We start from the raw sequence: 57671 nt of genomic DNA, 5'->3' as shown, positions 1-57671 counted from the left end.
AGAAATAAGAATTTCTGGACTTGAACCAGCTAAGCTTACGGAATTATGATGTTCGGATACCCAAAAACGTGTGAATCCGAGTTTTTCAACTTCTTGTGCAAGCGTAACTGTATGTGAAAAAGCTTGGGCTGCTGTGCTACCATCTGAAATAGGTGATTGGTCTAATACACTTAACTTGATCATAGAATATACCTCTCAATCTTAATGTACATCCTATTATATATTTACTTATGAAAAATGCGTAGTGAAATGCTCAAAATGAAAAGCGGATAATCTTATTTCCGCTTTTAACGAGAAAATCCGCGTTCATAATGATTCATTTCGACTAGATTTAAAATATATTCATAGTTGTCAATTTCATGCTTTAGTTGTTCACGTTCTTTTTCAGATAGTGTCATATTGCTAAGTTTTTTACATAAGTTTTGTTTCTTTAATTCTAAATGTTTTTTTGTAGCATCGTAGTCATAAGTATGTTTCATTTTTAACCACTCCTTCTTTGTAGTTGCTATATTATACGAAGTATAAAGAAAAGTGAGATCTGTCTCTTATGTACTTTTAGTGAATATTCAAATTGCAATGGTGTTATGTTTATGGGGATTTATGAATAAAATGCACTAAACCACTAACGTCCATTTGATGAAGTAAGGGGTGGAATTGTGCAGAAAGATATAATGTATAACACTGAAATGGATGAAGCGTTAAAAGTTATAGATAAAGGATTGAAGAAGACGATAAGCCCAAAACAGATTATTGTAGTGGGAGCTGGTATGGCTGGGTTAGTTTCAGCATCTTTATTAAAGGCTGCAGGACATGATGTGAAAATTTTTGAAGCAAATAACCGGGTAGGTGGCCGTATAGAAACAGTGAGAATGGAAGATACCGGATTATATTTAGATGTTGGAGCAATGAGAATTCCGTATTCGCATACATTAACGATGGCATATATAAGAAAATTTGGGCTACAGGTGAGTCCTTTTATTAATAGGAATGAGACGGATATTATATACGTAAATGGACGGAAAACGACGTTAAAACAATATGAAAAAGATCCAAGTATTCTAAGATATCCTGTGGAAATGAATGAAGTTGGAAAAACGTCAGAGGAATTATTATTGTTAGCGGTACAGCCCATTATAAATTTTATAAAAAAGAACCCAGAAAAAAATTGGGATATTGTTGTAAAGGATTTTGGGAGATACTCTACTGGACAATTTTTAAAGTATCATCCTTATCAGTATAATACTTACTTTTCGCCAGTAACAATTGAGATGATTGGTGTTTTATTAGATTTAGAAGTTTTTTTGGAACGGTCGTTTGTAGAGACTTTACGCTTTCTATACATTATGCAAGAGGAGAGCGGATTTTGTGAAATTGTGGGCGGGAATGATAGATTGCCAAAGTCATTTTTACCGCAATTAGAAGAGAATATTATATATAATCAAAAATTAATGAAGTTACATCAACACGATAATGGTGTGACAGCTTTCTATCGGAACGAGGAAACTTTTGAATATAGTAGTATTACAGGAGATTTAGTTATTGTTACCATTCCGTTTTCGACAATGCGTTTTGTAGAAGTAGATCCGTTTGATTCTATATCTCATGAAAAATGGAAAGCAATTCGTGAATTACATTATATGCCTGCGACGAAAATAGGAATTCAATTTAAAAGCCGATTTTGGGAAGAACAAGGACAATTAGGTGGCAGAATTATAACAGATTTGCCAATTCGTTATGCCTATTATCCAAATTATGGAATTGGGGAGAAAGGACCGGCTATGATGTTAGGTAGCTATACATGGTCTTATGACGCGTTGTTATGGGATGGTTTATCAAAAGGGGATCGTATTTATTACGCATTACACAACTTAGCAACAATATTAGGTGGTCAAGTGTATGATGAGTTCATATCTGGAATTTCAAAAAGCTGGACATTGGATCCGTATGCGCTTGGAGGATTTGCACTTTTTCAAGCAGGTCAAGAATCTGAGCTGCAACCAGCGATTGTCAAACCAGAGGGGAGAATATTCTTCGCTGGAGATCATACAACGCTATATCACGGATGGATTCAAGGTGCGATTGAATCTGGAATTCGTGTAGCGGTGGAAGTGAATGAGTAAAAGGTTTTCAATTCAGAAAATTCTTTACTATATAACTTCAGATGGATATTATTATATATAAAAGAAATATAGGGAGTGTTTACAGTGAATCCGTTATTATTCGATTTTCCTTCTGAATTTTATACTGACAGACTTTTTATTCGAATGCCGAAACCAGGAGATGGTAAAGTTGTATATGATGCAATTCAGGCTTCAATACAAGAACTAAAACCTTGGATGGTGTTTGCACAAAAAGAGCAAACAGAGCAAGAAGTAGAAGAAAGTATTAGAAAATCACATATTCAATTTTTGCAACGTGAGGATTTAAGATTACTAGTATTTTCGAAAGAAACAGGTGAATTTATTGCTTCAGCCGGATTACATCGTATTAATTGGGATATACCTCAATTTGAAATCGGATATTGGATTGATACAAGGTTTAGCGGAAAAGGCTATATGGTAGAGGCTGCGAAAGGTATAACGGATTACGCTTTTTCTGAATTAAAAGCAAATCGTGTAGAAATTCGTTGTGATTCTTTCAATAAGAAGAGTAGAGCGATACCTGAGAAATTAGGTTTTAAGTTAGAAGGTACGTTAGAAAGTGCGAGTGTTGCGGTAGATGGAAACGGATTAAGAGATATGTGTGTATTTGCCATGACTAGAAATACATATGAAAAAGAAGAGCTGTAAGAAAACAGCTCTTCTTTTTATGCATTATGGTACAGGATGTCCATTAGAGCTTTCGAAAATTGTAAACCATTGTTGACGGTCTAAGTTAACTTTTGTAGCAAGAGCGGCAGTTTTTACGCGATCTAATTTACCAGAGCCAACGATTGGTATCATATTAGCTGGATGAGCAAGTAACCAAGCATACATAACCGTATCTATACTAGAAACACCTAGCTCAGTAGCAACTTTTTGCACAGTTTCACGTACACGTACGGCGCGTTCTGATTGACCAGTAAAGATCTCCCCACCAGCAAGAGGTGACCAAATCATTGGATTGATTCGTTTTTCTTGGCATAAATCAATTGTCCCTTTTTCAAAATGCTCAAGCTGCAATGCAGAAACTTCAATCTGGTTCGTAATAAGCGGGAAATCTAAGTACGAACTTAACATATTAAATTGTGAAGGTAAGAAGTTAGATACACCGAAGTGACGAACTTTCCCTTCTTGTTTTAATTGTGAAAATGCTTTTGCCACTTCATTTGGATCCATAAAAGGATCGGGACGATGAATAAGTAATACGTCAATATAATCTGTATGTAAATTTTTAAGTGATGCTTCTACACTTTGCATAATATGCTCTGCACTAGTATTGTAGTGAGCAACATATCGCTCTGGAAATTTCGGTGATGGGGGAGCGATTCCACACTTTGTAATAATTTGCATGTTTTCTCGTAAGGAAGGCTTTAATTGTAAAGCTTCGCCAAATAACCCTTCACACGTATATGCGCCGTAAATATCAGCGTGATCAAAAGTAGTGATTCCCATATCCATACAATCTTCAATGAAAGAAAGTAATTCTTGTTTCGTCATATTCCATTCTGCTAAACGCCAAAATCCTTGAATAATACGAGAAAATTCTAGCGTTTCAGCCATTTGAACTCGATCCATTATAAGTACCCCCTTGATGAATAATAATGTTTTGAAAAGGCTTTCTTACTACATGTTATTATATAGTTAATTAGGTGTACAGACAATAAATATGTTTTGCTATAAAAACGATTTTTTCTATCATGCCTTTCGAGAGGACTCCCATCTCTAAACGTAAATGAAGGTGGTGAGGTGAATTGAAAGGAATATTTTATTTTTGAGAAAAAAACGGAAACGTATGTTCTTTTTTGCTATAATATCCTTAACAAGGAGGTGAATAAAATGGCAAAAGAAAATCCATCAAACTATAAAACTCTTCAAATCTGGATAAAAAAAGGGCATCGTATGTATTCTTATTTTCAAGAATGTTGTCATAACGCTAAGAATATGTACAACACCACAAACTTTTATATACGCCAGGTGTACACTGGATTAACACAAGAAAAAGAGTTGCAGCCTTTGCAAAAAGAAGTTCTGGATAATATTCATAAAAATATTGGGAAGATGAATGACACACAACGTCTTGTCTATCGGAAGAAATTGGAAAAAGAGAAAGTAAAGCCTAAAGAAGAACAGAAAGAGATTACATGTAATTTGTTTTCAGAACCTAATTTTGAAAAACCTTATGTAGATTACAACTTTCTAGATGCACTATTTAAGGCTATGATTCAAAATGATTATCGAGCTTTGCCTACGCAATGTAGCCAGTCCATCATGAAAGGTTTGTTCCAAAATTGGAAATCTTTTTTTGCTAGTTTAAAAGACTATAAAAAGAATCCAAACAAATATGATGGAATGCCTAGGATTCCAAAGTATATTCGTTCTTCTGAAAAAGAGATTCTGTATACAAACCAAGATTGCATCATTAAAAACGGTAGATTTTTAAAGTTTCCAAAGACGAAATTGCAATTAAATATTGGGAAACTAGGTTTCACTGAAGGTAAACTGAAACAAGTTCGTGTGATTCCAAAATACAATGAATATGTAGTGGAATTGGTAATTGATGTTCCTTCTGAACAACAAATGATTGAAGAGAATGCTCGTTATATGAGTATTGATTTAGGGATTGATAACCTTGCAACCATCGTAACAAACACAGGTATGAAACCTGTCCTTGTTAAGGGCAAACATGTCAAAAGCATAAATCAATATTACAACAAAATGAAGAGTCATTTTACAAGCATTCTTAGAAATGGAAAACAAACGAATGAAGGACCTTTTACTTCTAAAAGGATAGAAAAACTTCATCAAAAACGTTACTTGAAAATAAAAGACGTCTTCCATAAAGTTAGTCACCACATCGTAAAACTAGCTCAAGAAGAAGAAGTTTGTAAAATCGTTATTGGTCAAAACAAAAGTTGGAAACAAGAAACGAATATGGGAAAAAGAAATAACCAATCGTTTTGTCATATCCCGCATAATTTACTGATTCAAATGATTACATACAAAGCAAATGCTGTAGGCATTCAAGTTGTTGTAACTGAAGAATCATATACATCGAAAGCAAGTTTTCTGGATAACGACTTCATTCCAACGTATGGAGAAAATGACCAAAATACAACTTTTTCAGGAAAACGAATAAAGCGCGGTATATATCGTTCAGCAAATAAAACTTTAATTAATGCAGATGTAAATGCTGCGGCTAACATTTTACGAAAAGTAATCCCAAATGCATGGACAAATGGGATAGAGGGGTTAGGCGTGAAACAGCTCGCTAATGTGTTAACTCCCCTGACGTTAATCGTCCGTTAGGTCGAAACGTTAGAAACCCCCACTTCAAGCTTTGTTAAGTGGGGGAGTGTTCATATGCTATAATGTAGAAACATATAGCTATAAGGAGATGTACGAAATGATTCCAGTAACAATATTAACTGGTTTTCTTGGATCTGGGAAAACGACATTATTAAATCGTATTTTATCAGAAAATCACGGTAAGAAATTAGCGGTGATTGTAAATGAAATAGGGCAAATTGGCATTGATAATCAGTTGATTATGAATGTGGAAGAAGAAATTATGGAAATGACAAATGGCTGTTTATGCTGTACTGTACGTGAAGATTTACTCGTTGCTTTAAAACAGTTACTGGACGTAAAAGCGGAAGGGAAAATGGATTTTGATGGTTTAGTAATTGAAACGACTGGCCTTGCAAATCCAGGCCCGATTATTCAAACATTCTTTTTAGATCCAGTCATTCAATCTGCTTACCAAATTAACGGTGTTGTAACGGTAGTAGATAGTTATCATATACATAAACATTTTGAAAAAGGATTAGAAGCAAAAGAGCAAATTGCGTTTGCTGATGTCGTTTTAGTAAATAAATTAGATTTAATTGAAGAGAATGAGAAAGAAAATCTCTTGCATGAAATTCAAGGAATTAACCCGACTGCAAAGTTAATTGAGGCGACTAACTGTGAGGTAGATATACCATCTTTATTACAAATCCAAACGTTTAAAATGAAAGATACGTTGCAAATTTACCCTCATAAAGAACATAACCACTTAGAAGGTGTGAAATCATTTGTATTACGTGAAGAACGTCCGCTGGATTTACAAAAGCTTAATGAGTGGATGTCAGCTGTCGTTCAAGAGCTAGGGGAATATTTATATCGTTACAAAGGAATTTTATCGATAGATGGAGTAGATAAACGTATCGTTTTCCAAGGTGTACATACGTTATTTGCTGCTTCGTACGATAGAGAGTGGCAAGAGGGCGAAGAGCGAGTAAGTGAAGTAGTTTTTATCGGAAGAGATATTAATAAAGAGTGGTTCCAAGAACATTTCGAGGAGTGTGTGAAATAAGTCTGCGTAAATTGCAGGCTTATTTTTTATGAGCATTCTATTAGATTGCAAAACAGAATTAAATAAGGGAGAGAAACTAAAAATTGATAAATGTATAATAAAAAGCCTGTTTTCACAGGCTTATATTTTCGTCTATTAGTAACTCCATTACAACACCTACAACTGGACCTTCATCATCAATATCCCCATTTAAGCGGAAACCAAATGATTCATACAGTCCCATTGCAAGTTTGTTGTCTGGATGTAAACTTAAGTAAATTATTTTGCATTCAAATTTTTCTTGTAAGAATTGAATGAGTAAGCGAAGGAAACGTTTTGCGTATCCTTTTCCTTGATATTGTTGGTCAATCATAAAGCGATCGAGCCATACACTTTTATGTTTTACTGAATACCATCCATACATTGCGTATCCTACAAGTGTTTCTCCATCATATAAACCTACTGACGTTCCGTTTCCTTCATATAATGATTCTGCTAAAGAAAACGCGTTACTTTCAATAAATTGTTGCTGATCTTTTGCGACGTCTAAAGCAACTACTGAACGCCAATTTTTTGCTGTTACTTCACAAATGTGAAGATTCATAATTCCAACTCACCTTCTAAATTAATATAGCTTTAAAGCTAATATGGATAATTTTACTTGTTATTTTGGTCAAGTCAAGGATAAATACATAAAAAGGCAGCTGAATAACAAATTCAGCTGCCTAGAAAGTGTAATGGATTAGTTTGTTGCTTCTTTCAATGTGTTTACGTTTTCTTCCATTAAAGTAAAGTAATCTTTATTATTTTTTGCATCATCTTCAGAAATAGTAGCTAAGTGATTTAAGCGTAAAACTTTTGTACCAGTTTCTTTTTGAATTACGGATGCTACTTTTGGAGTAGAGAATGTTTCGAATAAAATATATTTTAGATTATGTTCTTTTACTGTTTTTGTAATGTCAGCAAGCTGCTTTTGAGATGGTTCATCAGAAGCTGAAATTCCAGCGATAGGAATTTGTTTTAGGCCGTATCGTTGTTCCCAGTAACCATAGGCAGCATGAGAAACTAAAATTTCTTTCGTTTTTGCGTTCGCTACAGCTGCCTTAAATCCATCGTCTAAATCAGTAAATTTAGTTTGAAGTGCTGCAAAGTTTTTTTCGAATTCTTGTTTATGTTCAGGTTGTAATTCTACAAGTGCATTTTTAATTTTTTCTGCCTGTTTCATTGCTAGAGTAGGATCTAACCAAACATGCGGGTCTTTATCGTGATGATGTTCATCTTCTTTATGGCCATCTCCATGATCATGATGCTCTTCTTCAGTAGAAGCACGAAGCTCAATACCTTTAGATGCATTTACAATTTTAACATTTTCTTTTTGTAATGTTTTTTCCATTTTTTCAGCAAATGGTTCTAATTCAGCGCCGTTATAAACAAATAAATCGGCTTTTGCAACTTGTACTGTTTGTTTTTGACTTGGTTCAAATGTATGTGAATCTGCACCAGGTGGGTAAATCGCTTCAACATTTACATAGTCGCCACCGATTTTCTTTGCGAAATCAGCAAGTGGGAAAATCGTTGTATAAACTGTTAGCTTTCCATCTTTCTTGGCATTACTTTCTTTTTTATTTGAGCAGCCAGCGAAAATTAAGGTAAAAATAAGTAAGAATGAAAATATAGTCAATCTTTTAGGCATGAAGTTCTCCTCTTTTCTTTTTACGGATATATTTTCCCCAATTATAGAAGAAAAATATCATTTTAATACAAAACGGAATAATTACGTTTTAGTTTGCGAACTTAGTATAATACATCTTTAATAAAGTTGCAATAAATAATAATCATTCCGATTTGTTTTTGTTATAAAGTTGTCAAATATAGGTGTATTATTTTTGCAAATGCATGCATATGTGACAACGCTGTTTTCATATATTGAAAAGGAGGTAAAGAGGGGGATGAGCGCTTGGGTTATTTAATGGAAGCTATTTTATTAATATTAGCGGTAGTATTGCCATTATCTTTCGTATTAATTTTTTTAAGAAGATTAATAAGTAATTTAGGGGACGCTACAACAATAACGAAATTACAAGAGAGAGATGAGAAAAAAGAGTGAGTAAAGCACTATGCGTACGCATAGTGTTTTACTTGTGGTAAAATAAGAGCAGGAAACTCCTAAAGGTTGTATTTTACTAAAGGAGAGAAAAGTAAAATAAGAGGTATATGCATATATGAATAAGCGAACAGCGTTAATACTTGGTGCAAGTGGTTTAGTTGGACAAGAGATAACGCGTCTATTACTTGAATCAGATTACTACGATTCGGTTACTATTTTTGTAAGAGAGCCAATGCAATTGCAACATGAGAAGTTACAGCAGAAACAAGTTGATTTTTCGGTATTAGAGGAATATAAAGAGTTCTTTGCTGTGGATGATGTTTTTAGTTGCTTAGGAACAACAATAAAAAAAGCAAAAACAAAAGCAAATTTTAAAAAAGTAGATTATGAATATACGTTACGAGCTGCTTGTTTAGCTGAAAAACAAGGGGTACAAAATTTCCTTGTCGTGTCTTCTATGGGAGCGAATCCTAAATCATTCTTCTTTTATTCACAAGTGAAAGGAAAAATGGAAGAAGAATTGCAAAAGTTAGTGATTGGTGGTATTCACATTTTTAGACCATCATTATTAGTAGGAAATCGACAAGAATTTCGTTTCGGCGAACGAATGGCTGAAAAGTTATCTCGTATTATTCCGTTTATCTTTAAAGGAGCTTTCAAAAAATATAAACCAATTTCAGCTAAAGATGTGGCGAAAGGGATGTATATAACCGCGCTGCGAGAAGAATCGGGTATCCATACTTATAATTCAAATGAAATTACAACGATAGAATAAATAAAACCGAGAAGAATGACTTCTCGGTTTTATTTATTCGTATGAATTTTTCCTGGTGCTCGCTTATATTGGTGAGGTTCTTGCAATTCAAAGCCAAGTTCATTGGCCGCTATTCTTGGAAAATACGGATTGCGAAGTAATTCACGTCCGATAAAAATTAAATCTGCTTCGTTATTATTTAAAATTTGCTCTGCTTGTACTCCGGTCGTAATTAATCCAACTGCACCAGTTGCAATGTTAGCATGCTCTTTAATATGTTTGGCATATTGTACTTGATAACCAGGATACACATCAATATGTGCTGGTACAACTGCGCCAGAACTACAATCGATTAAATCTATTCCCTGTTCTTTCATCCACTTTGTATACTGAACGTAATCTTGAACCGTTAGCCCGTCAGGATGATAATCATTTGCTGAAATACGGACAAATAACGGTCCGTCCCAAACTTCATTTACAGAGTCGATGATTTCGCGTAAGAAACGATAGCGGTTTTCAGGTGAACCACCATATTCATCAGTCCGCTTATTGGAAAGCGGAGAAAGAAATTCATTAATAAGATAACCGTGAGCACCGTGTATTTCAATAACATCAAATCCAGCTTGTTTTGATCGTACTGCAGCTTGCTGAAAAGCTAATACAGTATCTTTAATTTGGTGTTTGCTCATTTCTATTGGCATTTTCATTGTTTCATTAAATGGAATGGCTGAAGGAGCTAACGCATCTGTTTCTAGTTCTGCTTTTCTTCCGGCGTGAGCGAGTTGAATGGCAGCTTTTGCACCATTATCATGTATAAAAGTAGTCGTTTTATGTAAGCCTTCAATTAAACTGTTATCCCAAATGCCTAAGTCTTTATTTGAAATTCGACCTTCAGGTAACACGGCTGTTGCTTCAATCATAACTAAACCAACTTGGCCGGCAGCTCTTGTTCCATAATGAATGAGATGGAAATTCGTTACTTGGCCATCCCCGTTTTCCGATGAATACATGCACATAGGTGACATAACAATCCGGTTTTTTAATGTAACGTCCTTAATTGTATAAGGTGAAAAAAGTTCGGAATTCATCCAATAGCCTCCTAGATTGAATTTTCTTACATTGTATCATTCTCTTTTTTGTTTCTCTAATAAAACGCTTATACGAAAAATTTTGTATATTCGTGTTACAATGACTAATATGAACTGAATTGGAGGATGGCATATGTACCAGGCTTATTATGAAAGCGAAGTAGGTTTGCTTGAAATTACAGCGAATCAAGAAGGAATTACGTCTGTTATATTTGTTGATGAACGACAAGAAGAAAATAAAAATGAAATGATAGAACAATGTATAAATGAGTTAGATGAATATTTTAAAGGGAAAAGAAAAGAGTTTACGGTCCCGCTGTCTGCGGAGGGAACAGCATTTCAAAAAAATGTATGGGATGCACTTTATACTATTCCATACGGCGTAAGTGCTTCATATTTAGATATTGCAGAGAAAGTTGGAAATACAAAAGCTGTACGGGCAATAGGAGGGGCAAATAGTCGGAATCCAATTTCAATAATTGTTCCATGTCACCGTGTAATAGGGAAGAGTGGAAAGCTTGTTGGATATGCTGGTGGTTTATGGAGGAAAGAGTGGTTATTAAAACACGAAGGTATTTTGAAATGACGTATGGATGGGAAGAGGGATTGTTTTGAAATGTATAAATTGTGGGCAACCTTGCGAGGAGGAACAGTTAAATTGTGCAAGTTGTCAGCGAAACTTGGATAATGAACAAGATGAAGGTAGCTCGTTAATAGATAAAGAACTAGAAGTATATGTAGGGAGACAATATCCGTATTACAAAAGGAAATGGGAGCTTGAGAATAAGCGGATTGCTAGGTGGAGCTGGAATGGTTGGGCTGCTATTTTCAATATAGGCTGGCTAGGATATCGTAAGTATTATGTACCAGCTGCTTTATTTATGTTGTTATTAGTAGCGTGTGATGCATTTTCGTATTATATGGGATTTAATGTAGCGTTGCCAATCATTAATATGGTGCCTCTTACGTTTTTATTACTCATTTTTATTCTGTTTGGAATGGGGATTTTTGCAAATGGATTGTACTATCAATTTGCGGAAAGACGTATATACCGAATAAAAGCAAGAGAAATAAAAGATAAATCAGTTGAAAACTATCTAATCAATGATAGCGGCGGAACGAGCAAAATGGGAGCGACAATTGTTACTATTTTAGCAGTTGCTAGCATATTTTTTAGTCATTTCTTTTTTCCGACTGATCGAGACGTTATTCAAAAGGTTCGTACAAGCTCGCTTTATGAATATCCTTTCTTTTCAATAGGTGAATCTTTCGAAAATTATTTTCAAAATTCAGGTTGGATATATTATCGTGGAACGGAAGGGTTAGAATTAGTAGAATTCCAAGGATATAACACCGGAACGCCAAGACAAAAGGTGAAGATTCAATTTGTTGTCGATTATAAATTAGGTGAAGTGGAACCATACTCATTTATGGTTAATGGTGAATCTAAAACTGAAGAAGAGTTTTTGAAGCTAATGGAAGAAATATTTAAAGTTCAAAATCCATTTGATATAGAGGATGGATTACAAGTAAATGCTATTCAAGAAAGCGGCTGGAAAGAAATTTCCGATCGCTTTTTTCTATGTTTGTTAAAATAAATATTTAAAATAATCAGAATCTTTTGTATAATAAAATATATTATATAGGATTTAACTTATACATATAGATTGGGGGAAGGAAGAATGAAGAGAAAGACAACAACAATTGCTGCACTTGCGTTAACGACGAGTGTATTGGTTGCAGGGTGTGGGAATGGTGAGAAGGCTTCGACAACGAAGAAAGAATCGAATAAGGGAATGGCCGATAAACAAGTTTTAAATTTGCTAGAAACAGCTGAAATTCCTTCAATGGATACATCTAAATCAACGGATTCTGTATCTTTCCGTGTATTTGTAAATGCAATGGAAGGTTTATATCGTCTAGATAAAGATAATAAACCAACACCAGGTATGGCAAAAGATGTGAAGATTAGTGAAGATAAAAAGACATATACATTTGAATTACGTGATGCGAAATGGTCAAATGGTGATCCAGTTCGAGCACAAGATTTTGTATATGCATGGCAACGTACATTAGATAAAGCAACAGCGGCAGAATATGCATTCATTTTATTTGATGTGAAAAATGCACAGAAAGTAAATAAAGGAGAATTACCATTAGATCAACTGGGTGTTAAAGCGAAGGATGATAAAACGTTGGTAGTAGAATTAGAGCAACCAGCACCTTATTTTCTTGAGCTTACGTCGTTCCCTACATTTTTCCCATTAAATGAAAAATATGTGAAAGAGCAAGGAGATAAATACGGATTAGAAGCAGATAAATTAGTATATAATGGACCATTTACAATGAGTCAATGGAAACATGAACAAAATTATCAGTTAAAGAAAAATCCTAATTATTGGGATAAAGATACTGTAAAGTTAGACGAAATTAATGTAAGTATTGTGAAGGAAACAAGCACGGGAGTAAATTTATATGATAGTGATCAAGCAGATCGAGTTATTTTAACTTCTGAATTTGTTGATAAATATAAAAAGAATAAACCAGATGAATTTAAAACGAAGTTAGACCCGCGCATATATTTCTTACGTTTTAACCAAAAAAATGCAACATTTAAAAACCAAAAAGTACGTGAAGCGATTGATTTAGCATACGATAAAAAAGGAATTGCTGATGTCATTTTAAATGACGGTTCATTGCCAGCATATTTCTTAGTACCTGAAAAATTCACGACAGGTCCGGATGGAAAAGATTTCCGCTCTGTAAATAAAAACTTCCGTGATAGTAAAGATAACGCAGAGAAAGCAAAAAAATTATGGGAAGAAGCGAAGAAAGAGCTTGGTCAAGATACAATTACGGTTGAATTACTAAACGATGATAACGGTAGCCGTAAAAAAGTAGGCGACTTTATTAAGGAAGAACTAGAGAAAAACTTGCCTGGTATTAAAGTGAATTTGAAACAGCAACCATACAAGCAGAAGCTAGATTTAGAAAAGAAATTCCAATATGAATTCTCATTATCTGCATGGAGCCCTGATTATCCGGATCCAATGACTTATATTGATATGTTTGTTACTGGAAGCTCATTTAATGAAATGGATTATTCTAATCCGAAGTATGATGATTTAGTAGCGAAATCAAAAGGAGAGCTATTAAAAGATGATAAAGCACGCTGGAATGCACTTGCGGAAGCTGAAAAAATCTTAATTGGTCAAGACGCAGCAATTTCTCCTACGTACCAACAAAGTACAGCTTATTTAGAGAAGCCATTTGTAAAAGGCATTGCTAACCATACGTTTGGCGGGGACTTCAGTTATAAATGGGCATATATTACAAAAAAATAGTATAATAAAAGATGAGTGAATTTTCGCTCATCTTTTATTTGTATAAGGAGGAATTATAGTTGTTAAGAGGAATCAATCATATTTGTTTTTCGGTATCTAATTTAGAAAACTCTATTATGTTTTATGAAAAAGTATTAGAAGGAGAATTATTAGTTAAAGGAAGAAAATTAGCTTATTTTAACATATGTGGAGTATGGATAGCGCTTAATGAAGAGACGCATATTCCGAGAAATGAGATTCATCAATCTTATACGCACATTGCATTTTCTGTTGAACAAGAAGACTTTAAATGTCTAATACAGCGATTAGAAGAAAATGATGTTCATATTTTACAAGGAAGAGAACGTGATGTAAGAGATTGCGAATCTATATACTTTGTTGATCCTGACGGTCATAAATTTGAGTTTCACTCAGGGACACTGCAAGACCGTTTAAATTATTATAGAGATGAGAAACCTCATATGACATTTTATTAGGGAGGGATAGCATTTGCATGCACTTGTAATTGGTGGGACAGGAATGCTAAAGAAAGTTTCTATGTGGCTTTGTGAGAAAGGATTTTATGTTTCTATTATTGGACGAGATGAAGTGAAATTAAAAAATGTTAAGCGAATGAGTTCTGCACCAGAAAATATTACATGCCTTTCGTTAGATTATCATAATGATGAAGATGTAAAGCTAGCTATTAAAAGTACAATTAAGAAAAATGGCCCGATCACATTAGTTGTTGCATGGGTACACACAAGTGCAAAGCATGCACTATCAAATATTTGTAAAGAACTAGATTTGTCGTCTAAAACATAGAGTTTATTTCATATTTTAGGTAGTAAAGCATCACGTATGCCTGCACAAAAAATAGGGAGTACGCGATGTATTTATCATAGAATTATTTTAGGTTTTATTTTAGAAGATACATATGGAAGGTGGCTTACTCATCAAGAGATAGCTGATGGAATTATAAAAAGGATTGAAAGTAAACGAGCGGAGTGGATTGTAGGGAGAGTTGAACCGTGGGAATTACGACCAACATGGTGAGGGGGAGTAAGAAATGAAAACAACTATATATGTAACAAGGCATGGTGAAACAGAGTGGAATGTAGCGAAGCGAATGCAGGGACGGAAAAATTCTGCTTTAACTGAAAATGGTATAGTTCAGGCGAAACAATTAGGAAATCGAATGAAAGATTTACCAATCCATGCGATCTATAGTAGTCCGAGCGAAAGAACACTTCATACGGCAGAGTTAATAAAGGGGGAACGTGATATACCCATTATAGCGGATGAGCATTTCTATGAAATCAACATGGGTATATGGGAAGGACAAACAATCGCGGATATAGAAAAGCAATTTCCAGAAGAAGTACATCTGTTTTGGAATGAGCCACATCTTTTTCAGTCAACATCAGGCGAAAATTTTGAGGCCGTTTATGAAAGAGTAATTGAAGGGATGCAGCTTCTTTTAGAGATGCATAAAGGACAAAATATATTGATTGTGTCTCATGCGGCAGCAGCAAAATTACTTGTAGGGCATTTCGCGGGAATTGAAATAGAAAATGTGTGGGATGATCCATTTATGCATAGTGCCAGTTTGAGCATAATAGAATTTGAAGAGGGTATTGGTAAAGTGAAACAATTTGCAGATATAAGTCACTTTCAATAAATGTAAAAAAGGCCGCAAAACGGCCTTTTTTTGGGTGGTATAAAAACTAGCAGTTACGTTTTTTATACCAGAAGTGATCGAATTTCTTATTTTTGCAAGATGGGAATTTATGTCTGCCATCTTTGCAATCGTTCCATTTCTTTCCGTCATCACACGAATCGTCGCAAGAGCCACCGTGTCCATTAGGGAAGAATTCGCATTTTTTACAGTAACATCGTTTAGTCCAGTAAAATTTCTTTTCAAAGCGTACACATTTTGTAACGAATGTACAATGCTTTCTACGAGTACGTTTTGTAACTAAAACGCATTCTTTTCTACGCGTTACTTTCGTAACGAACGTCCATTTTTGCACGCGAACACGAGTACATTTTGTAACAAATGTCCACTTTTTAACGTGAGTACATTTTGTAACGAACGTACAATGTTTCACGCGAGTACATCTTGTTCTTGGGCATTTACAATCTTCGTTACACTCTATTTTTGTAGTGCAATCATCATCGCATTCAAAAGTACTTGGATCTTGGTGTAAGAAATCCTCCATCCCAGCACTTTTGATTTCTTCGACAGCTTTTCTAATATCACGTTTCATAGAAATCCTCCTTATCATGTATTAAAGTGAAAAGGTATTCTTTTTCCTTAACATGATATGTATGTAGGCATCTTTCTGAACAGGACAAGAGTGTAATTTTATATAAATAGATGATTGCGGATGTATGGACAAGACAAGGCGCATACATTGAATGAAGAGAACTGAGAAGGGATGAGAAAACATGCTGCCTTCATATGATTTTTTTGTTCATCCAATGTACTTAGTGGAATTGAAAAAGGACATTTGGTCAGATAGTCCAGTGCCAGCAAAATTAACTTATGGAAAAAAGAAGTATGATATTGATATCGTATACCGAGGAGCTCATATTCGGGAATTTGAGAAAAAGTCTTATCATGTTATGTTTTATAAGCCTAAAAAATTTCAAGGTGCGAAAGAGTTTCATTTGAATTCGGAGTTTATGGATCCGTCTCTCATAAGAAATAAATTATCTTTAGATTTTTTTCATGATATTGGTGTACTTTCGCCAAAATCACAACATGTATTTATAAAAATTAATGGTCAAATTCAAGGTGTGTACTTACAGTTAGAATCGGTTGATGAAAATTTTTTAAAAAATAGAGGATTACCGAGTGGTTCTATTTATTATGCGATAGATGATGATGCGAATTTTTCATTAATGAGTGAACGAGATAAAGATGTTAAGACAGAGCTCTTTGCGGGTTATGAATTTAAATATTCGAATGAAAATAGTGAAGAACAACTGAGTGAATTTGTATTTCAAGCGAATACTTTGACGAGGGAAGCCTATGAAAAAGAAATTGGGAAGTTTCTACATGTAGATAAATATTTACGATGGTTAGCAGGAGTTATTTTTACGCAAAACTTTGATGGTTTTGTTCATAACTATGCACTATATCATAACGATGAAACAAATTTATTTGAAGTTATACCGTGGGATTATGATGCGACTTGGGGGCGAGATGTACAAGGGAGACCGCTTAATCATGAATATATTCGCATTCAAGGGTATAATACGTTGAGTGCAAGATTGCTAGACATACCTGTATTTAGAAAGCAGTATCGAAGTATTTTAGAAGAAATATTAGAAGATCAATTTACAGTTTCGTTTATGAGGCCGAAAGTAGAAGGGTTGTGTGAATTGATTCGTCCATATTTACTACAAGATCCATACATGAAAGAAAAATTAGAAACATTTGATCAAGAGGCTGATATGATTTATGAATATATAAATAAGAGAAGAAAGTATATACAAGACCACTTACATGAATTGGATTAATTTTGAAAGAGATTGAAACGTTATCAATCTCTTTTTTTTTGTATAATAAAGATGTATCAATGAAAATGAAGTAATATATTTGATAGAGAATGGGGATGCGGATATATGACGATTAAATGGATTGATTGGGTAAAACAAATACAATCTATAGCTCAAGCGGGTTTAACGTATTCTAAGGATGTGTATGATATTGAGCGTTTCCAGCAATTACGAGATATTTCTATTTCAATGATGTCACATTACACGAAAACAGATTGGGAAGTCGTAGAGAAATTATTTGCAAGTGAGACAGGCTATCAAACACCTAAAGTTGATATAAGAGCTGTTGTTTTTCAAAATGAAAAGTTATTATTTGTGAAAGAAAAAAGCGATGGGAAATGGGCATTGCCAGGTGGATGGGCTGATGTCGGTTATACGCCAACCGAAGTTGCAGCAAAAGAAGTTTTCGAAGAGACTGGTTATGAGGTAGATCATTTTAAGTTACTAGCTATATTTGATAAAGAAAAACATCAACCATCTCCATCGGCGACGCATGTATATAAGATTTTCATTGGATGTGAGATTATTGGTGGAGAAAAGAAAACTAGCATTGAAACAGAAGAGGTGGAGTTTTTTGGTGAAAATGAATTGCCTAATTTATCAATTGCTAGAAATACAGAAGACCAAATTAAAGAGATGTTTGCCTACATGAAAGACCCGCAGAAAGAGAAATTAATAGATTAATCCTGCTTGAATTGTACATATTGTTAAAATGAAGATATTGGCAGATTGCAGCCTTTATGTAATAATGGGATGGTATGTGAAGAAAAAAGGAGATAAAAAAGAACATGTTAGCAAACATAATAGATCAGTTATTGCAATTTTTTGCAAGCTTAGGTTACTTTGGAGTAGCTCTTGCTTTAATGATTGAAGTAATCCCGAGTGAAATTGTACTTTCGTATGCTGGCTTTTTAGTAGCGAATGGTAAAATTAGTTTTGTGGGTGCAGTTATCACCGGAACGATTGGTGGTACTTTAGCGCAAATCTTTTTATACTGGCTTGGATACTACGGAGGGCGTCCGGTTGTAGAGAAATATGGGAAATATCTACTTATTAATAAACATCATTTAGACATAGCGGAAGGTTGGTTTAAGCGTTATGGAGCAGGCGTAATATTTTCTGCGCGCTTTATCCCAGTAGTACGTCATGCGATCTCTATTCCAGCAGGACTAGCTAAGATGCCATTAAAACTATTTACACTTTATACGGTTGTAGCGATCATTCCATGGTCAATTCTATTTATATACTTAGGTGAAAAACTTGGTGGGAATTGGCGACAAATTAAAGAGTATGCATCTGATTACACACATTACATAATTATAGGAGCTGTTCTTTTTATTGCTCTATACTTTGGTTTAAAGTATTTCAAAAAGAAAAAAGCAGCGCGTTAAAGTCAATGATTTTTCATTGGCTTTTTTATTTGTTTCGGTTCTAAAGAAAAGGAGTTGTCCATAATGTGTAATAATAAAGCGTAGCGGAGGAATGTGATGAAAGGGTCACCGTTTATACGTGGAACGATATTTTTAACGATGGCAACGATGATATCAAAAATGTTAGGGTTTATATATGTTATACCATTTACAGCGATGGTCGGTACGAGTGGTTACGTTCTATACACATATGCATATCGTCCTTATACCATCATGCTCAGCATAGCAACAATGGGATTACCGCTAGCTGTTTCAAAGATGGTATCAAAATATGATCAACTGAATGATTATCATACGGTTAAGAGAGTGTTGAAAAGTGGAATCGTGTTTATGTTTATAATGGGAGTCATTTCGTGTTTTACGTTATATATGCTAGCTCCGCATTTAGCTAAACTTGTCATCGATGGGAATGATCAAACGGGGAATAGTGTAGGAGCGGTTACTACTAATATTCGAATTGTAAGTTTTGCGTTAATACTTGTGCCAGTAATGAGTTTATTAAGGGGCTTCTTTCAAGGATTCCAATCGATGGGGCCTTCTGCATTAAGTGTAGTTGTAGAGCAATTTTTTCGTGTTTTAACCATTTAAATAGGAAGCTTTGTCGTTTTATATGTTTTAAAAGCTTCTGTTTCACTAGCAGTTGGTATTTCAACGTTCGGTGCCTTTATGGGAGCTGTAGGTGGATTAACTGTTTTAAGTGCGTATTATATGAGAAGGAGAAGGCACTTAAAGAAAAAAGAAATGGCAAGTATACCACAAACAACGAAATCTTTTTTCTCACTTTATAAGGAGCTCTTTACATATTCTATTCCTTTTGTTGTAGTAGGCTTAGCAATTCCGTTGTATCAGACGATTGATACATTTACAATTAATAAACTACTTATACAGATAGGGTATATGCAAGGCGAAGCGGAAAAAATTAATGCGATAATTGGCCTTGTTCAAATGGTTGTGCTTATCCCGGTATCCGTTGCGACAGCTTTTAGTATGTCTCTCGTACCAGAGATGACGAAAGCTTATACAGCAGGAAATACGAAGCTATTGTACAAACATTTTACGAGAACAAATGTATTAGTAGTAGCGATTACGGTACCGGCGGCAATTGGAATGATGGTGTTAGCCAAGCCTGTATATACCCTTTTATTTGGTGCTGGAAATGATCCAGAGATGGGGAGAATCATTTTACAGTATTATGCTCCTGCTTGCATACTATTTTCTCTTTTTACAGTAACGGCTGCTATGCTACAAGGAATCAATCAACAGCAGAAGACGGTGCTAGGACTAGTGATTGGAATTATTGTGAAGATAGTTTTAAATATTGTATTGCTTCCGTATTTCGATTATGTAAGTTTTATCATTTCAACATACGCGGGCTATACGATTTCAGTCGGGTTTAACTTGTGGATGCTTTCTAAATATGTTATAAAGGCAACATAAGCTTTTAAGGCAGAGAGCACTCTGTCTTTTTCTATGTTTATCCCGCTCTAACGGGCAGTAAGATCCTCATCTCAAAATTCAGCGAAAGAAAAGAAGTTTGGTTGGGGGCGGGCAGTCCGTAAAAGCCCGATTGGTGAGGGTTGAAAATCAGTGGGGGGGATGAAGCTCCCACTGATTAAAGTTTCACTTTATAATATTTTTCTTATAAAAACGTTTTCAAAATAATTTTTCTATTGAAATTTAAACGTATGTTTCATATGCTGAGAATGGCGGTTTAAAAACTGTGATTTAAGAGAGGTAGATTCCTACATGTAAAAAGAATCGGGGTGATAGTATGTTAAATATATATTTAACAGACCGAAACGGAAAACTACAAGAGATTGAGGAAATGCAAAAGGGGTGCTGGATTAATGTACTTCATCCAACAGAAGAAGAAATTCAATATCTAGTACAAACTTTAAATGTAGACTTAGATTTCATTAAAGACCCTTTGGATGATGAAGAACGCTCTCGTATTGAAAAGGAAGACAATAATACTTTAATTATCGTGGATATTCCGACAGTTAGACATGACGAAGAAGGAAATTCGATTTATGACACGATTCCAATAGGTATGATTGTGATGCCGGATTGTTTTGTTACAATCTGCTTAGAAGAGAATCCAATTTTTGAACGTTTTATTAATCAACGTATTAAAGAATTTTATACGTTTAAGAAGACGCGCTTTGCACTTCAGCTCTTATATACGATTTCTACTTATTATTTAAGATACTTAAAGCAAATAAATCGAAAAACAATTGATTTAGAGCATCAATTAAATCAGTCAATGAAAAATAAAGAGATTTTCACATTATTAGGCCTTGAGAAAAGCTTAGTATACTTTACAACGTCATTAAAGGCTAATAAAATTGTAATTCAAAAGTTAATGCGTAATAGTACATTTTTAAAAATGTATGAAGACGATCAAGATTTATTAGAAGATGTATTAATTGAAAATAAACAGGCTATTGAAATGGCGGAAATATATAGTCATATTTTAAGTGGAATGATGAATACTTTTAGCTCCGTTATATCAAATAATTTAAATAGTGTTATGAAACTGTTAACGTCAATTACGATCATTTTATCTTTACCGACGATGGTTTCTAGTTTCTTTGGAATGAACGTAAAGGTTCCGTTTGAAGGAGAAGCCCACGGTTTTGTAATTGTACTCATCATATGTGTAACACTATCTTTCACGTTAGCTTTTGTTTTTTGGAAGAAACGTTACTTTTAACGATAAGAAAGCTGCTCTAGCATAGTTATATAACTACGCTAGAGCAGCTTTTTTGCTATGAAATCTCAAATTTTGAATAGAATATAACTTGTACAATGTAATGTATATAAAGGGTATGTATGTCATATAAACCTTGTCCAATTAATGAAATGGGGTTAAAATTACATATTGTTAATGAAAAGTTGGAGGAAATACATCATGGAATTGTTTCAATTACCGAAAGCATTCCTGCAAATGAATACAATTTTTATTTCCATATTAATCGAAGCACTTCCGTTTGTGCTCATTGGTGTATTTATTTCAGGATTCATTCAAATGTTTGTGACAGAAGATATGGTGGCAAAATGGATGCCGAAGAACCGATTTCTGTCTGTTTTATTAGCTACTTTTTTAGGCATGTTGTTTCCAGGTTGTGAATGTGGAATTGTTCCGATTGTAAGACGATTAATTGGAAAAGGCGTTCCACCATACGCAGGGATTGCATTTATGTTAACTGGACCTATTATTAATCCAGTTGTATTATTTGCTACTTATGTTGCCTTTGGGAGTAGTATGCACATGGTATGGTATCGTTCTATTGTAGCGATTATCGTAGCCATTATCGTTGGAATTATATTATCCTTTATGTTTAAAGAACATCAATTAAGAGATGATCACTTCCCAGAAGTGAATAATAAGCGTCCACTGCGTAAAAAAATGTGGGATGTATGTACACACGCTGTTGAGGAATTCTTCTCAATGGGAAAATATTTAGTACTAGGTGCGTTAATTGCAGCAGCGGTACAAACGTTTGTACAAACTTCAACACTTCTTGCTATTGGACAAGGCCCATTTTCTTCATCAGCTGTTATGATGGGACTTGCTTATATATTATCACTTTGTTCAGAGGCAGATGCATTTATCGCTTCTTCGTTCCAAAGTACGTTTTCAACAGCTTCACTTGTCGCGTTCCTCGTTTACGGACCGATGGTGGATATTAAAAATATGTTTATGATGCTTGCGACATTTAAAACGAAATTTGTAATTGTTGTTATAGTTACAGTTACTCTTGTTGTTTATGCAAGCTCACTACTCATTTATGCGATGGGGTGGTAGGTTATGTTTCGAGCATATATATTATTAGGTTTTACAATATTAATTGCGCAACTGCATATTTCCGGTAACATTACGAAGTATATCAATATGAAGTATGCCTATTTATCAACAACAGCAGCAATTATTTTAGGTTTCTTAACGATTATACAAATTATCGTCGTTTTCCAAAAAGAGCACCAAAAGGAAAAAGAGAAAAATGATTGCAGTTGCGATCATAGCCATTGCGGGCATGATCATTCAAAAGATGAGAATACATGGTGGAAAAAAGCATTTTCGTACTCATTGTTTTGTTTTCCAATTATCTCAGGGTTATTTTTCCCAATTGCGACGCTAGATTCGGATATTGTTAAAGCGAAGGGCTTTCACTTTCCTGTTGCACAAGCAGAAAGTAAGGATCCATTTATGACAAGACAATTCCTAAGACCTGATACGAGCATTTATTACGGGAAAGAAGGATACCGCGGTGTAATGGAAAAAGGGAAGAAAGAGTTTGTTACGAAAGACAATATTAATTTGAAAGATGAAGACTTCCTAAAGGGTATGGAAACAATTTATAATTATCCTGGCGAGTTTACTGGGAAAAAATTATCTTTTAAAGGGTTTGTTTTTAGAGATGATTCTTCTAAAAAAGAACAATACTTCTTATTCCGTTTCGGTATTATACATTGCGTAGCAGATTCTGGTGTGTATGGTATGTTAGTGAAAAAACCAGAAGGCGTAGAGTGGAATAATGATGACTGGATTCAAGTAGAAGGAGAGATAACTACTGAGTTTTATCAGCCGTTTCATGCGAATATTCCTGTATTAGAAGTAACAAAATGGAATAAAGTTGAACAGCCGAAAGAACAATATGTATTTAGAGGAGCCGATTGATAAAATCGGTTCTTTTTTGTGGACTAAAAGTTCTGAATGTTGTTAATATTAAACGTGTAGTTCATTTAGTATAGTGATTATTGAAATATTAGGGATAGATCATTAAAGGGGTGATAACAATGACAGAAGTAAAGGGGAAAACAGCCAATGAGTCAAGGGTGTTCAAAACGAGCCGAGTCTTCCCAACGGATTTAAATGATCATAACACGCTATTTGGTGGGAAGATATTAGCGGAGATGGATATGGTTGCTTCTATTTCAGCATCCAGACATTCAAGAAAGGAATGTGTCACAGCATCTATGGACTGGGTCGATTTCTTACATCCTGTTCGTTCTTCAGATTGTGTTAGTTATGAATCTTTCGTAATTTGGACGGGAAGAACTTCGATGGAAGTGTTTGTGAAGGTAGTGGCTGAAGATTTAATTTCAGGTGAGAAGCGTATAGCGGCAACGTCATTCGTTACTTTTGTGGCACTTAGTAAGGAAAATAATCCAGTTCCAGTACCGCGTGTTATCCCTGAAACCGAAGAAGAGAAAGAATTACATCGTATTGCTGTGTTACGTGCAGAACAGCGTCATATACGTAAGGCAGAGAGTAAGAAAGTAGCCACATTGTTAACCTTTTGAGATGAATATTTAGCCATTTAAGTTACTATAGCAGTCGGAAATGGTTTTAAAATGAAAAGCGGACACCTAAAATAGGTGTCCGCTTTTATAGTTTTTTCATCCACATATCATATGACAGTAGCTACTTAGCAGAAGCAAGCAGCACCGACGATGATTAAGAGGATAAATAATACGACTAATAGCGCAAATCCATTACCATGTGCGAAGCCCATTGTTATTTCCTCCTTTTATTTTAAGATACAACATACAATATGCAAATGAGCTATTGTTTGATATGGACATATATCATGCAATGACATATTTTCTTGAATGATAATGTAATAAAAAAGGGAAGATATAGAAATAACAGTAAGTGGAGAAAGGAATTTATCCATGAAGCACTTTTTCGCTATAATCCTTTGTTTAATAGGTGTATTCATTTGGATGAACATCGATGTGGAAATGGGGAAGGAAATGGCTAGTGAATATGAATTAGGACAAGTTCGATTAGGTGAATTTCAACTATATACGAACGGTGAAGAGTTATATAGAAAATTATTTGACGATATAAACGATGCAGAAAAGTATATATATATCCATTTTTATATTGTAGGAAAAGATGAAATAAGCCAAGAGTTTTTACAGTTATTAGAGAAAAAAGCATCTAGCGGAGTAGAAGTGAAATTGTCAGTCGATCGGGTAGGCGGATATAAGCTGAAGAAAAAGGTAATTAGCCGATTAAAAGAAAACGGTGTGAAGTTTACATTTAGTAAAAAACCGAAACTGAAAAATATGTTCTATTCTTTGCATCAACGAAATCATAGACGTATTGTTACGATAGATGGAAAGGTATCATACGTCGGTGGCTTTAATATCGGAAAGGAGTACCTTGGACAAAATCCAAAGTTTGGGCCATGGCGTGATTATCACGTGCGCATCCATGGTGAGGGTGCAGCGGATATGGAAAGAAAGTTCGCCGAAGATTGGAAAGAAGATACAGGAGAAAAAATGCCTATACATGAAAGTATACCTACATTAGGGAATGTGAAATATCAATATTTATTTTCAAATGGAAAAGGCTTATGGGAAAAATATGGAGCACTATTAAAGCAGGCTAAAAAGTCTTTAATTATCGCTACACCATATTTTGTACCAAGTAAAGAAATGGTGAAAGAGTTAAAAGCTGCATTAAATCGTGGTGTTAATGTAAAAATTCTCGTGCCATTTAAAAGTGATGCCATATTGTTAAAACAAGCTGCCTATCCATATTTGAAAGATATGTTACATGCTGGAGCGGAGATTTATCAATATCGAAATGGATTTTTTCATGGGAAAGTAACAATTATTGATGGAGAAATTGTTGATATTGGGACAGCGAATTTTGATAATAGAAGTTTTTATTTAAATTGTGAGTCTAACTGTATCATATATGATAAAACCGTTGTTGATGAAGTATGGAGTCGATTACAGGTAGACTTTCATAAATCAAAACGATTTTCTGAAGAAGATTTTGAGAAAATTAGTAGATGGGATTGGTTTTTAGCAAGAATAGCGAATGTTTTAGCATCATATTTATAGTATATGGACGAAAGAGAAGGGAGGCGCTTTAATGGACTGTATGAAAGAATTAATGAGATATAGTTATATACTAATATACAAGGTTGGAGAGTATGCTGGAAAGGTCAGAGACGAAGAATTAAAAAATCTATTACAGCACCATTTACCATATATGTTACAAGCATATAATGAACAAGTAAATTTTCAAGAAGGAGAGAATGTGCAACATATAACCTGTGAAACAACGGAGTTTGATTTGCATGAAATGGAAAAGGAAACAGTTAGTAAATATACAGGGGATATTCATATTGCAACCAGTTATATTGCGCACTTGAAACGATTAGCTTTAAAGTTTGCTCAAGTTGCAGTGGAAGTTGCTAATCCAGAGTTTCGCTCATTTTTGGAAAATTGTTTCCTGAAAATGAACCGTTACGCTTATAGTGTGTGGCAATATGTTATGAAGAAGGAATATAAGATTACACATCTATATGAAAATGAAAAGTTTGCATGAGAAACTAAGGCGAAATGGTATGCGCCTTAGTTTTTTTACGTCCATTGAGAGAAAAAACTAGTTTTATTGTGTATCGATTGGAAATGAAATATATAAATTAAAATTAGGATTTGTTATCAGAAGATTTACAAAAATTTACCGTATATTTACTATTTTTCAATCTCTCCTTTAAAAATAGAGAGTAATATGAGGTTGTACATATTCTATCACAAGGAGGAAACGCAAATGAACAAATGGGTTAAATCATTAACTGCTATGGCACTTGCAAGTTCTTTATTAATGGTAGGTTGTAGTAAAGGTGAGGACAAGAAGAAAGAAGACGACACAACAACACAACAAGAGGATAAAAAGGATAAAGAAACAAGCGGAACCGAGAAGTCTACTGATTCTAAAGAAAAGAAATAAAGTAATAATAAAGCTTCCTCTCATATATGAGGAAGCTTTTTTTGTTGTAAATTTATTGAGATTATTGAAAAATAGAAAGAGAATGAAAGAGGGGGAAAACAAATGAAAGTATGTATATTGGGAGCAACAGGACGAGTAGGTTCAAACATAATTAATTTAGCATTAAAGGATTCAGCTGAAGTGACTGCATTAGCGCGTGATTTAAATAGAATAGAAATACAACATGAAAGGCTACGAGTGATAGAAGGTAATGTATTGAACGAAAATGATATAAAGAAAGTGATAGAAGGAAGCGATATAGTAATTAGTGCACTTGGAACGGATCAAAATGGAACATTAGGGAAGAGTATGCCACAAATCATTAAGCAAATGGAAGAAGAAGGGGTTCGTAGAATCATAACAATAGGAACAGCTGGTATTTTACAAGCAAGAACAAATCTAAATTTATATCGTTTTCAATCAACGGAATCCAAAAGGAAAACGACAACGGCAGCGGAAGATCATTTGGCTGCATATAAAGTACTAAGTAATAGTAATAATTTATGTTGGACAGTTGTTTGTCCGACACATTTAATAGATGGTGAGGCGACAGAGGTATATCGAACTGAAAAAGATATATTGCCAGAGGGTGGATCAAAAATTACAGTGGGTGATACAGCACACTTTGCATGGGATCTATGTAAGAAAAACATATATGAAAATAGTCGAGTAGGTATTGCATATTAAAAAACCATCCCGAAGTCGGGATGGTTAAAAGATGATATAACACAAGAAGATGATAATCATAATGATTTGGAGAATTGCTTTCGCTACTGTACTGCTTAAAAAACCAACTACAGTAGCGACTCCAACTAGAAAGGCATCTTTTGGCGCTTTTTTATGCACTAGTTCTGTTATAAATACTGATAAGAACGGTATGATAATAAGTCCGAATGGTGGGAAGAAGAACGATCCGACAATGATAGAAATCATTCCGACACGTTCGCCCCATTTAGAACTACCGTATTTTTTTAAGAAATATCCATTTGCAATAAAATCAGCAACGAAAATGAAAAGAGTAAAAATGACTTGAATAATCCAAAAAGAAGTTGTTAATTCGCCTCCATTTATACCGAAATGGTAAATCAAATATCCAGCCCAGACAGCTAGTATGCCAGGGATAATTGGATAAATAAAGGCGAGAAATGAAACAACGAAACAGGCAATGATACAAATTGTTAATAAAACAGTCACTTTATAGCTCCTTTTTAATATCTAGTTTATGTACAGCAACTTTTTTGACTTGATGGCCATCAAGTTCTAATACTTTAAATTGAAAACCAGCATATTCAATGGAATAGCCAGCTTCAATATTTAAGTCAACTGCTTGAGAAAGAAGCCATCCTCCGATTGTATCTAAATCACTATCATCAATATGTAGGCCAAACATATCATTTACTTCAGAAATAAGCACCTTTCCATCTAAAACAGTAAGCTTAGGTGTACGCTTTTCAATCATAGGTGATTCATCCGCATCGAATTCATCTTGAATTTCTCCAATGATTTCTTCAAGAATATCTTCCATCGTTAAAAGTCCGGCAGTACCACCATATTCATCCATAACGATTGCCATCTGAACGCGATTTTTTTGAAGATGGACTAACGTTTTACGAATTGGAACTGTTTCAAATACAGTTAGAACAGGATGTATATAAGATTCAAGTGGCTTATAAATACCTTTCGTTTGATCATGGAATACTTCTTTCGTATTGATCATCCCAATGATATCATCTTTATCTTTTTCGATAATTGGATAGCGTGTATATTTTTCAGTAGCGACGATATCCATATTTTCTTCTAACGTATTTTCAGTAGATAAGCAAATCATTTCGGTACGAGGAACCATAATTTCTTTTGCAACTCGATCATCAAATTCAAAAATGTTATTTACATATTTATATTCGGTTTGGTTTATTTCACCGCTTTTAAAACTTTCACCTAAAATGAGTCGCAATTCCTCTTCAGAATGAGCAAGTTCACTTTCTTTCGCAGGTTCTAATCCGAGTAATTTTGTGAAAAATATAGCTGTACTATTGAGTAGCCAAATGAATGGGTACATAATTTTATCAAATAAAATAAGCGGTCTTGCAAATTTGAGTGTGATCGCTTCTGCTTTTTGAATTGCGAAAGACTTTGGAACTAATTCACCTAATACAACGTGGAAAAATGTAATAACACTAAAAGCAATAACAAAAGATAAAGTGTTAGCCATTGTTCCAGTAATATTAATTTTTTCAAAGAGCGGTCGTAGTATATGTTCCACAGTCGGTTCACCAAGCCAACCAAGCCCTAAAGAAGTGATTGTAATTCCGAGCTGACAAGCTGATAAATAAACATCTAAATTAGATAGGACGCTTCTTGCAGCTAAAGCTTGTTTATTACCTTCATTTGCAAGTTGGTCAATTCGACTTTTTCGTACTTTTACAACAGCGAATTCTGATGCAACGAAAAAGCCAGAAATAAGAATAAGTACAAAGATGAGAAAAATATTTAATATGTCCAAGCGTGTTCTCCATTCCAAGGTTTGGAATAAAGATGTCACCTCCTGCAATTATGTTATACTTTTATAATAAATCCAAATGAAAAGAATAGTCAAAGGAAAAGGGTAAATATTGGTATGTTTCTGTAATAGTTTTTGAATTTGCTGTTATTTTGTCCGCTATACAAAAGGAATAACCCCCTACTTTTAGATTATAGAGGGTTATTTTAAATTAAGGTTTTGGAACACTTCTCGTCAAAGTGTATGACTGTTGTTTGGAGTAGTTTGTGGTCCATAGTGTTTGAAGGAAAGAAAGTATGCTATATGGGATATAGAGTAGTAATAAGCCGATTGTAACAATTATGGGTGAATTTCCGCCAAATTGAACGATAAATTGTAACAGTCCATTTGCATGAAAAACGCATTCCATAAAAACGAATGAAAGAATAATGGAACCTAAAATTGATTTATGATTCGAAGTAAGCGCCAAAAACAATGTATCCACAAGAAAAGAATCATGTTTTATTTCATATTCATTTGTGTTTTTTAAGAAAGGAATCCATTTTTTTACTGCTTGCATAACGATAATCATGGAAGTACTACATACGATGATAAATGATGAGTAGTAAGGAAGGTTTATAAATTGTGCGATGTATAGAAGTAGTAATAAGACTGAACATTGTAATACTACAGTGCAAAAAGAGTAAGGAATCCATTTCAATACAGTAGTAAACTTTTTAAACGAATTAGGTACTTTGAAAAATAAATGGCCGATACCCAAACTTATGAAAAATCCGATCGCAAGGGTAAAAGTAAAACGAACAATCGATATAAAATATATTTCCCATATGTAAGGGAATAATGGTGTTGAATGATTAGAAGTATGTATCATTTGGTTTGCTGAGAAAAAGATAGATTCATGCATCCAATCAACCTTTGGAATTGATATAGAAGAAAGCTGTGCGAAGTTTTGAAAAATGCTAATAAATTCATTTTGATAAGAATAATTGTGTGTAATAAAAAGAGCTGGAATAGGACTTATGGCAAAAATAACAATAATACCAATTATAAATTTACATATATGTGAGCGTAATAAGGACATATAACCACCTACTCTTAGAATATTCAGAAAATTCTTATTCTTATTTTAGCTTTTTTTGAAAGAAGTTACAATATATTTTTCATTTAGTAATTCAGAGAGAAGATTTGATAGCAAAAATATACAAGTGAAGGATTCATGAATAAATTATGACAAGAAAATGAATAATTTTCAGAAAAATAAAATAAATTATTTATTTTTTTCTGAAAATATAATATAGTTATGGCACAGAAAGTATTTTAACATAAGGAGGCTTTTTATGAGGATTAAAGGGAATTACGTGCCGAAAAGGGAAGTTTTACTGTGCTCAAGTTCGATTACGATAGGGGAAGCGTTAGAGCATTTAAATAAAACGGGGTATCGTTGTGTACCAGTTTTAGATGAAAAAAAAGAGAAATTTTTAGGGAATATATATAAAGTAGATATTTTAGAATATAAAGGATCACTTGATGAGAGTGTAATACAATTATTAAACGATAAAGAAGGATTTGTGAGAGAAGATTCATCTTTCTTTAAAGTATTTTTTACAATAAAAAAATTGCCTTATTTATCAGTAGTTGATGAAAAAGGGGTTTTCCTTGGAATTTTAACGCATAAAAAAGTTTTTGAGTTATTAGAGGATGCATGGGGCGTTCACTCTAGTAAATACTCTGTCATGATTGGAACGCAAGACTATAATGGAGCAATCCAAAAGTTATCGACAGTTTTAAAGAAATACACTGGTATTCAAAGTTTGATGACTTTTGATAATGATGCCTTATTAGTTCGTAGAATTATGTTTACATTAGGAGAAGAGTTTAACGACGGTGAATTAGAGACATTATTGGAAGATTTAGAAGATCACGGATTTAGAGTTGTGTATGTGGAAGAGATGAAAAATCCACGTGAAGTTGAAACGATAGAGTAACATACAAAAGCCATCTAATTATATTGAAGTGCACCCCAATTGTTAGACACAGTCTAACAATTGGAGGTGCATTTTTTATGGCTAAATTTTCTTCAAAAGAAAAAATCCAAGCGGTGAAACGATATTTAGATGGTACAGAAAGTGGAAAAACAATTGCTAAATCTATAGGAGTTAACCCTAGCGTACTTCGTGAGTGGATTAGACGATATGAGTCTTCAGGTGAAAAGGCCTTTGAAAAGTGCTATACATTCTACCCAGCCCAGTATAAACTAGATGTACTTTATTATATGAATGAACACGGGACATCTATCAGAGAAACAGCGGCACTTTTCAATATACCGTCTTATGAAACACTTCGGAAATGGAAAATAGCTTATGAAACAGGAGGATTGGATGCCCTACAATCAAAGAAAAAGGGGCGTCCAACCATGAAAGATAAAAAAATAAAGCCAGTAGATGAAGGATCAATCGAAGCCTTACAAGCGGAAAATGAGCGTTTACGTATGGAAAATGCATATTTAAAAAAGTTGAATGCCTTAGTTCAAAACAAAGAAAAATCACCAAACAAGACAAAGCGCAAGTAATCTACGAGTTAAGGCATGAATTTCCTATCAAGGAGTTACTTCAACTCGCAAACATTCCACGTAGTACGTACTATTACTGGATGAAACGTTTTAATCGTCCTGATCCAAATGCGGAGGTAAAAGAACTGATTCAAGCTATTTATAATGAACACGATGGGTGTTATGGTTATCGTCGTATTCGTGATGAACTTATGAATCGTGGACACAAAGTAAATCATAAAAAAGTGTATCGCCTTATGAAAGAATTAGGGTTAAAATGTCTGGTTCGTATGAAAAAATACCGCTCTTACAAAGGGACAGTTGGGAAAATTGCGCCAAATATTTTAAATCGCAACTTCCAAGCTGAAAAACCAAATGAAAAGTGGGTTACAGATATTACGGAGTTTAAGTTATTTTGGGAGAAGTTATACCTATCACCAATGTTGGATTTATTTAATGGTGAAATTATCACGTATACAATTGGTTCAAGACCGACCTATTCCCTTGTTTCAACGATGTTGGACCAAGCCCTTTATTGTGTAACCAATCCGGATAAACTCCTCATTCACTCTGATCAAGGTTGGCACTATCAAATGAAACAATACCGTCATTCTCTTAAGAATTGTGGCATAACTCAAAGTATGTCTCGCAAAGGAAACTGTTATGACAATGCCGTTATTGAAAATTTCTTCGGTATCATGAAATCGGAATTTCTGTATCGAAAAGAATTTGAAAGTATAACACATTTCAAACAAGAATTAGCAAAGTATATAGAATACTATAATCATAAAAGAATTAAGGCAAAATTAAAGGGTATGAGCCCAGTACAATACCGGGCTCATACCCTAGAGGCTGCCTAATGAAACGACCTGTCTAACTTTCGGGGGTCACTTCAATATTAGATGGCTTTTGTATGTTACGTGTATAAAGTTATTTGAAAATAACGATCGAATAATAGGTGAGATTATAACAATATTTGTGTAAGAGAATAAAAAATGTAGATAATTTCGATTTTCAAAAAAATCAATTTGAAAATATGTTTTTATTTTGCAACTAAATATGTTACTATATGTGTGATAAAAACAAAGAGGTCTGACATCTACACTCCACATAATAATACTCTAATGATTTGAAAATTCAAAAAAATCAAAATTTAAAATAATAATTGTATTAATGATTAGAGTAAAAATAAGGGGAATGGAGAAATTATGGAGAAAGACACTGCTTTGTAAGGGGCATATTTTATCATCTTGAGCAGAGAGGAGGATGCATAGCATATTGTAAAATATAGAGATAAACAATGAAAAAGTGCTATGCAAATGAAGAGCATGAAGGGACGTTTAAGGCCAGGTGATACGGTAGCAATTGGTTTAATGCTATTTGCATTATTTTTAGGAGCAGGAAATTTAATTTTTCCGCCAGTTTTAGGTCAACAAGCAGGAGAGAATGTTTGGATTGCTACAATAGGATTCCTTGTAACGGGAGTCGGATTACCCCTACTAGCTGTAACAGCTGTCGCGTTTGTAGAGGGGGACTTGAAAGCGCTGTCTTCTAGAGTCCACCCTATATTTGCGTTTATTTTCCCATTGATTAGTTATTTAGCAATTGGACCATTTTTCGCGATTCCTCGTACTGGAGCTGTTTCGTTTGAAATGGGTATGAAGCCGTTTTTATCAGAGGCAATGGTTTCAGAGTGGTACATGCTATTTCTTTTCACGATAGTTTTCTTCGGAATAACGTGGTATTTATCATTAAATCCATCTAAATTAGTGGATTGGTTCGGAAAGTTTCTTACACCATTATTAGTATTAATTGTCGCTGTTATTGTCGGAAAGGCAATTATTGATCCAATTGGAGAGCCAGCTGCGCCGTTAGCTGCTTACAAAGAAAATGCTTTCTTTGGTGGATTTATTCAAGGATATTTAACGATGGATGCAATTAGCGCGCTCGTATTCGGAATTGTCGTTGTACAAGTTATCCGCTCTAAAGGGATAAAAGAGAGTAGTCAAATTGCAAAAATAACAGTAGTATCAGGTATTATTGCTGTACTTGGTTTAACGTTAATTTATTTATCACTTGCTTATCTTGGTTCAACAAGTACATCACTTGGTATCTCAGAAAACGGTGGTCTTATTTTAACGAATGTTGTAAATGAGCTATATGGGACGAGTGGTAAAATTTTATTAGGGCTTGTTATTATACTCGCTTGTTTAACAACTTCTGTTGGGCTAACATCTGCGTGTGCGGGTTTCTTTACAAACTTATTCCCAAAACTTTCGCATAAAACGATTGTAACAATGGTATGTGTATTTAGTTTAATTGTATCTAACCTAGGTTTAACGCAATTAATCGCAGTAACATTACCTGTGTTAATGATCATTTATCCAGTTGCAATTGTATTAATCGTACTTTCTTATTTCCATAAGTGGATTGGGAAGCGTAATACAATTTATATTGGAGCTATTTTAGGTGCATTGTTAATTAGTTTCTTTAACGGTTTAGAAAGTGCGAAAATTAAAATTGACGCGATTTCTAATGTACTACAAATGTTACCGTTATATAACGAAGGAATCGGATGGTTAATTCCATCATGTATTGGCGGGATTCTCGGTTTCTTCTTCTATAAATCAAATGAATCAAGTGAATTACAAAAGAAAGGTGCTTAGGCACCTTTCTTTTTTTGAAGGGGATTTTTGTATTTTGTCTAAGTAATAATTGGGGGGAATGATAAATGGCTAATTTTGAAGATTTTTTAAATTTGGATTTGAGAATTGGAACTGTAATACATGCAGAGGAATTTAAAGAAGCGAGAGTACCAGCGATTAAACTAGCAATAGATTTTGGAGAAATCGGGATAAAGCAGTCAAGTGCTCAAATTACGAAAAGGTATAGTCCAGAAGATTTAATCGGTCAACAAATCGTTGCTGTTGTAAACTTTCCACCAAAGCGTGTAGCTGGATTCAAATCAGAAGTACTTGTGCTTGGTGGTGTTCCTGAAGCTGATGATGTTGTGTTACTTCAGCCTAATATGAAATTGCCAAATGGAACAAAAATTAGCTAGGGTGAAGGTAGGGGCTAATATGGATATCGGACGAGAATATTTACAATGTGCGATTTCGAACTTTAAAGCAACAAAGAAACAAGGGGAACGGGCACTTTCTCAATTATCATATGAACAAATACAATGGTCTTCTCATGAAGAAACAAATAGTATAGCGATTATTATTAAGCATCTGCACGGTAATATGCGTTCTAGATGGACGGATTTTTTAACGTCTGATGGTGAAAAAACAGATCGTAATCGAGATGGTGAATTTGAAGGATGCTATCACTCAAAAGAAGAAACCCTTATAGCTTGGCAAGAAGGATGGAAATATGTTTTTAATACGATGAATACTTTAACGCCGGAACACTTATTGAAGACGGTATACATTCGCGGTGAAGCACATACTGTCATGCAAGCAATTGAAAGGCAAATTGCTCATTATGCATTGCATATTGGTCAGATTATTTACATTGGGAAGATGTTAAAAGAAAATGAGTGGGAATGTTTAAGTATTCCGAGAGGTCAGTCTGCGCGTTATGTAGAGAAAAAACGTTCAACATAATAATAAGAAAGAAACCGATAAAAAATGGGAAAAAAGAAAGTCAGCCAAATAATAGATGGTTCTGTAATCATAAGAATACTGCCAAAAATAATTCCATATATAATAAGAAAGAAATTGAAAAGTGTATTCACAGGGAGAAATCGTGAGATAAACACTTGCTGTCGTTTAAAACAATCACTGTGAAATAAATAAAAGCGGAAGTACCATGTGGCTGTAATAAGGTCTTTCTTTCTCACAATTCTTTTTTTGCATGTATGACAGATAAATGGTGGTTGCATTTCATTACGCTCCATTTTTTATTTTCATAATAATGTGAGACAAAAGTAGGTACAAAGTGTATGTTCCTATATACGCTCCTGCAATAAGGAAAAATGGATTCAGTAAAATTCCATGAATGCTCGTCATGAAAACTAAATCTTGTATTAAAACATCGTATATATTAATGGAAATAATTGTACCGAGTACATACAGTGCCAAGTACGCAGAAATATGTAGCACAATAGAGATTTTTGGTTGCTTAGCGGACAAATAAAAAATGAATGATAGAGCGATTGGTAATATTCCTATTAATAGCTTCAATTCATTTCACCTCATTAACAATATAGCCGGAATTTTAACGGTCTATTCTCTAGGGCTTGTACATAACTTAAAATAGAGAGGTGATAGTATGAATCGGGGCTTTTTTTTTATGAAGTTTACAAATATGCGTAAGTTAGTTTTATTTGTTATTACTACAATGCTAGCGACTTTTTTTCTTATTAGTCTGATGGTAACCTCTATGAAAGAGACAAAGTCAACGTATTTATATAATTGGTTAAATGAGTTATCGATGAATGGTTACATGTATGTACTTGGAAAAGAGAATCATTATTTTACACAGGAGTATCGAAATTTGAATCAAGATTTTTCAATTTCTTCTTTTCTCTTTTCTATGGCTACAAATATTCGCTTTAATGATGTACGCAGTTTCGTCGGGAAAGAGCTCCCGGGGTTTGGTAAGTACGATACAGAAATTGTTATTGCGGGTGAGGGTACAAATTATTCTAACTTACCGATAGAGTCGAGTGTTCCTCTTGAAGAAGTAGTGAAGGAACGGACTAGTGGAACTGGACAAGCACCTAAACAAGATACGAGTAAAGAGAAAAAACAGCCGTCCCAAACGACCGGGAAGAGACAAGTTGCGTTTATTTATCATACACATAGCTGGGAATCTTATTTACCTTTACTTAACTTAACGAATGACCCGGATCCGAATAAAGCAACGAGTTCTGTATCGAATATTTCTATATTAGGAGATCGTTTCCGTGAACAACTAGAAGGAGAAGGGATTGGAGCTACTAACGATAAGAGTGATGTTGGTCAAAAGTTAATAAGTAAAGGTTTAAACAGTAATAGTTCGTATAAGATGTCACGAGAAATTGTGCAGCAAGCTATGGCTGGAAATAAAGATCTTCAATACTTTTTTGATTTGCATCGTGATAGTGCCCGAAAGAATGTAACGACAAAAACAATTGGAGATAAATCATATGCAAAGCTTGCATTTGTAGTAGGGAAAGGAAATAAAAACTATGAAAAAAACTTACAATTAGCGACAGCTTTACATGAGGCGATTAATAAGAAATATCCAGGAGTGAGTCGTGGGGTCATTCAAAAAGGGTTCCAGACAGGAAATGGAATCTATAATCAAGACTTATCAGGACAAGCGATATTAATAGAAGTTGGCGGTGTAGATAATACAGTGGAAGAATTGAATCGATCAATTGATGCACTTGCTAAAGCATTTGGTGAATATTTTTGGCAGGCAGAAAAAGTGAATGGATAAAGTGAAACGTGAATTAGCCAGGACATCTATCGATAATTATTAGCTCACTTCAATCTTGAAAAAACGTAAGTGTAATGCTTGCGTTTTTTCTTTGTAATGGTGAGACGTCACAGAATAGACATAATTTGTCGTTGTTATAGTAATATCGAAATTTGTCAATTTATAGTAGGAGATTTACAAAGGAATTTTCGGGAAAGTAGAGAAAATCTTTTTATAAGGAAAACTTTTTATTATGAAACTGGTAGGGTGATTGAAGTGATTAGGGAAATCGAAATAGAAGATGCAGCATCATTTTTGCAATTAAGTAAGCAATTAGATGAAGAAACGAAGTTTATGCTATATGAACCAGGAGAAAGGAAAACTACAGCTGAGCAACAAGAAAAAATGATCCATCGATTTATGGAAAATGAATATGCAACAATATTTGTAGCAGTTGAAGATGAGAGGATAGTAGGTTTTATATTAGTGAATGGAAATAACATTCAAAGAAAGAGGCATGTGGCAAGCATTGTAATTGGTATTTTGCAAGAGTATAACGGGCGAGGTATTGGGACTAGATTGTTTAAAGAGGTTGAGAAGTGGGCAAAATTACATGATGTATGGCGTTTAGAATTAACAGTAATGGCCCACAATACAAGAGCTCAGGCACTATATAAAAAAGCTGGATTTGAGAAAGAAGGTGTCAAAAAAGCTGCTCTTATTATCGATGGAAAGGGCATCGATGAGTATGAAATGGCCAAATTATTAAAATAAGAGGTCGTTATATGAAAAAAAGATGGGCACTACTTGGTATTGTAGCTGCAATAATTATTATTGGAGTAGCAGGAATCAATTATAAAATGTATAAGGATAAGCAGGCGCGGGAAGTAAGTGTAAATAGCATATTTCCGAAAGCGAAAGAAACGATTGCTAATATGGATGGGGATATTGCGGTAATTAATAATCCGAATTCAATGCTTGTACTTGTAAATAAAAGTAGGCGTTTACCAGATGGGTATAGACCGCCAGATTTAGTTATTCCGAAAGTGCGCTACTCTAGTGAAGGTGATCAAGAAAAGAAAAAGATGAGAAAAGAGGCAGCGAGGGCGCTTGAGGATATGTTTCAGCAGGCTGACAACGAGCGTATTTTTCTTTTTGCAGTTTCTGGATTTAGATCTTTTGATCGACAAAAAGCATTAAATACGATGTATAAAAAACAAGACGGGGAAGCAAAAACAGCAATGTCTAGCGCGGTTCCTGGCACAAGTGAGCATCAAACTGGACTAGCTATGGATATTACGTCTCAATCTGCTAAATTTCAGTTAGAGACGGTTTTTGGGGAAACGAAAGAAGGTCAGTGGCTTTCTGAAAATGCCCATAAATTTGGTTTTGTTGTTCGATACACAAAAGCGAAAGAAACGATTACGGGTTATCGGTATGAACCATGGCACGTAAGGTATGTGGGAAATCCACAAGCTACATATTTGTATGATAATCAACTGACGCTTGAAGAAGTAACAGAGTAAATGATTGAGGGGAGAGACGTATAATGACGATGTTATATAAGAAAAAAGTACATGCATATATTACAAGAGAAAAAGAGGGGGTTATGCAATTACTTGTTTTTAAACATCGTGATATACATGAAGCTGGTATTCAAGTGCCAGGAGGAACGGTTAATGAAGGTGAAACGTTAGAAGCGGCTATATTGCGTGAAGTACAGGAAGAATCCGGATTGCGTCATTTATGCATAGAACGTTTTTTAGCAGATTACATCATACATATGAAAGAAAAACAGGAATATGAAAAATGCCACTTTTTTCATGTAACTTTACTAACAGATGTAAAGGATACTTGGGAACATATTGTAAGTGCTGGTGAGGAAGATAAAGGATTAGTATTTTGCTACGAATGGGTTGATATTGCAAAATGCCCTGAATTAGCTGGGAAACAAGGTGAGTTTTTACATTTGTTAGATGAAGTATACGCACAGTAATGTAAGAGTCTGAAGCGAAGGTTAATCCGTTTCAGACTATTTTTATTTTTCGGTAAATTAAAGGTGTTTAAATAAGGAAATTGAATTTCTTTAAAGGAATATTAATTTAGGATGTGTTGAGGTGAAAAAAATGAAAAAGTAAGGGGTATACGCTAAAAAAGTTCATATAAGGGAGAATATAAATGGAAATTCAGTTTAATCCAATCTTAAAAAAGGAATTAACAATTCAAGATATTCAAAATGAAATGGAATCAGGAAAGTTAACTTCAAAAGAGCTAGTGATGTATTATCTTTATAGAATCGCAAAGTATGATCAAGACGGACCGAAAATCAATTCAATTTTAGAAATCAATCCAGATGCAATTTTTATTGCAGAAGCGTTAGATTATGAAAGAAAGACAAAAGGTATAAGGGGTCCATTACATGGAATACCTGTTTTGCTTAAGGATAATATTGAAACGAATGACTCCATGCATACAAGTGCAGGTACAATAGCTCTAGAACAAAATATAAGCAGTGAAGATGCATTTCTCGTTACTCAACTGCGAGAAGCAGGGGCAGTGATAATTGGAAAAACGAATATGACAGAATTAGCAAATGCAATGTCTTTTGAAATGTGGGCTGGATATAGTGCAAAAGGTGGTCAAACAATCAATCCATACGGAACGGGCAAGGATCATATGTTTGTTGGCGGATCTAGTACAGGATCTGCGATAGCAGTTGCTGCTAACTTTACAGTAGTATCTGTTGGGACAGAAACCGATGCTTCTATTTTGAGCCCCGCTGTTCAAAATTCTGTAGTAGGTATTAAACCGACTGTCGGTTTAATTAGTCGTAGAGGAATTATTCCATTTACTTATTCACAAGATACAGCTGGACCATTTGCTAGAACGGTAACAGATGCTGCTATTTTGCTAGGGAGTTTAACTGGAGTGGATGAGAAAGATGTAGTTACTCGAAAAAGTGAAAATAGGGCATATCGGGATTATACATCTTACCTTGATGCAAATGGTTTAAATGGAGCGAAGATTGGTGTGTTTAACGATGCACCAAAAGATTATTACGAAAATGGTGAGTATGATGAAATCTTGTTTAAGGAAACGATTCAAGTATTACGTAATGAAGGAGCGACAGTAGTAGAAAATATTGATATTCCTTCTTTTCATAGAGAATGGAGCTGGGGAGTTCCGCTTTATGAGCTGAAGCATAGTTTAGATAACTATCTTTCTAAATTACCTTCTACTATCCCGGTACATTCTATTTCGGAGTTAATGGAGTTTAATAAAAACATAGCAGAAAGAGCTTTAAAATATGGACAAACTAAGTTAGAGGGAAGAAAAGATTTTCCTAATACTTTACGAAATCCAGAATATTTAAATGCGAGATTAGAAGATATATATTTTTCTCAAGAACAAGGCATTGATTTTGCATTGGAAAAATATAATCTTGATGCGATACTGTTTCCTTCCTATATAGGTTCTACTATATGTGCAAAAGCGGGTTATCCGTCTATAGCAATACCAGCAGGGTATATGGAAAGCGGGAGGCCTTTTGGAATTACCATTGCAAGCACTGCCTTTAGTGAAGGGATATTAATTAAATTAGCTTATGCTTTTGAACAAGCGACAAAGCATAGAAAAATCCCCAACTTATCATGAATAGAATAAACAAAGAGGACAGGAATCCCTGTCCTCTTTGTTTTAGTGATTAAATTGAAATATCGTTCTGCTCTGTCTTATGATATTTTAATAAACTAAAAGATAAACAAGCGGAACATAAAATAAGAATAGAAGCGATGATATAAATTGTACGAACACCGAACATATCAGTAATAATGCCAATGCTAAGCATAGATAGTCCAGAGGCTGTTGAAAGAAGTGCACCATGTGCTGTATACATTTTGGATAATAAAGCAGGGGCGACACTTGATTGTAAAACAGTCGTTTGGGAAATATCTCTAATTTGATAACATGGTCCCATTAGAACACATAGAAAAAGCGCAATAAATCCGCTGCTCGTCATACCATATAAAAATGTAAGAATGCTAAATATAAGAGAGCCAATCGACATAGATCGTATTAAATTGTTTTGAATATAGGAACTCATTTTCCATGCTAATAGACCACCGATTAACGTGCCAACATAATAACTTGTATTAATATATCCCCACCATTCTTCGCCTTTATGAAGGATAGTCGTAACGTATGCCATCGTAATAGCACCAATCCATATTGTCCCTGCGAAAGTTTCGATTAAGTCCATATATGTAACGGTACGGAGAGAAGGATTTTGAAATAGGAGTTTCCAACCTTCCAATAAAACAGTACTTTTGGAAGAGGGAGAATCTGCTATTCTTTCAGTATGTATGGAACGTAATGAAAAATGTACGGCAATGCATCCGAAAATCATTAAAATGTTATTAATCATGAGTGTAGAAGTAGCGCCAATGAGAAGAACGACAATACTCGTAAATGAATAAGCAACGGCTTGCACAATTTGTGTTGAAAAGGAAAAGATACTATTTACTTTTACTAATTTTTCTTTCGGTGTAAGGCGCGGGAGAATACCGTATAATAACGGAGCACTCCACCCACTACATAATGAAATGACAAAAATAAAAGTTAATAGAGCTATAATGTTTGTGGATAAGACCGGGAACAAAATCATTAATAATAGTAAAAAGACTGTTTTCAGCCATTGGAGCGTATATAACAGCGTATAAGATGGAAAACGATTTATTATAAGTGGTGCAGAGATGTTAGCAATTAGATTTGTGATAACTTGTAATAATGGAAAAAGAGCAGTAATAGTAGCTGATTTAGTTGCTATATAAATATGAGTTGTAATAATCATTACATATACGATGTCAGCGAGAGTAATGCATATTTTGGAACCTAAATAGTAGATTAGTGACAGGTTTCTCAATAAGATTATCACCTCTATAAAAAATAGTATTTAGTAATTAGAATAATTGTAATTTAAAAATTAAAATTTTTAAAGAATTTAATTTTTTGTCACTTTTTGAAAGGGATTTTCATGTATAATGAAGGATATATTGATATAGTATTATATTAATGATCATTGTAACAGTGAGTATGTACAATAGCTTGTAGCAAACGCCCAAGTGTAAGAAAGGGCGGATAAACCATTCTTTTCTTCATATACATATAGAAAATGAGAAAGAAAGTGAGGGTTGCATATGGCTGCTTGGGTAATTTGGTTTATAATAGCTGGTATTTTATTTATCGCAGAAATGTTGTCGATTACATTTTACATGCTTTGGCTTGGAATTGGAGCTGTTGTCGGAGGTCTTATTGCTTTGTTTGCTCCTGATGCACTACTGTTACAAGTTACTGTTGGTGCAATTGTTAGTTTAACTTTGACATTCTTTACGAAAAGAATTTCAAAAAACTTTCGAGAAGCAAAAGGTTTTACTGATACAGTAGATATGCTTGTTGGTAAAAAAGGGATTGTTATGCAAACGATTACAAATGAAGCGAATGGTATTGTGAAAGTGGATGGAGATACTTGGACAGCTATTGCAGATTCTTCAATTGATGCTGGAGAAAAAGTCGTTGTTATAAAGAGGCATAGTACTATATTACAAGTGAAAAAGGAGAGTGAATAAATATGGTAGCATTAACGTTAACGATTATATTCGCACTAATTGTAGTTACATTTATCGCATTAACAATTAAAATTATTCCTCAGCAAAAAGTTGGGGTTGTTGAAAGATTTGGTAAGTTTCAACGTATCATGCACCCAGGGTTAAATATTTTAATACCAATTGTAGATCGTGTTCGTGTATATCATGACTTACGTATTCAACAAACGAATGTACCACCGCAAAAGGTAATTACGAAAGATAATGTTCAAGTAGAAATTGATACTATTATTTTCTATCAAATTGTTGAACCAGAACTTGCGACATATGGTATTTCAAACTATGAATATGGTGTTCGTAATATTACTTCAGCAACGATGCGTCAAATTATCGGTAAAATGGAACTGGATGAAACGTTATCTGGTCGTGAAAAAATTTCAACAGAAATCCGCTTAGCGCTTGATGAAGCAACAGAAAAATGGGGCGTACGTATTGAACGTGTCGAAGTTGTTGATATTAACCCGCCAAAAGATGTGCAAGCATCAATGGAAAAACAAATGAAGGCTGAGCGTAATAAACGTGCGATTATTTTAGAAGCTGAAGCAGCAAAACAAGATAAAGTCCTTCGTGCTGAAGGGGAAAAGCAAAGTAAAATCTTGATGGCTGAAGGGGATAAAGAAGCGCGTATTCGCGAAGCTGAAGGTATAAAAGAAGCAAAAGAATTAGAAGCGCAAGGGGAAGCAAGGGCAATTGAAGAAATCGCAAAAGCAGAACAAAATCGTATTGAATTGCTTCGTGAAGCGAATTTGGATGAGCGTATACTTGCTTACAAATCATTTGAATCATTAGCTGAAGTTGCAAAAGGACCAGCAAATAAAGTCTTTATTCCGTCTAATGCAATTGAAACACTTGGTACTCTTGGGGCAATTGGAGAAATATTTAAAGAAAAACAAGTGAAGAAACTACCTTCAAATGATACAGGAAAAGAACAATAAAAGTGAGGAAGAGAAATGGGATACCATTTCTCTTTTTTTTGCGTATATTCCGAAAAGCTTGTACATATCCATGTATAAAGAAGGTGATGCAGTGAAAAAGTATGCAACTCGAATACATGGGAAGAAACTGATTTCGTTACTCCTTTTATATGCGCTAATAGTAATTATGATAGCGTCGATTTTGACGTCATTTTTACATACAATGAAATCGAATTATGCAAATCAATGGTTTGGAAAAGTATCGATGCAAGGTTTTGTTCAAATGATAGAAAGTGAGAATCGCTATTACGGATTTGATTATTTTAAGAAGAATAAAAGAGAGTCAGTTGGAAATTTAATGTTCTCTATTGCGACAGATTTGAAAATTAAAGATTTAAGAACATTCGTCGGTAAAGAAGTACCTGGTATGTCAAAGTATTATTCTAATATTATCGTAGCTGGGGAAGGGACAAACTTGACGAATATCCCAAATGAATCTAGTGTACCGATTGAAGAAGTAACGAAAGAACGGGAAGTAGCAAAAGATAAAGTTACAGAAGCGGAAAAGAATAATCCGGTTCAGAAAAAGAACGGAGCGAAAAAAGGTGAAAGTGCAGTATATATTTATCATACACATAGCTGGGAATCCTTCTTTCCATTATTACCAGGGGCTACGGATCCATCAAGTCCAGATGTAAATGTGTCCTTACTAGGGAAACGTATGAAAGAGCAACTTGAAGGACAAGGAATTCCGGTAGTTCACGATAAAACGAATATGGGTGATTTATTAGCGAGTAAAAAATGGAAATGGCCGCAATCATATAAAGCGTCTCATGAATATGTAAAAGAAGCATTAGCACAAAATAATAAAATTGCGTTTCCAATTGATATACACCGTGACGATCAGCGTAAGAAAGTAACAACAAAAGTAATTAACGGAAAATCGTATGCAAGATTATATTTTATAATTGGGATGGAAAATGAAGGCCGTGCTGAAAATGAAAAAATTGCAAGAGCGATCAATAGTTATTTAGATGAAAACTACTACGGATTAAGTAGAGGGATTTTTCCCAAGTATAAAAAAGATGGAAATGGCGTTTATAATCAAGATTTATCGAAAAATGCGATGTTAATTGAAGTTGGTGGTGTTGATAATACGTTAGATGAATTATATAACACAATTGATGTGTTAACAGAAGCGTTTAGTAAATATTATTGGAATGATGCGGAAAAAGTGAATGGATGAGGGACGGGAGACCGTTCCTTTTTTATTTTGGAATCTTAAAATGTGATATAATGGAATTTTATGAATGTTAAATAAAGGGAGAGAGAAACATGCAAATACTACTAATACGCCACGGAGAATCAGAAGCTGATATTTTACATGTGCATGAAGGTCGAGCTGATTTTGAGTTAACTGACAAAGGGAGACAACAAGTACAAAGACTTGTACAGAAAGTGAAAAAAGATTTTGCGCCAGATTTCATTTGGGCAAGCACATTAAAACGCGCTCGTGAAACGGGTGAAATATTAGCAGAAGCAATTGGTTGTCCAATTCAATTAGAAGAGGAATTAATGGAGTTTAATAATGGAGTGCAAGCAGGCGTATCATTTGAAGAAGCAAAGAAATATCCAGAGCCAAAGTTTCTTCATGACCGTTTTGAAAACGGAGAATCATTTATTGAGTTTCGAATGAGAATAGAAGGAATCTTTTCTAAAATTATGATAGAGAATACATATGATCGAATTGCAATTGTTGCCCATGGAGGCGTAATTAATAGTCTATTACGTGCATTTTTCAAAATGCCAATTTCAATGGACTACTATTTCAAAATGGGAGATACGGGAATAAGTTTAATTGAAATTGAGGGTGAACAAAAAACGGTGCATTTCATTAATGATACGAATCATTTGGACGGGATGTAAAGACTTATGTACAAAGTTGTATTTTTCGATGTTGACGGTACGTTATTAAGTGAGATTGATAGAAGCATGCACGAAAGTACAAAAGAAGCGATACGAAGGTTAATAGATAAAGGAATTCACGTAGTTGTTACAACTGGAAGACCGTATAGTTTATGCTCACAATTTAAGGAACTAGGTATAAATACGTTTATTTCAGCAAATGGTGCACATATAAAATGTGGGAAAGAAGTTATACATAAATCAGTACTTTCAAGCGAAATCGTTCATGATATTTCAAATTTTGCTGAATTACATGGTCACAGTGTTTCTTACTTTACAGAAGAATTTGCAATGAATAATATTGCTTCCAAAGATGAACGTGTCATGCGAGCGTTAAATGAAACTTTAAATTTAGAGCGGTATCCTGACAAAGTTAGAAACTTATCAGATGAGATGTATTGCATATGTCTGTATGCTGATGATACAGAAGCTCAAAAATTCATTGAAAGATATCCAGCACTTACGTTTGAGCGTTTTCATGGTTACGTTATAAATGTATTGGAAGATAGTAAAGTATCGAAGCTAACTGCAATTCAAAAAGTATTGGAACATTTAAACATTAGTAAATTAGAAGCCATTGCTTTTGGCGATGGTGGAAATGATATTGAGATGTTGCAGTATGTAGGATTAGGAGTTGCGATGGGAAATGGTGGAGAGGAGTTGAAGAGAAGGGCTGATTTCGTTACAACGAAGGCGAGTGAAGGCGGAATTTCTTATGCCTTAAAGAAGTTGCGAATTATTTAAAACTAATAGTTAGTCAGTGTGAAAAATCCTGTTTTAATAATGGCTTTTGTTAATATGTATACTGTTTTAGGGAATTATTTGAGCTCTCCTACTTACAATTTAACTGCAGAACAAATCCTTTATTTTCGCTTAGCAGGGCTGTTTGGTATGTTGCTGTCACCACTTGCAGGTCTTTTAACAAAGAGGTTTGAAGTAAGGAAAGTTCTTCAAGGAGGATTGTTGATTGTTATTTTTAGTCTAAGTTCAATGGGCTTTGTTTCGGATCTATCTCTACTTGTAATGATGAGTGTCTGTTTTGTAATAGGTATTGCTATATCCGTTCCGTCTTTAGTTTCTCTTGGAGGTCAATTAGGAGGGAAAGCAAGGGGAATATACTTTTATTTTATTTTTAGGTACTAGTATAGGACCTATCATTTCTATTTATCTTATGAAAATAGGAGGTTATGCTCAAACATTTATTTTATTAGGAATGATACTTTTTATTGGTTTTGTAGCTAATTAATGAATGAGTGGAAAATCACTCAAATAAAGGAATGCGAGGATCTTTCATATGCTCGCATAATAAAATATGAATTTGTCCACGATGATGATAAAAGTGTGCAACGATTTCAAGTAACCATTCAAAGCGCGAATAAGAAATCCCCCAATAGGCAGTCATAACTTTTGCTAATTCTATTTGGGAGTAGGAAAGAAATGTTTTAGAGAGAAGGTTGTATCCTTCAATCATCGTTTGTTGCATGTGAGCAACTGTTACGGGTGTATGTTCTATATAAAAGGTATGTAATTCTTTTTCTGAAATACCATTTAAAATGAGTAAATCAGCATGACAAATAAGAGAAAGATGTGCACACATTTCAAATAATGATCGTTTTGAGTGAATCGGTTGTATTTTTAAATCGTTTTCACTATATTGGTTAAGCATATAAATAGAAGTATCAATAGCAACTTTTAGTTGATGCAATGCAGATTGAACAAACATTGTAATTCTCCTCGTCTCCGTATATAATAGTTTCTTGAGGATATTATATCATACTCAAAATTCCGAAAATTCTAGTAGTTTGACTAGCATAATGAAAAGTATTATATTGTAAAAGGTCATATGAAACGTGAAATAGAATGGAATGCAATTATTGAGTTAGGAGTTAGACCAATGAGTTTGAAATATGGAAGAGATACAATTGTAGAAATTGACTTAAATGCTGTAAAACATAATGTAAAAGAATTTAAAAAACATGTAAATGATGAAGAAATTAAGATGATGGCTGCTGTAAAAGCGAATGGGTATGGCCATGGGGCAGTTGAAGTTGCCAAAGCTGCAATTGAAGCGGGAATACATCAACTTGCAGTTGCATTTGTAGATGAAGCAATAGAATTAAGAGAAGCAGGAATTACTGTACCAATTTTAATTTTAGGATACACACCAGTAGCGGCTGTAGAAGATGTAATTCAATATGACGTTATGATGACTGTTTATAGAGTAGAAGATTTACATGGTATAAATGAAATTGCAAACCGTCTTCAAAAGAAAGTACAAATTCAAGTGAAAATTGATACAGGAATGAGTCGTATCGGTTTACAAGAAGAAGAAGTTAAACCATTTTTAGAAGAATTAAACCGTATGGAGTATGTAGAGGTAGTAGGGATGTTTACGCATTACTCTACGGCAGATGAAATCGATAAATCATATACGAATATGCAAACAAGTTTATTTGAAAAAGCTGTTAATACAGCGAAAGAATTAGGAATTCAAATACCATATATTCATAGTTCAAATAGTGCGGGATCAATGGAATTAAGTAACACATTTCAAAATATGGTACGCGTTGGAATAGGAGTGTACGGTATGTATCCATCAAAAGAAGTGGATCATTCAGTCGTTTCTTTACAGCCTGCGTTGTCGTTAAAATCAAAAGTAGCTCATATTAAACATGCGAAGAAGAATCGTGGTGTAAGTTATGGGAATACGTATGTAACAACTGGTGAAGAATGGATTGCGACTGTACCAATTGGTTATGCTGATGGTTATAATCGTCAATTATCTAATAAAGGCTATGCGTTAATTAATGGGGTTCGAGTACCTGTTATTGGCCGTGTTTGTATGGATCAGTTAATGTTGGATGTTTCAAAAGCGATGCCAGTACAAGTAGGAGACGAAGTAGTATTCTACGGTAAACAAGGTGAAGAAAATATCGCAGTAGAAGAAATAGCGGATATGTTAGGTACAATAAACTATGAAGTTACATGTATGCTAGATAGAAGAATTCCGCGTGTCTATAAAGAAAATGACGAAACAACTGCAGTTGTAAATATATTAAGAAAAAACTGAATCATTTCGATTCAGTTTTTTTATTTTTTTATTCATATCAAATGCGAATATACCCTCGTTATGTAATACGGAGTAAACTTTGTGAAACACACTTTTTAGTTCAACTAAATTAAACTATCACCGGCAGAGATGACCAGTCCCGCAACAAAGATCTAATATACGAGAGTAGGGAAGAGCATCTTGTAAAACGAGGCTGGATGGGAGTATTCAACAAAATGTCCCCAATGTTTATTATAGATGTCTGCTAAAATATCATAATTAGAATAAATTGTTTTTTTAACATATGTATTCACCTAAAAATTAATTAAATTATAATAGTCATGCCTCGTGTTAATTTCAAAACCACATTGTGTATATAGTTTTAAAGCGTGGATATTTTTCGTTTCGACGTCTAATTCAATTGTTGAAACTCCTTCTGTAATAAGGGTATGTACTATATTACAAAGAATATCTTTTCCGTATCCTTTACCTTGATAAGAAGGATGAACGGCGAATCCTGATAGTGTAGTAGATTGCTCTTGTTTAGAAACTGTAATTGTTCCTATCACTTTTTCAGCAATAAGGGCACTGTAAACTTGATGGGAAGATGAATTCATCATTTTTTGTAACCATGTAGTCGTATTTTCTACTGAATCACCAAAAGCTTTACTAGAAATTTTAATAAGATCAAGAAGTGATTCTGAAGGTGCAAGAGTAAGCTGTATATTATTATCTGTTGTTTTTTGAATTTCGTTTGTTTTGCACTCCATACTATATTCACTATATAAATATGGTAACTTCATATGTTTTACAAATTCATTCCCAGAAATAGAATCCCCATTAATAATAAGAAGAGCTTCATCTGTCTCCCTATTTTGTATTTCTTTCATTGCAGTTTGTAAAAGGATAGTTCCGAAGCGTTGTTTTCTAAAATGAGGATGTACAAAGCCTATTAGTTCAAGCTTTGTTGGTCTTTCGAAATCATACATATTTAAAGCGCCAATTAATTGAGTACCGTTATAAAGAAGAAAATCGTTTATATAATCTTCATTTCGATTTTTTAAAAAGTTGATATGTAAATCTGAAGAGTAATCAAGATTGTCTTGTTGCCCACAAATATAAGCCAAATCCTTCATTTGCTGTATTTCACTTTCTGTTACAGAACGCTTTTTCTGAATATCCATTGTATATTCCCTCTCATTCGTATTTAAAAATAGGATGGGTGACTTAACCATTTTTTTAATTCCACATTACCTTGCACAGATAACAGTCGGTATAAATAACGATAAGGCTGTCTATATTCTTCTAAGTGAGGAATAGACATAATTCGTAACCACTTTTAAAGGCATGTGCTTATTTTTCTGTAAATTCTATAAATTCATTATATAACAGATGATGTGTTATGAGGATAAAGATAAAAAGATTGAAAGCATACTTACATTTATAGTGAAAATTCATTAAAAATATTATATTTCTCTATTTTTGTATGAATTGTCTAAAAATAATGGTGGTAATACTTGAATGTAAGACTCGTATCTTTAAATCTATGAAGAGTAAAAGTAAAATTAAGCATTCATTTATAAGATTGTGAATCACAATAATGTAGACTATAGAAAATATTTCTCAATAATAAAATGAAGAGAAAAGCATGAAGAAGTAGAATGCATTCATTTATAATAGACTTAAATTAATTAATATAATTAATTGTTAATTTTATTATATTAATTGGATAGGAGAGAATGTTATGGCAAATGTACTCGTAATAAATTTTCCTGGGGAAGGTCATATTAATCCGACTTTAGCTGTTGTAAGTGAGTTAATTCAGCGAGGGGAAACAGTTGTTTCTTATTGTATTGAAGATTATAGAAAGAAGGTTGAAGCAACAGGTGCGGAATTCCGAGTGTTTGAGAATTTTCTCTCTCAAATTAATATTATGGAACGAGTAAATGAAGGTGGGAGCCCTTTGACGATGCTATCTCATATGATTGAAGCATCAGAGCGTATTGTTACTCAAATTGTAGAAGAAACAAAAGAGGAAAAATATGATTATTTAATATATGATAATCATTTTCCAGTAGGACGTATTATAGCGAATATTTTACAATTACCAAGCGTTTCATCCTGTACAACGTTTGCTGTTAATCAGTACATTAATTTTCATGATGAGCAAGAAGCGAGACAAGTAGATGAAATGGATCCATTATATCAATCTTGTTTAGCGGGAATGGAAAGATGGAATAAGCAGTATGGAATGAAATGTAATAGTATGTATGATATTATGAACCATCCTGGTGATATTACGATTGTATATACTTCAAAAGAATATCAGCCACGTTCAGAGGTATTTGATGAATCGTATAAATTTGTAGGTCCATCAATTGCTACTCGAAAAGAAGTGGGGAGTTTTCCTACCGAAGATTTAAAAAATGAAAAAGTGATTTTCATTTCTATGGGAACAGTTTTTAATGAACAACCTGCTTTGTATGAAAAATGTTTTGAAGCGTTTAAAGATGTTGATGCGACAGTCGTATTAGTCGTTGGTAAGAAGATAAATATAAGTCAATTTGAAAATATCCCGAAAAACTTTAAGTTGTATAATTATGTCCCGCAATTAGAAGTTTTACAGCATGCTGATGTATTCGTGACACATGGTGGTATGAATAGTTCGAGTGAAGCGTTATATTACGGTGTTCCATTAGTTGTAATTCCGGTAACAGGAGATCAGCCATTCGTTGCAAAACGATTGACTGAAGTAGGGGCAGGAATAAGACTTAATCGCAACGAGTTAACTTCTGAATTGTTACGTGAGACTGTAAAGAAAGTAATGGATGATGTGACGTTTAAGGAGAATAGTCGTAAAGTGGGAGAGTCGCTTAGAAATGCCGGTGGATATCAAAGGGCAGTTGAGGAAATATTCAAATTAAAAATGAAGCCGTACGTAAAGATTAAATAGATGTTAAAAACACACTTACTTTTAATTTGTAAGTGTGTTTTTAGTATTACGCGTTACATGTGTTACATAAAAATAGCGATAAAGGAGAAACTTTTGTGTATATAAATCGATACCTTTGAATTAGTAGTAAAATTACGTTAAAATAATACTAAGAAAATATATAAGTTTTGGGGGTAATGAATGAAGAAAGTATTTGAATACGTATTATTAACAATTGGCTCAATTATAGTAGCAGGTTCATTAGAGCTTATTTTAGCACCTAATGGATTAGTAGATGGCGGGGTAACGGCTATTGCTATTATGGCAAATAAAGTCGCAGGATTGCCGCTTTATGGTGTGTTCTTAGGAATTAATATCCCAATTTTATTATTTACTGCAAAAGTAATGGGAAAGAAATTTTTTATCCGTACATCTTATGCGAATGTAGTTACAACACTCGGATTAATTTATTTAAAACCATTTCCAGCAATTACGACTTCTGAGTTATTAATTGTACTTTATGGTGGAGTACTGTTTGGAATTGGTGTTGGGATTGTTGTTAAAATGGGTGGAGCAATTGACGGTTCGGAAATGTTAGCAGTTTGGATGAATAAACACTTTAATGTACCGATTAGTACATTTTTACTTGCAGTAAATGCAGTTATTTTCATCTTTGTTGCCATTTTATTTTCAATCGAACAAGCGATGTTCTCATTAGCAATTTTCTATATTGTTACGAAGATGATTGATTTTATATTAGATGGTATTAATCAAGGTAAGAGCGTTATGATTATTTCTGGTAAGAATAAAGAAATAGGCGATTTACTTATGAAAGAATTGCAACTATCTGTTACGTATCTACATGGAGAAGGTGGTTTTTTAGGGGAGCATAAGAGAATCATTTATTGCATTACAAACCGATTCATTTATCCGAAAATGAAAGATCTCGTTCTCTCTGTAGATCCAGCCGCTATAATCGAAGCTTCCTATTCAACAGAAACGACTGGTGTGAAACGTCCGGGAAGGAAAGCTAGGTCAGGTGAATAACTAGAAGAAGGCTGTCCAAAAAGTTATTTTGGAACAGCCTTCTTTTTTATTTTGTTGAATTGTTAACATGTTACAAGTTAAATCCACTGTTAAAAAGTTTCCTTGCAACTAGGAAACCAAGCGTCTTTTAATAATCTAGCCAACGTTTCAATTTTATTTTCTGGAATACTACCAAAGCCGAGTAATACGTATGATTCCTTACGTAAATCATTCACGAAATCATATGGAGAAAGTGGGTATAATTTAACGCTTTGTTTTTTAGCGGATTCAATCAGTTCATTTTCATTCATACTGTTATGGACACATAAAACAATATGAAGTCCGGACTGTTCGCCAAGAATTTGAACATTAGCCCCCATTTCTTTCATAATGGATTTTACTAACGCATGATGTTTTCTTTTATATAGTGTACGACTCCGATTAAGGTGACGTTCCCAATTCCCGCTTTGTATAAAGTTAGCAAAAGCAAGTTGTTGTATTGTAGCGACTGTTTGTTTGAAAATTCCATGCAGTTCTTGATATGTTTTTAAAAGGTGTGGTGGTAAAACAACATATCCCATTCGTAAAGAAGGTAAAAAAGATTTTGAGAAAGTTCCCATATAAATAACGCGTTCATTTGAATCAAGACTTTGTAAAGAAGGAATCGGCTTACCAGCGTAGCGAAACTCTCCGTCATAGTCATCTTCAATAATGTATCCGCTGCAACCATTAGCCCACTTTAACAATTCTAATCTTCTAGATAAAGGCATAATAATCCCGAGTGGAAATTGGTGTGATGGTGTAACGTATGCGACATTGGAATTTGTATTGTATAAACTAGAAATATCAATACCTTTTTCATCCAATGGTATGGGATGAATTTGTCTATCACAGCTTTTAATGATTGCGTGTATACGGTGAAATCCAGGGTTTTCAATGCCGTATTCTTTTGTAGGGCCAAGCAGTTGAAGTAGTAGCCAGAGAAGTGGCTGCGTTCCGGCGCCAATCACAATTTGATCAGGTGAAGAATGGACACCGCGAGAATGATATAAATATGTTGATATATGTTCTCGAAGAGCGAATTCACCTTGAGGGTCTTCTTTGGCAAATAGTGCATTTTCGTATGTAAGTATGGATTCTTGTAATGCTCGTTTCCAATTTGTAATCGGAAATGCATTTTGATCAATAAGTCCTTGGCTACAATCATATTCAAATTTTTCGTCTATCAAATTGCTCGTCTTCTTTGCTGCATTTGGCTTTTTATTTGGGATAACGTCAATATCGAAATTTGCTACAAAAATACCACGTTTCGGTTTACTTTCTACATAACCTTCAGCTAATAATTGTTGATAAGCTGATTCAACAGTAATGCGGCTAATATTAAGTTGTGATGCTAAATTTCTGTGTGAGGGTAGACGTGTGCCGACAGAAATAGTCCCTTGTATAATTTCAGCTTTTATATATTCGTAAATTTGCAAGTAAATAGGTGTGTTACTTTGTAATTGCAATGGGATAGTAAAATCCATATAAAACTCTCCTTTAAAACTGGCCTTATAAAAAACACTTAAACTGTCACTTAAGTGAAGGGCAGTTACTTTCTATAATAATGATATAACATTTAGAAAATTAAATAAATAGTTAGAGGAGAGTTAAAAATGAATGTTAAAGAAGTAGTAACAGAAGAGCAATTACATGAAGTATTACCTGTTTTACAGCAATTACGAATGAAACTTTCAAAAGAGGAAACAAGCTCTTTATTTCGAAATATGAAAGAAGAAAATTATAAACTATTTTCGCTGCGTAATGAGAATGATGAAGTTGTTAGCCTTGCAGGTGTAGCGATTTGTACGAACTTTTATAATAAGAAACACGTTTTCGTATATGACCTTGTAACAGCAGAAGCACATCGTTCAAAAGGACATGGGAAAGTATTACTTTCGTATATAGAGAACTGGGGAAAGGAAAACGGATGTGAGTCTATCGTCCTCACGTCAGCATTTTCAAGAATTGATGCTCATCGTTTTTATGAAAGAGAAGGGTATGATAAGGTGAGTTATTCTTTTTATAAAGAATTATAAAAAATAAGAAGAAGCTGTCCTGCAAAAGTTGGGAACAGCTTCTTCTTATTTTTTAAGTTATTATTGAACCGTAAATAGGTTGTAAGTTATGGTATATGTACTTGAAAAGGTTATATAGTGTATTTTGTCGAATTGTTTTAATTTAATAAAGAGGATGATTGGAGCGCTTATACTTGAAAAAAATAAAGAAACTATCAATCCCTAATGATGCTAGAGTTATTGTCATATCTGATATTCATGGAGAATTAAATCTTTTAAAAGAAGCACTACATAAAGTTAACTTTAAAGATGAAGATTATTTAATTATTAATGGAGATCTTTGCGAGAAAGGACGAGATAGCGTAGGCGTAGTAAACTACGTTATGAATCTTGTAAAGAACAATTCAAAGGTTCACGTTGTTGAAGGGAATTGTGAAGTTTTAGTTGATGCTCTTCTAAATGAAAATCCTGGTCTTATTAATTATTTATGTACGAGGAAGCATTCAATTTTTAATGAATGGCTAGAGCAATTGGTTTTTTCAGTTCATGAGGGCACTTCAATTCGTGAAGTGAAAGAAGCATTGTTAAGTGAATTTTCACAAGAACTATATTGGCTAACAGAGTTGCCAACAGCGATTGAAACAGAAGATTATATTTTTGTGCATGCCGGTCTAGAAGATAGAGTAGATTGGAAAGAAACTGAGCGCAAAAATGCGATAGCAATGCCGGAGTTTTTCAATCAATCACATAAAGCAAATAAGTATGTAATAGTCGGTCATTGGCCTGTCGTGAACTATTCTGAAGAAGCACCGTCTAATAATCCAGTTATTGATAAGGAGAAAGAAATTATTGCAATTGATGGAGGAAATGCAATTAAAGAAGCAGGGCAATTAAACGTATTTATTATTCAGAGGAAACAAACGGGCGATACGTTTTCTTATACATATGTAGACTATTTTCCAGAGTACGAAGTAATAGCGGATTTTAATGCGAATTCAGAAATGCAGGGCGGAGTGACATATCCGTATTATTACATAGAGCCTATCGAGAAGATGCAAGATTACACCGTATGTAAACAAAAGGAAACGAATAATGTGCTCACTGTAAAAAATGAATATATGAAACAACTTAAGTCAGGTGAATATACAGTGAAAACCGATATTTCTTGTGCGCAAATAAGCGTTAGGAAGGGAGATATCGTTTCTCTCATTGATGATAGCTGTTCAGGATATGATTTAATTAAAAAAGATGGCGTAGAGGGTTGGATAGAGAAAGGGATTTTAGTTGAGATAGAAAAAGTGAAAAATAAAACATTAAGCTGAAATAGGAGGGATATAACCTCCTATTTTTTTAAAGGAGTAGATTGCTTGCTGTCTTTAATAAGTAAATAAATCGTACTTGGCAGAATGATAAGCGTCATTCCTAAAAGAATTGCTAGTATAGCATAACCTCTATAGGGAGCAGAAACGATAAAAGGAAGTATCGCTAAAAAAATACCTGCTATCATCATTGAAATACTACTAATATTTGAAGCTCTTTTTTCAAGGTGCTTATCATTCCATTCTAATGAAACGGTTGATTTAGTCGTATCAATTTTGGAACTGAAATAACCTATTAATATAAATAAAAGCCCTAATGCTAAAAATATGAAATGATCAAGAGGAAGTGAAAAGCCAAGAGCGATGAGGGCGATGACAATATCGACAAAAAATAAGAATAGTAACATTGTGTTGCCGATCCAATGGAGAAATTTCTGGTTACTCGCTGCTTTAGATAAAGCTAAAAATACAAAGAATAAGAAGGAACATATAATTATATTTACGATTACAAAAGTGGTTTTATCCATTGTTGATGTAGGCGTTCCATTAAAGTCCCATTTCGTAACAATACTTAATGGTAAGAAGAAATAGAGAATAATATTTGTCGTAACAATAGTAAGAAATAAAGCAATACTAAATCGTTTATTCATTGAATCACCAGCTTTCTACATGAATAATTCGTACCTTATAACAAAATTATACAATATAATAAATGATATTTGTTTTGATTTTTCAGAAAAAATATTATAATTATATATGAAATAAAGAGGAGTGTAGGAGGAAATTATGAATAGCGTAATAGTAAAAGGGGATAAAGTAACAATTCGTACAATTGAAGAATCAGATATAAAAACATTATGGAATCTCGTGTTTAAAGAAGAAAATCCAGAATGGAAAAAATGGGATGCACCGTATTTTCCGTTTTCAATGCAAGAATACTCATCCTATAAGGAAAAGATGCAAACTCGTTTAAAAGAAGAACCGCTATCCAATTTAATTATAGAAAATAACGGTCAAATCATTGGGACAGTTGGGTTTTATTGGGAATACAAACCGACGCGTTGGTTAGAGATGGGGCTTGTGATTTATGACCCAACATACTGGAATGGTGGATACGGTACAGAAACATTGACATTATATAGAGATTTGCTATTTGAAAAAATGGAGATTGGTAGAGTAGGAATCACGACTTGGTCTGGTAATGAACGAATGATGAAAGTAGCGGAGAAAATAGGAATGAGCTTAGAAGGTAGAATGCGAAAGTGTCGTTATTATAACGGAACATACTATGATTCTATTCGAATGGGCATGATTCGTGAAGAATGGGAAGCGCTATGTGTAACGAAGGGGTGAGAAAGATTGTACGCTATTATTGCTACATTTGATCGTGTGTTTACTAATAAAATTACAGAACTGCAAAATGAATTAACAAATGTAATTGGAACAAATCAACTAGCTGGAGTAGAACCTCATATAACGATTGCGGATTATAATGAGTTAGATGTTCATTTGTATACTGAGAAACTAGGGGAGTTTGTAGCTATTCAAGAAAATATGGACGCAGTAACTTTTCTTTCTGTTGGAATTTTTCCTACTAATGGAACGGTCTTTCTAGCGCCGACCGTTACCGATGAATTGTTAAAACTTCATTATTCTTATCATGATTATTTTAAAACTTTTCATGACAACCCCAATTCATATTACGTACCGGGAAAATGGGTTCCGCATTGTACAATTGCAAATAGATTACA

63 protein-coding genes and 4 pseudogenes (2 of these 67 running past the window's edge) are annotated in these 57671 nt (G+C 34.0%); 47 read left to right on the top strand and 20 right to left on the bottom strand.

The genetic code is table 11. The annotated features are described in order from the left end of the window. Positions 1-183, bottom strand: partial view of an LLM class flavin-dependent oxidoreductase gene (locus QCI79_RS02800; protein WP_000594042.1) — the 5' portion only. The gene continues 819 nt to the left of window position 1, outside the view; the window shows 183 of its 1002 coding nt (coding positions 1-183); it begins with the start codon at positions 181-183; its stop codon lies off the left edge, out of view. A gap of 104 nt (positions 184-287) precedes the next feature. Continuing rightward, positions 288-479 (bottom strand): DUF3896 family protein, encoded by a 192-nt coding sequence (locus tag QCI79_RS02795; RefSeq protein ID WP_000683357.1) that lies wholly within the window; start codon positions 477-479, stop codon positions 288-290. Positions 480-656: 177 nt separating this feature from the next. On the opposite strand from QCI79_RS02795, the gene QCI79_RS02790 reads away from it, so the two are divergent. Both QCI79_RS02790 and QCI79_RS02785 read left to right on the top strand, forming a co-directional pair. Further along, positions 657-2120, top strand: a complete 1464-nt coding sequence (locus QCI79_RS02790) for a flavin monoamine oxidase family protein (RefSeq protein ID WP_021728399.1) — start codon at positions 657-659, stop codon at positions 2118-2120. Between the two features lie 84 nt (positions 2121-2204). After that, positions 2205-2789, top strand: coding sequence for a GNAT family N-acetyltransferase (locus QCI79_RS02785; protein WP_001068749.1), 585 nt, complete (start codon positions 2205-2207; stop codon positions 2787-2789). A 24-nt stretch (positions 2790-2813) separates the two neighbouring features. Here QCI79_RS02785 and QCI79_RS02780 read toward each other — a convergent pair whose 3' ends face one another. Next, positions 2814-3716 carry an aldo/keto reductase gene (locus tag QCI79_RS02780; protein ID WP_000376357.1) on the bottom strand — a complete coding sequence of 301 codons (903 nt, stop codon included), beginning with the start codon at positions 3714-3716 and terminating at the stop codon, positions 2814-2816. Positions 3717-3977: 261 nt separating this feature from the next. Between QCI79_RS02780 and QCI79_RS02775 the strand changes: the two genes are divergently transcribed. Both QCI79_RS02775 and QCI79_RS02770 read left to right on the top strand, forming a co-directional pair. Further along, positions 3978-5447, top strand: a complete 1470-nt coding sequence (locus tag QCI79_RS02775; protein ID WP_001040871.1) for an RNA-guided endonuclease InsQ/TnpB family protein — start codon at positions 3978-3980, stop codon at positions 5445-5447. Between the two features lie 97 nt (positions 5448-5544). Next, complete coding sequence (locus QCI79_RS02770; RefSeq protein WP_000613420.1) at positions 5545-6495, top strand: CobW family GTP-binding protein; 951 nt, start codon at positions 5545-5547, stop codon at positions 6493-6495. A gap of 112 nt (positions 6496-6607) precedes the next feature. Here the strand turns inward: QCI79_RS02770 and QCI79_RS02765 are convergent, their stop codons facing one another. After that, entirely contained in the window at positions 6608-7078 is a 471-nt protein-coding gene (locus tag QCI79_RS02765) for a GNAT family N-acetyltransferase (RefSeq protein WP_001048676.1), read from the bottom strand. A 138-nt stretch (positions 7079-7216) separates the two neighbouring features. Next, positions 7217-8167: a metal ABC transporter substrate-binding protein gene (locus QCI79_RS02760; protein ID WP_001126151.1), complete on the bottom strand. Its 951-nt coding sequence runs from the start codon at positions 8165-8167 to the stop codon at positions 7217-7219. A gap of 264 nt (positions 8168-8431) precedes the next feature. Here QCI79_RS02760 and QCI79_RS02755 point away from each other — a divergent pair, with 264 nt between their 5' ends. Further along, on the top strand, positions 8432-8581 hold the full coding sequence (locus QCI79_RS02755; RefSeq protein WP_000540932.1) for a hypothetical protein: 150 nt from the start codon (positions 8432-8434) through the stop codon (positions 8579-8581). 115 nt (positions 8582-8696) lie between these two features. Beyond that, a complete protein-coding gene (locus QCI79_RS02750) occupies positions 8697-9356 on the top strand; it encodes an oxidoreductase (protein ID WP_001042736.1) in 660 nt (219 codons plus the stop codon). Positions 9357-9385: 29 nt separating this feature from the next. Here the strand turns inward: QCI79_RS02750 and namA are convergent, their stop codons facing one another. Next, a complete protein-coding gene (gene namA, locus QCI79_RS02745; protein ID WP_001083648.1) occupies positions 9386-10423 on the bottom strand; it encodes an NADPH dehydrogenase NamA in 1038 nt (345 codons plus the stop codon). A 133-nt stretch (positions 10424-10556) separates the two neighbouring features. Here namA and QCI79_RS02740 point away from each other — a divergent pair, with 133 nt between their 5' ends. The 6 genes and pseudogenes from QCI79_RS02740 (at position 10557) to QCI79_RS02715 (ending at position 15427) form a co-directional block, all read left to right on the top strand. Further along, on the top strand, positions 10557-11009 hold the full coding sequence (locus tag QCI79_RS02740) for a methylated-DNA--[protein]-cysteine S-methyltransferase (RefSeq protein ID WP_000283913.1): 453 nt from the start codon (positions 10557-10559) through the stop codon (positions 11007-11009). 7 nt (positions 11010-11016) lie between these two features. After that, positions 11017-12021 carry a DUF2628 domain-containing protein gene (locus QCI79_RS02735; protein ID WP_002196418.1) on the top strand — a complete coding sequence of 335 codons (1005 nt, stop codon included), beginning with the start codon at positions 11017-11019 and terminating at the stop codon, positions 12019-12021. Positions 12022-12105: 84 nt separating this feature from the next. Then, positions 12106-13767, top strand: a complete 1662-nt coding sequence (locus QCI79_RS02730; RefSeq protein WP_000824281.1) for a peptide ABC transporter substrate-binding protein — start codon at positions 12106-12108, stop codon at positions 13765-13767. 59 nt (positions 13768-13826) lie between these two features. Next, positions 13827-14243 (top strand): FosBx1 family fosfomycin resistance bacillithiol transferase, encoded by a 417-nt coding sequence (gene fosB / locus QCI79_RS02725; RefSeq protein WP_000943769.1) that lies wholly within the window; start codon positions 13827-13829, stop codon positions 14241-14243. 13 nt (positions 14244-14256) lie between these two features. After that, positions 14257-14802, top strand: a pseudogene (locus QCI79_RS02720) (short-chain dehydrogenase). Between the two features lie 13 nt (positions 14803-14815). Next, positions 14816-15427, top strand: coding sequence for a phosphoserine phosphatase 1 (locus tag QCI79_RS02715; protein WP_000858829.1), 612 nt, complete (start codon positions 14816-14818; stop codon positions 15425-15427). A gap of 46 nt (positions 15428-15473) precedes the next feature. On the opposite strand, the gene exsB is transcribed toward QCI79_RS02715, so the two are convergent. Next, positions 15474-16016: an exosporium protein ExsB gene (exsB, locus tag QCI79_RS02710; RefSeq protein WP_000817485.1), complete on the bottom strand. Its 543-nt coding sequence runs from the start codon at positions 16014-16016 to the stop codon at positions 15474-15476. A 181-nt stretch (positions 16017-16197) separates the two neighbouring features. Between exsB and cotH the strand changes: the two genes are divergently transcribed. The 8 genes and pseudogenes from cotH to QCI79_RS02670 all read left to right on the top strand — a co-directional run bounded on the left by cotH (position 16198) and on the right by QCI79_RS02670 (position 24050). Next, entirely contained in the window at positions 16198-17274 is a 1077-nt protein-coding gene (gene cotH, locus QCI79_RS02705; RefSeq protein ID WP_000937997.1) for a spore coat protein CotH, read from the top strand. Positions 17275-17379: 105 nt separating this feature from the next. Next, on the top strand, positions 17380-17997 hold the full coding sequence (locus QCI79_RS02700; protein ID WP_000153584.1) for an NUDIX hydrolase N-terminal domain-containing protein: 618 nt from the start codon (positions 17380-17382) through the stop codon (positions 17995-17997). A 104-nt stretch (positions 17998-18101) separates the two neighbouring features. Beyond that, complete coding sequence (gene uptA / locus QCI79_RS02695; protein ID WP_021728398.1) at positions 18102-18704, top strand: undecaprenyl phosphate transporter UptA; 603 nt, start codon at positions 18102-18104, stop codon at positions 18702-18704. Between the two features lie 96 nt (positions 18705-18800). Beyond that, a pseudogene (locus QCI79_RS02690) lies at positions 18801-20180 on the top strand (putative polysaccharide biosynthesis protein). A gap of 334 nt (positions 20181-20514) precedes the next feature. Beyond that, entirely contained in the window at positions 20515-21456 is a 942-nt protein-coding gene (locus tag QCI79_RS02685; protein WP_000932389.1) for a magnesium transporter CorA family protein, read from the top strand. A gap of 198 nt (positions 21457-21654) precedes the next feature. Beyond that, positions 21655-22551: a permease gene (locus QCI79_RS02680; RefSeq protein ID WP_000418716.1), complete on the top strand. Its 897-nt coding sequence runs from the start codon at positions 21655-21657 to the stop codon at positions 22549-22551. A 3-nt stretch (positions 22552-22554) separates the two neighbouring features. After that, the gene (locus QCI79_RS02675) at positions 22555-23424 is read left to right on the top strand and encodes a TIGR03943 family putative permease subunit (protein WP_000488043.1); all 870 of its coding nucleotides are present in this window, start codon (positions 22555-22557) and stop codon (positions 23422-23424) included. A 119-nt stretch (positions 23425-23543) separates the two neighbouring features. Beyond that, complete coding sequence (locus QCI79_RS02670; RefSeq protein WP_000141164.1) at positions 23544-24050, top strand: acyl-CoA thioesterase; 507 nt, start codon at positions 23544-23546, stop codon at positions 24048-24050. A 125-nt stretch (positions 24051-24175) separates the two neighbouring features. Here QCI79_RS02670 and QCI79_RS02665 read toward each other — a convergent pair whose 3' ends face one another. Continuing rightward, positions 24176-24262 (bottom strand): YjcZ family sporulation protein, encoded by an 87-nt coding sequence (locus tag QCI79_RS02665; RefSeq protein ID WP_000505094.1) that lies wholly within the window; start codon positions 24260-24262, stop codon positions 24176-24178. A 160-nt stretch (positions 24263-24422) separates the two neighbouring features. Between QCI79_RS02665 and cls the strand changes: the two genes are divergently transcribed. From cls to QCI79_RS02645, 4 genes are all read left to right on the top strand, one after another. After that, positions 24423-25607 carry a cardiolipin synthase gene (cls, locus tag QCI79_RS02660; RefSeq protein WP_002004934.1) on the top strand — a complete coding sequence of 395 codons (1185 nt, stop codon included), beginning with the start codon at positions 24423-24425 and terminating at the stop codon, positions 25605-25607. Between the two features lie 31 nt (positions 25608-25638). Then, on the top strand, positions 25639-26097 hold the full coding sequence (locus tag QCI79_RS02655) for a spore coat protein (protein ID WP_000340535.1): 459 nt from the start codon (positions 25639-25641) through the stop codon (positions 26095-26097). A 225-nt stretch (positions 26098-26322) separates the two neighbouring features. Then, positions 26323-26502, top strand: a complete 180-nt coding sequence (locus QCI79_RS02650) for a hypothetical protein (RefSeq protein ID WP_001045960.1) — start codon at positions 26323-26325, stop codon at positions 26500-26502. A gap of 102 nt (positions 26503-26604) precedes the next feature. Next, positions 26605-27228, top strand: coding sequence for an NAD(P)-dependent oxidoreductase (locus QCI79_RS02645; protein WP_000861653.1), 624 nt, complete (start codon positions 26605-26607; stop codon positions 27226-27228). Positions 27229-27252: 24 nt separating this feature from the next. Here QCI79_RS02645 and QCI79_RS02640 read toward each other — a convergent pair whose 3' ends face one another. From QCI79_RS02640 to QCI79_RS02630, 3 genes are all read right to left on the bottom strand, one after another. Beyond that, positions 27253-27735 carry a DUF456 domain-containing protein gene (locus QCI79_RS02640; protein ID WP_000217338.1) on the bottom strand — a complete coding sequence of 161 codons (483 nt, stop codon included), beginning with the start codon at positions 27733-27735 and terminating at the stop codon, positions 27253-27255. Between the two features lies 1 nt (position 27736). After that, on the bottom strand, positions 27737-29044 hold the full coding sequence (locus QCI79_RS02635; protein ID WP_000353738.1) for a hemolysin family protein: 1308 nt from the start codon (positions 29042-29044) through the stop codon (positions 27737-27739). A 208-nt stretch (positions 29045-29252) separates the two neighbouring features. Further along, on the bottom strand, positions 29253-30122 hold the full coding sequence (locus QCI79_RS02630; protein WP_000055257.1) for a hypothetical protein: 870 nt from the start codon (positions 30120-30122) through the stop codon (positions 29253-29255). Positions 30123-30378: 256 nt separating this feature from the next. Here QCI79_RS02630 and cbpA point away from each other — a divergent pair, with 256 nt between their 5' ends. The 5 genes from cbpA (at position 30379) to QCI79_RS02605 (ending at position 35197) form a co-directional block, all read left to right on the top strand. After that, entirely contained in the window at positions 30379-31026 is a 648-nt protein-coding gene (gene cbpA, locus QCI79_RS02625; RefSeq protein WP_001220524.1) for a cyclic di-AMP binding protein CbpA, read from the top strand. 77 nt (positions 31027-31103) lie between these two features. Next, a protein-coding gene (locus QCI79_RS02620) for an IS3-like element ISBth10 family transposase (RefSeq protein ID WP_209291817.1) occupies positions 31104-32449 on the top strand; the annotation gives its coding sequence in 2 pieces (ribosomal slippage) (positions 31104-31545 and positions 31545-32449; 1347 coding nt in all). Positions 32450-32917: 468 nt separating this feature from the next. Continuing rightward, positions 32918-34255, top strand: coding sequence for a branched-chain amino acid transport system II carrier protein BrnQ4 (gene brnQ4, locus QCI79_RS02615; RefSeq protein WP_011110049.1), 1338 nt, complete (start codon positions 32918-32920; stop codon positions 34253-34255). A gap of 65 nt (positions 34256-34320) precedes the next feature. Continuing rightward, entirely contained in the window at positions 34321-34650 is a 330-nt protein-coding gene (gene csaA / locus QCI79_RS02610) for a chaperone CsaA (RefSeq protein WP_001263016.1), read from the top strand. Then, complete coding sequence (locus tag QCI79_RS02605) at positions 34631-35197, top strand: DUF1572 domain-containing protein (protein WP_000435828.1); 567 nt, start codon at positions 34631-34633, stop codon at positions 35195-35197. Before csaA ends, QCI79_RS02605 begins: the two co-directional genes overlap by 20 nt. Here the strand turns inward: QCI79_RS02605 and QCI79_RS02600 are convergent. Both QCI79_RS02600 and QCI79_RS02595 read right to left on the bottom strand, forming a co-directional pair. Continuing rightward, complete coding sequence (locus tag QCI79_RS02600; protein WP_016109792.1) at positions 35170-35475, bottom strand: hypothetical protein; 306 nt, start codon at positions 35473-35475, stop codon at positions 35170-35172. The genes QCI79_RS02605 and QCI79_RS02600 overlap by 28 nt on opposite strands. A gap of 4 nt (positions 35476-35479) precedes the next feature. Then, positions 35480-35776 carry a hypothetical protein gene (locus QCI79_RS02595; protein WP_000770738.1) on the bottom strand — a complete coding sequence of 99 codons (297 nt, stop codon included), beginning with the start codon at positions 35774-35776 and terminating at the stop codon, positions 35480-35482. Positions 35777-35864: 88 nt separating this feature from the next. Here QCI79_RS02595 and spoIIP (QCI79_RS02590) point away from each other — a divergent pair, with 88 nt between their 5' ends. From spoIIP (QCI79_RS02590) to QCI79_RS02570, 5 genes are all read left to right on the top strand, one after another. Further along, entirely contained in the window at positions 35865-37019 is a 1155-nt protein-coding gene (gene spoIIP, locus QCI79_RS02590; RefSeq protein WP_001079274.1) for a stage II sporulation protein P, read from the top strand. Positions 37020-37274: 255 nt separating this feature from the next. Then, positions 37275-37772, top strand: coding sequence for a GNAT family N-acetyltransferase (locus tag QCI79_RS02585; protein WP_000617573.1), 498 nt, complete (start codon positions 37275-37277; stop codon positions 37770-37772). A gap of 11 nt (positions 37773-37783) precedes the next feature. Further along, a complete protein-coding gene (locus QCI79_RS02580) occupies positions 37784-38524 on the top strand; it encodes a M15 family metallopeptidase (protein WP_000747647.1) in 741 nt (246 codons plus the stop codon). Positions 38525-38547: 23 nt separating this feature from the next. Beyond that, positions 38548-38994 (top strand): NUDIX hydrolase, encoded by a 447-nt coding sequence (locus tag QCI79_RS02575; RefSeq protein WP_000178288.1) that lies wholly within the window; start codon positions 38548-38550, stop codon positions 38992-38994. 182 nt (positions 38995-39176) lie between these two features. Continuing rightward, positions 39177-40652, top strand: a complete 1476-nt coding sequence (locus tag QCI79_RS02570) for an amidase family protein (protein WP_000405395.1) — start codon at positions 39177-39179, stop codon at positions 40650-40652. Positions 40653-40701: 49 nt separating this feature from the next. Here QCI79_RS02570 and QCI79_RS02565 read toward each other — a convergent pair whose 3' ends face one another. Next, positions 40702-41919: an MFS transporter gene (locus QCI79_RS02565; protein WP_021727883.1), complete on the bottom strand. Its 1218-nt coding sequence runs from the start codon at positions 41917-41919 to the stop codon at positions 40702-40704. Positions 41920-42193: 274 nt separating this feature from the next. Here QCI79_RS02565 and QCI79_RS02560 point away from each other — a divergent pair, with 274 nt between their 5' ends. From QCI79_RS02560 to QCI79_RS02535, 6 genes are all read left to right on the top strand, one after another. After that, positions 42194-42622: an NfeD family protein gene (locus QCI79_RS02560; RefSeq protein ID WP_000741975.1), complete on the top strand. Its 429-nt coding sequence runs from the start codon at positions 42194-42196 to the stop codon at positions 42620-42622. A gap of 2 nt (positions 42623-42624) precedes the next feature. Continuing rightward, positions 42625-43593, top strand: a complete 969-nt coding sequence (locus QCI79_RS02555; protein ID WP_000226253.1) for an SPFH domain-containing protein — start codon at positions 42625-42627, stop codon at positions 43591-43593. Continuing rightward, positions 43571-44818 carry a stage II sporulation protein P gene (gene spoIIP, locus QCI79_RS02550; RefSeq protein WP_000613905.1) on the top strand — a complete coding sequence of 416 codons (1248 nt, stop codon included), beginning with the start codon at positions 43571-43573 and terminating at the stop codon, positions 44816-44818. The genes QCI79_RS02555 and spoIIP (QCI79_RS02550) overlap by 23 nt, the downstream gene beginning before the upstream one ends. Positions 44819-44907: 89 nt before the next feature. After that, entirely contained in the window at positions 44908-45498 is a 591-nt protein-coding gene (locus QCI79_RS02545) for a histidine phosphatase family protein (protein ID WP_001166434.1), read from the top strand. 6 nt (positions 45499-45504) lie between these two features. Further along, positions 45505-46281 (top strand): Cof-type HAD-IIB family hydrolase, encoded by a 777-nt coding sequence (locus QCI79_RS02540; protein ID WP_000278964.1) that lies wholly within the window; start codon positions 45505-45507, stop codon positions 46279-46281. 39 nt (positions 46282-46320) lie between these two features. After that, positions 46321-46680: an MFS transporter gene (locus QCI79_RS02535; protein ID WP_003284084.1), complete on the top strand. Its 360-nt coding sequence runs from the start codon at positions 46321-46323 to the stop codon at positions 46678-46680. 118 nt (positions 46681-46798) lie between these two features. Here QCI79_RS02535 and QCI79_RS02530 read toward each other — a convergent pair whose 3' ends face one another. Beyond that, a complete protein-coding gene (locus QCI79_RS02530) occupies positions 46799-47260 on the bottom strand; it encodes a DinB family protein (protein WP_000498004.1) in 462 nt (153 codons plus the stop codon). Between the two features lie 171 nt (positions 47261-47431). Between QCI79_RS02530 and alr the strand changes: the two genes are divergently transcribed. Further along, positions 47432-48607: an alanine racemase gene (gene alr / locus QCI79_RS02525; protein ID WP_021727885.1), complete on the top strand. Its 1176-nt coding sequence runs from the start codon at positions 47432-47434 to the stop codon at positions 48605-48607. A gap of 30 nt (positions 48608-48637) precedes the next feature. Here the strand turns inward: alr and QCI79_RS02520 are convergent. The 3 genes and pseudogenes from QCI79_RS02520 to QCI79_RS02510 form a co-directional block, all read right to left on the bottom strand. Next, positions 48638-48900: pseudogene (locus tag QCI79_RS02520) on the bottom strand (class I SAM-dependent methyltransferase); the annotation flags it as partial. Next, the gene (locus tag QCI79_RS02515) at positions 48901-49770 is read right to left on the bottom strand and encodes a GNAT family N-acetyltransferase (protein ID WP_000354418.1); all 870 of its coding nucleotides are present in this window, start codon (positions 49768-49770) and stop codon (positions 48901-48903) included. A 23-nt stretch (positions 49771-49793) separates the two neighbouring features. Next, positions 49794-49939, bottom strand: a pseudogene (locus tag QCI79_RS02510) (nitrate reductase); the annotation flags it as partial. Between the two features lie 391 nt (positions 49940-50330). On the opposite strand from QCI79_RS02510, the gene QCI79_RS02505 reads away from it, so the two are divergent. Together QCI79_RS02505 and QCI79_RS02500 are read left to right on the top strand one after the other, a co-directional pair. Next, positions 50331-51539: a macrolide family glycosyltransferase gene (locus tag QCI79_RS02505; RefSeq protein ID WP_000024486.1), complete on the top strand. Its 1209-nt coding sequence runs from the start codon at positions 50331-50333 to the stop codon at positions 51537-51539. A 180-nt stretch (positions 51540-51719) separates the two neighbouring features. Then, entirely contained in the window at positions 51720-52565 is an 846-nt protein-coding gene (locus QCI79_RS02500; protein ID WP_000755125.1) for a YitT family protein, read from the top strand. A gap of 89 nt (positions 52566-52654) precedes the next feature. Here QCI79_RS02500 and pdxR read toward each other — a convergent pair whose 3' ends face one another. Continuing rightward, entirely contained in the window at positions 52655-54070 is a 1416-nt protein-coding gene (gene pdxR / locus QCI79_RS02495; protein WP_000348034.1) for a MocR-like pyridoxine biosynthesis transcription factor PdxR, read from the bottom strand. Between the two features lie 129 nt (positions 54071-54199). Here pdxR and QCI79_RS02490 point away from each other — a divergent pair, with 129 nt between their 5' ends. Both QCI79_RS02490 and QCI79_RS02485 read left to right on the top strand, forming a co-directional pair. Then, complete coding sequence (locus QCI79_RS02490; protein ID WP_001101112.1) at positions 54200-54622, top strand: GNAT family N-acetyltransferase; 423 nt, start codon at positions 54200-54202, stop codon at positions 54620-54622. 173 nt (positions 54623-54795) lie between these two features. Beyond that, positions 54796-55923 carry a metallophosphoesterase gene (locus QCI79_RS02485; protein WP_002100929.1) on the top strand — a complete coding sequence of 376 codons (1128 nt, stop codon included), beginning with the start codon at positions 54796-54798 and terminating at the stop codon, positions 55921-55923. 20 nt (positions 55924-55943) lie between these two features. Here the strand turns inward: QCI79_RS02485 and QCI79_RS02480 are convergent, their stop codons facing one another. Continuing rightward, entirely contained in the window at positions 55944-56570 is a 627-nt protein-coding gene (locus tag QCI79_RS02480) for a DUF1648 domain-containing protein (RefSeq protein WP_001042101.1), read from the bottom strand. 136 nt (positions 56571-56706) lie between these two features. On the opposite strand from QCI79_RS02480, the gene QCI79_RS02475 reads away from it, so the two are divergent. Further along, positions 56707-57273, top strand: coding sequence for a GNAT family N-acetyltransferase (locus tag QCI79_RS02475; RefSeq protein WP_001089593.1), 567 nt, complete (start codon positions 56707-56709; stop codon positions 57271-57273). A gap of 6 nt (positions 57274-57279) precedes the next feature. Next, positions 57280-57671 carry the 5' portion of a 2'-5' RNA ligase family protein gene (locus tag QCI79_RS02470; RefSeq protein ID WP_000270885.1) on the top strand. Its footprint extends 169 nt past the window's final position, so 392 of the gene's 561 nt are visible here — the first part of the coding sequence; it begins with the start codon at positions 57280-57282; its stop codon lies beyond the right edge, outside the window.

The organism is Bacillus cereus group sp. MG1 (assembly GCF_040460035.1).
Lineage (GTDB): Bacteria > Bacillota > Bacilli > Bacillales > Bacillaceae_G > Bacillus_A > Bacillus_A cereus.
The sequence above is the reverse complement of the archived record's forward strand: the minus strand, read 5'-3'. Positions and strand labels throughout refer to the sequence as shown.

Excerpts from the sequence above, each read along its gene's own strand:
- spoIIP (WP_000613905.1), top strand. The coding sequence starts at position 43,571 with ATGATACAGGAAAAGAACAATAAAAGTGAGGAAGAGAAATGGGATACC.
- QCI79_RS02605 (WP_000435828.1), top strand. The coding sequence starts at position 34,631 with ATGGAACAAAAATTAGCTAGGGTGAAGGTAGGGGCTAATATGGATATC.
- uptA (WP_021728398.1), top strand. The coding sequence starts at position 18,102 with ATGTTAGCAAACATAATAGATCAGTTATTGCAATTTTTTGCAAGCTTA.
- QCI79_RS02515 (WP_000354418.1), bottom strand. The coding sequence starts at position 49,770 with ATGGATATTCAGAAAAAGCGTTCTGTAACAGAAAGTGAAATACAGCAA.
- QCI79_RS02545 (WP_001166434.1), top strand. The coding sequence starts at position 44,908 with ATGCAAATACTACTAATACGCCACGGAGAATCAGAAGCTGATATTTTA.
- QCI79_RS02730 (WP_000824281.1), top strand. The coding sequence starts at position 12,106 with ATGAAGAGAAAGACAACAACAATTGCTGCACTTGCGTTAACGACGAGT.
- QCI79_RS02680 (WP_000418716.1), top strand. The coding sequence starts at position 21,655 with ATGGAATTGTTTCAATTACCGAAAGCATTCCTGCAAATGAATACAATT.
- QCI79_RS02655 (WP_000340535.1), top strand. The coding sequence starts at position 25,639 with ATGGACTGTATGAAAGAATTAATGAGATATAGTTATATACTAATATAC.
- QCI79_RS02530 (WP_000498004.1), bottom strand. The coding sequence starts at position 47,260 with ATGTTTGTTCAATCTGCATTGCATCAACTAAAAGTTGCTATTGATACT.
- exsB (WP_000817485.1), bottom strand. The coding sequence starts at position 16,016 with ATGAAACGTGATATTAGAAAAGCTGTCGAAGAAATCAAAAGTGCTGGG.
- QCI79_RS02540 (WP_000278964.1), top strand. The coding sequence starts at position 45,505 with ATGTACAAAGTTGTATTTTTCGATGTTGACGGTACGTTATTAAGTGAG.
- QCI79_RS02665 (WP_000505094.1), bottom strand. The coding sequence starts at position 24,262 with ATGGGCTTCGCACATGGTAATGGATTTGCGCTATTAGTCGTATTATTT.
- cotH (WP_000937997.1), top strand. The coding sequence starts at position 16,198 with ATGCTGCCTTCATATGATTTTTTTGTTCATCCAATGTACTTAGTGGAA.
- csaA (WP_001263016.1), top strand. The coding sequence starts at position 34,321 with ATGGCTAATTTTGAAGATTTTTTAAATTTGGATTTGAGAATTGGAACT.
- QCI79_RS02630 (WP_000055257.1), bottom strand. The coding sequence starts at position 30,122 with ATGTCCTTATTACGCTCACATATATGTAAATTTATAATTGGTATTATT.
- QCI79_RS02555 (WP_000226253.1), top strand. The coding sequence starts at position 42,625 with ATGGTAGCATTAACGTTAACGATTATATTCGCACTAATTGTAGTTACA.
- spoIIP (WP_001079274.1), top strand. The coding sequence starts at position 35,865 with ATGAATCGGGGCTTTTTTTTTATGAAGTTTACAAATATGCGTAAGTTA.
- QCI79_RS02675 (WP_000488043.1), top strand. The coding sequence starts at position 22,555 with ATGTTTCGAGCATATATATTATTAGGTTTTACAATATTAATTGCGCAA.
- QCI79_RS02670 (WP_000141164.1), top strand. The coding sequence starts at position 23,544 with ATGACAGAAGTAAAGGGGAAAACAGCCAATGAGTCAAGGGTGTTCAAA.
- QCI79_RS02650 (WP_001045960.1), top strand. The coding sequence starts at position 26,323 with ATGAACAAATGGGTTAAATCATTAACTGCTATGGCACTTGCAAGTTCT.
- QCI79_RS02770 (WP_000613420.1), top strand. The coding sequence starts at position 5,545 with ATGATTCCAGTAACAATATTAACTGGTTTTCTTGGATCTGGGAAAACG.
- QCI79_RS02475 (WP_001089593.1), top strand. The coding sequence starts at position 56,707 with ATGAATAGCGTAATAGTAAAAGGGGATAAAGTAACAATTCGTACAATT.
- pdxR (WP_000348034.1), bottom strand. The coding sequence starts at position 54,070 with ATGGATTTTACTATCCCATTGCAATTACAAAGTAACACACCTATTTAC.
- QCI79_RS02735 (WP_002196418.1), top strand. The coding sequence starts at position 11,017 with ATGGGAAGAGGGATTGTTTTGAAATGTATAAATTGTGGGCAACCTTGC.
- QCI79_RS02775 (WP_001040871.1), top strand. The coding sequence starts at position 3,978 with ATGGCAAAAGAAAATCCATCAAACTATAAAACTCTTCAAATCTGGATA.
- QCI79_RS02570 (WP_000405395.1), top strand. The coding sequence starts at position 39,177 with ATGGAAATTCAGTTTAATCCAATCTTAAAAAAGGAATTAACAATTCAA.
- QCI79_RS02560 (WP_000741975.1), top strand. The coding sequence starts at position 42,194 with ATGGCTGCTTGGGTAATTTGGTTTATAATAGCTGGTATTTTATTTATC.
- QCI79_RS02750 (WP_001042736.1), top strand. The coding sequence starts at position 8,697 with ATGAATAAGCGAACAGCGTTAATACTTGGTGCAAGTGGTTTAGTTGGA.
- QCI79_RS02645 (WP_000861653.1), top strand. The coding sequence starts at position 26,605 with ATGAAAGTATGTATATTGGGAGCAACAGGACGAGTAGGTTCAAACATA.
- QCI79_RS02505 (WP_000024486.1), top strand. The coding sequence starts at position 50,331 with ATGGCAAATGTACTCGTAATAAATTTTCCTGGGGAAGGTCATATTAAT.
- QCI79_RS02715 (WP_000858829.1), top strand. The coding sequence starts at position 14,816 with ATGAAAACAACTATATATGTAACAAGGCATGGTGAAACAGAGTGGAAT.
- QCI79_RS02700 (WP_000153584.1), top strand. The coding sequence starts at position 17,380 with ATGACGATTAAATGGATTGATTGGGTAAAACAAATACAATCTATAGCT.
- QCI79_RS02760 (WP_001126151.1), bottom strand. The coding sequence starts at position 8,167 with ATGCCTAAAAGATTGACTATATTTTCATTCTTACTTATTTTTACCTTA.
- QCI79_RS02780 (WP_000376357.1), bottom strand. The coding sequence starts at position 3,716 with ATGGATCGAGTTCAAATGGCTGAAACGCTAGAATTTTCTCGTATTATT.
- QCI79_RS02740 (WP_000283913.1), top strand. The coding sequence starts at position 10,557 with ATGTACCAGGCTTATTATGAAAGCGAAGTAGGTTTGCTTGAAATTACA.
- namA (WP_001083648.1), bottom strand. The coding sequence starts at position 10,423 with ATGAATTCCGAACTTTTTTCACCTTATACAATTAAGGACGTTACATTA.
- cbpA (WP_001220524.1), top strand. The coding sequence starts at position 30,379 with ATGAGGATTAAAGGGAATTACGTGCCGAAAAGGGAAGTTTTACTGTGC.
- QCI79_RS02600 (WP_016109792.1), bottom strand. The coding sequence starts at position 35,475 with ATGCAACCACCATTTATCTGTCATACATGCAAAAAAAGAATTGTGAGA.
- QCI79_RS02580 (WP_000747647.1), top strand. The coding sequence starts at position 37,784 with ATGAAAAAAAGATGGGCACTACTTGGTATTGTAGCTGCAATAATTATT.
- QCI79_RS02490 (WP_001101112.1), top strand. The coding sequence starts at position 54,200 with ATGAATGTTAAAGAAGTAGTAACAGAAGAGCAATTACATGAAGTATTA.
- QCI79_RS02575 (WP_000178288.1), top strand. The coding sequence starts at position 38,548 with ATGACGATGTTATATAAGAAAAAAGTACATGCATATATTACAAGAGAA.
- QCI79_RS02795 (WP_000683357.1), bottom strand. The coding sequence starts at position 479 with ATGAAACATACTTATGACTACGATGCTACAAAAAAACATTTAGAATTA.
- QCI79_RS02685 (WP_000932389.1), top strand. The coding sequence starts at position 20,515 with ATGTTAAATATATATTTAACAGACCGAAACGGAAAACTACAAGAGATT.
- QCI79_RS02500 (WP_000755125.1), top strand. The coding sequence starts at position 51,720 with ATGAAGAAAGTATTTGAATACGTATTATTAACAATTGGCTCAATTATA.
- QCI79_RS02480 (WP_001042101.1), bottom strand. The coding sequence starts at position 56,570 with ATGAATAAACGATTTAGTATTGCTTTATTTCTTACTATTGTTACGACA.
- cls (WP_002004934.1), top strand. The coding sequence starts at position 24,423 with ATGAAGCACTTTTTCGCTATAATCCTTTGTTTAATAGGTGTATTCATT.
- alr (WP_021727885.1), top strand. The coding sequence starts at position 47,432 with ATGAGTTTGAAATATGGAAGAGATACAATTGTAGAAATTGACTTAAAT.
- QCI79_RS02535 (WP_003284084.1), top strand. The coding sequence starts at position 46,321 with ATGGCTTTTGTTAATATGTATACTGTTTTAGGGAATTATTTGAGCTCT.
- brnQ4 (WP_011110049.1), top strand. The coding sequence starts at position 32,918 with ATGAAGGGACGTTTAAGGCCAGGTGATACGGTAGCAATTGGTTTAATG.
- QCI79_RS02765 (WP_001048676.1), bottom strand. The coding sequence starts at position 7,078 with ATGAATCTTCACATTTGTGAAGTAACAGCAAAAAATTGGCGTTCAGTA.